Genomic DNA, 57671 nt, shown 5'->3' with positions numbered 1-57671 from the left:
GGCTACCGATTTTTCGAGCTCAAATGCGATCTCCTTGTTGGTAAGGGAAGCGTCTTTTTGTAACAAACGCAAAATCTGAAGGTCGATAGTGTCTAATTCGGGCAGTTGCATATTGAAAAAAGTAACAGGAATTGCTGTATTAAGATTCTGATTTCCGAATAAAAGTAAGAAAAACGGTCGTTTGGCCATAAAATTTATGGATAAACGGCAATCCTATTGGAAATAAACGGAAAGTTTGTCAATTTTAGTTCCCATAAAGGCAAAGACCTTTGCAAACCGATTCCTGGTAATATAATTTTCCATTCCGTCTAAATCATTGTGTATGCGATTTTCAACGAAAGCATTTTTCGCTGCTGTGCTCGTATTGTCTGCCCTGAAGGGAAGCGCCCAGATCCTGAATCCCGTAAAGTGGAGTTATGGCGCCAAAAAGCTTAGCGCCACCGAAGCGGTTGTGTTCATTAAAGCTACTATTGAAGGCGGCTGGCATTTGTATTCTCAAACAGTGGAAGAAGGCGGCCCGGTTAAAACCACGTTTACTTTCCCCGCCTCTAAGGATTATACTTTAAATGGAACTACCAAAGAACCGAAACCGATCGTACGTATGGAACCTGCATTCGGTATGAAGGTGGCTTTCTTTGAAAAGTCGGTGATCTTTCAGCAAAAAGTAAAAGTGGGTAAGTTTCCCGCAACGGTAAAGGGCGCTGTGGAGTACATGGTTTGCAACGATGAAAAATGTCTTCCGCCTACTGAGCAGGCTTTCAGCATTCCCATTAAGTAATTTTCTACCTAATCAAAGTTGTGCCGCACTTTACGTAAACGACGTTGGGTAAGTGTGCACACCTCAATAAACATCTATGTTTGCAAATAACACGTGGCTGAAAGCCCTGTTGATGATACTGATCCTTTTTACCGGCGCTGCTGCAGGGCATGCGCAGGATACGGTATCAACCGAAGATATAGAGTTCACGCCCATTACCGATAGTGCGGCAACGGAACAGGTAGCTCCTGTAGCTGCTAAAACTGATTCCGTGGCAATAAAACATGCTGTAATAACAAACGCGCAGGAAGCTTCGCCCCAAACCCTGCCGGCTATTTTTATTGCCGGTTTACTGGGTGGTTTTGCTGCTGTACTGATGCCCTGTATTTTTCCCATGTTGCCAATGACGGTAAGCTTTTTTACAAAGAGCTCAAAGGGTAAGGGCGCGGTTGGTAAAGCGATTGTATACGGCCTCAGCATTATTGGTTTGTACGTATCGCTGGGATTACTGATAACCCTTGTGTTTGGCGCCGATGCGCTGAATGATCTGGCTACCAATGGTATTTTCAATTTCTTTTTTTTCCTGTTGCTTGTCGTTTTTGCCGCTTCGTTCTTTGGGGCGTTTGAAATTGCCTTGCCGTCTGGTTGGGTAAATAAGGTGGGCAGCAGAGCGGGCGGCAAAGGTTTGGGCGGAATATTCTTTATGGCCGCCACGCTGGCCCTAGTTTCCTTTAGCTGTACGGGGCCCATCATCGGTACATTGCTGGCGCAAACGGCCACTACCGGTGCGCTGATGGGGCCGGCGGTAGGCATGTTTGGTTTTTCGCTGGCGCTGGCGCTTCCGTTCACGCTGTTTGCGATGTTCCCTTCATGGATGAACTCATTGCCAAAATCGGGCAGCTGGCTCAACAGCGTTAAGGTAACGTTGGGTTTTCTCGAACTGGCGTTTGCCCTGAAGTTCCTGAGCAACGTCGACCTCGCGTATCACTGGAAGTGGTTCGACAGGGAAATATTCCTTTCTCTCTGGATCGTGATCTTCGGGTTGCTTGGCTTGTACCTGTTGGGTAAGATCCGCTTCAATCATGACAGCCCCTTAACCCATATATCTATACCTCGTTTGTTTCTGGCGATCATTTGCTTTTCATTTACCATGTACCTGGTACCCGGCTTATGGGGCGCGCCACTGAAAAGTGTAAGTGCTTTCCTGCCGCCAATGAGCACCCAGGATTTTGATCTTTCATCCGGAGTTGGCCATGAAAAACAACCGGGTACAAACGCAACGCGCAAATACGCCGATCTGTTTGAAGCCCCGAAAGGTTTTCAACCGTTTTTTGATTATGATGAAGGTATAGCCTACGCTCAACATGCAGGCAAGCCGGTAATGATCGATTTTACCGGCCATGCCTGTGTGAACTGCCGTAAAATGGAAGCGAATGTGTGGCCCGATGCCGGGGTTAACAAACTGATCAACGACGACTATGTGTTGATCCAGTTGTATGTTGACGATAAAACCACATTGCCCGATGCGGAACAGTATACGACTTCCGATGGCCGCCGTATAAAAACCATCGGCAATAAATGGAGCAATCTGCAAACAAGCGAATTCAAAGCCAATTCACAGCCCTTTTATGTTTTGCTCGATCCCAAAACAAAACAACTGCTTACTCCGCCGCAGGGTGCCGACTATGATGTAGAAAATTATAAGGAGTTCCTGAAAAAAGGACTGGATTCATATAATACCACTAATTAAATAACCATAGTTCAGCGAATTATGAAGCAAGCAATATACTTTGACAATGCAGCCACCACACCGCTCGATAGCGAAGTGCTGGAGGCAATGTTGCCGTTTATGAAAGATACTTTCGGCAATCCTTCTTCCAATTATTCAGTTGGCAGAATGGCAAAGCTGGGTGTTGAAACCGCCCGCAAAAATGTAGCGACCCTGCTGGGCGTTGCGCCTGCAACCATTTACTTTACCAGCGGTGGTACCGAGAGCAATAACACCGCCATTGCATCGGCTGTGCTCGACCTCGGCTGTACGCATATAATTACATCGCCTATCGAGCACCATGCCGTTTTGCATACGGTTGAATATTATTGCCGCGCCCAGCAGGTTCCTTTTTCGCTGGTGGCATTGACGCCAACCGGTGAAGTGGATTACGATAACCTTGAAACGCAGTTGAAAGAAGTTACCGCTGCCGGAAAAAAGGTACTGGTTTCTTTGATGCATGCGAATAATGAAATAGGCACGCTCCTCGATATAGTGCGTGTAGGCGCGCTGTGTAAACAATACAATGCCATCTTTCATTCAGATTGTGTGCAAACCGTAGGGCATTATCCATTGAACTTACTCGAGTCGGGTGTGCATTTCATCTCAGGCGCCGGTCATAAGTTTCATGGGCCCAAGGGGGTTGGCATTCTGTATATTCATGCCGGTTTGCAAATAGAACCGCTTATTTATGGCGGTTCGCAGGAACGGAACATGCGTGCCGGTACCGAAAATGTATATGGTATCGTTGGTTTTGCCAAAGCGCTGGAGCTTGCCATGAACGCTTATGAAAAAGAAAGCCAGTACATCGCCCGGTTGAAAGCATACATGAAACAAAAGCTGCAGGAAGTTATTCCCGGCGTTGGTTTTAACAGCCCGGATAATTCATTGTACACCGTGCTGAGCGTTTGTTTTCCCAAAACACCCAACAGCGGTTCGTTGCTGCTTGAGCTCGATATGGCGGGTATTTGCGTTTCGGGCGGAAGCGCCTGCAGCAGCGGCGATAACAGCGGCTCGCATGTAATAAGAGCGTTACAGAAAAATGAGGTCTGCAATACCATCCGTTTTTCATTCAGCAAGTACAATACAAAGGCGGAAGTAGATAAAGTGGTTGGCGTGCTGGAAGAACTGTTCAGTTTGCAGGAAATATAAATAGTATGATTGCTGCATATATGTGTAGCCATGAAAAGACCATCGCCGGCTGCCGGTATGGTCTTTTTTTTTGTTTATATTCTTTCAGTAAATTTAATACCGGATAGTATTGAAAAGATAAAAACGGTTTTATGGAGTTCGTCGATTATTACAGTATACTGGGCGTTGATAAAAACGCTACCCAGGAAGATATAAAGAAAGCATATCGGAAGCTGGCGCGCAAACATCATCCTGATGTGAATCCCAATGACGCGGCAGCCAGTAAAAAATTTCAGCAGATCAATGAAGCAAATGAGGTGTTGAGCGATCCTGAAAAGAGGAAAAAGTACGACCAGTACGGAAAAGACTGGGAGCATGCCGAACAATTTGAAAAGGCGGGAAGGGGCCAGCAGCGGCAGCAGCCGTTTGGCGGCGGCGGTCAGCAGTTTTCCGCGGAAGATTTTGGCGGCGGCGATTTCTCCGATTTCTTCGAGTCATTGTTCGGCGGAAGGCCACATGGCCAGGGTAGAAGAACGGCGAAGTTCCGCGGGCAGGATTATGAGTCGGAGCTGAAGATCGATCTTACAGATGCATATACCACCCATAAGCAAACGCTCACCATAAATGGGAAAAATGTACGCATTACGATTCCCGCTGGTATAGAAGATGGTCAGAAGATCCGCCTGAAAGGGCATGGGGGCGAAGGGGTAAACGGCGGGCCTGCAGGCGACCTGTACATCACTTTCTCAATTGTGAACAATACGCCGTTCAAACGTATGGGTAACGATCTGTATCTTAACCAGCACATCGATCTGTATACCGCATTGCTTGGCGGGGAAATTACTATTGACACCCTGGGCGGCAAGCTTAAACTGAAAGTGAAACCCGAAACACAGAACGGAACAAAAGTACGGCTTAAAGAGAAGGGGTTTCCCATATATAAGGAGGAAGGAAAGTTTGGCGACCTGTATGTGACCATGCATGTAAAATTGCCAACCAACCTTACAGAGAAGCAAAAGGAACTAATAAAACAACTGTCAGAACTGAAATAAACTACTTGCCATGAGTAATGAAACGCTGATCATCGTAAGCGAATTCTGCGCTGCCCATCATATAGAAGTGTCATTTATTGAATCATTGTCGCAGCATGGCCTGGTAAATATCGAAACAGTGAACGAGCAGCAGGCGATACCCGATGCGCAGCTGCCGTCGGTTGAAAAAATGATACGGCTGCATTACGATCTCGATATCAACCTCGAGGGAATAGAGACCATTTTTCATTTGCTTGAGCGTATAGAAACCATGCAGCAGGAAATGCATGAGCTGCGCAAAAAGATCGGTTTATATGAATAACAGATTATAGCGGCGGCGAGTTAATTAAACGACTGCCTGCAAGCCACATTTGTCCATCCTGGTGTGTCCTGTATCCATATTGGTATGGGCGCCATTTTTCTTTCGCATTAACAAAAATGACCTGATACTATGCAACCTGCAAGCTCCTGTTATCGACTCTGGTATTGATAAAGGTTGAACAGACATTTAAACATGATAAACACAAAATGTTATAACATGATAACAACCCTGCGGGTTGCCATATTGGCATTGACCTGTATAAATTTTGGTTCGATTGCCCGTGCCCAGTACCCTACCATTCCCCCGGCAATGGAAGATTCTGCCAACAAAGTATTGAATGAAGTAAAAAGAAAGTCTGATGAGGCCTGGGCAAAGGCCCTGCCCATAATAGAAGCCGATGCCAAAAAAGGGAAACCCTTTATACCCTGGGCATCCAAACCGTCTGATCTGCCGCAGGCAACAATCCCTGCTTTTCCCGGGGCTGAAGGCGGTGGCGCTTATTCATTCGGCGGCCGCGGCGGCCGGGTGTTCGTAGTTACCAATCTGAACGATAGCGGCCCCGGTTCATTTCGCGAAGCATGCGAACAGGGTGGGGCCCGTATCATTGTATTTAATGTAGCCGGTATCATTCACCTGAAAAGCCCGGTGATCATTCGTGCGCCTTACATCACTATTGCCGGACAAACGGCGCCCGGCGATGGCGTTTGTATTGCCGGTGAATCTGTATGGATAGATACCCATGACGTGGTGGTTCGCTTTATGCGTTTCCGTCGCGGTGAAACGGAAGTAACCCGTCGCGATGATGCGCTTGGCGGCAATGGCGTTGGCAATATTGTCTTCGACCATGTATCGGCAAGCTGGGGCCTCGATGAAAATATGAGCATGTACCGCCACGTGTACGACAAAGGCGATGGATCGAAACCGCAGAAGCTCCCTACCGTGAACATCACCATGTCGAACTGCATCTTCGCTGAAGGGCTCGATACTTACAACCATGCTTTCGGCAGCACCATTGGCGGACATAACAGTGCGTTTATGCGTAACCTTTGGTCGAGCAATATCAGCCGCAGCCCATCCATAGGGATGGATGGTGATTTCAACTTTGTAAACAACGTTGTATATAACTGGTGGAACCGCAGCGCCGATGGCGGCGATCACCGATCATTGTTCAACTTCATCAACAACTATTTCAAACCCGGTCCCATTACTCCAAAAGATGAACCAATTGGTCATCGTATTTTGAAACCGGAGTCGGGCCGCGATAAAACGAATGCCGAACAGTTTGGTAAAGCCTATGTGAATGGCAATATTATGGAAGGTAATGAAGCGGTTACCAGCGACAACTGGGCCGGCGGGGTACAGGTGCGTAACGGGAAAGATGCAGGTGAGTTCACTTCGCAGATCCGGGTTGATAAACCTTTTCCCATGCCAAAGGTTACCATTATGCCGGCAAAGGAAGCATACAGTTATGTATTGGAAAATGCTGGCGCAACCCTGCCAAAACGCGATGCTGTTGACGAACGCATCGTAAAACAGGTAAAGGAAAATAAGATCTACTATACCGAAGGCGGTAAAACCAATATCGGTTCGCAGTTCATAAAACGGCGGTTACCGGTCGATTCTTATAAGCAGGGTATAATTACTCATCCCACCCAGGTAGGCGGTTATCCCGAATACAAAGGCACGCCTTATAAGGACAAAGACAATGACGGTATGCCCGATAACTGGGAAACCGCGCATAAGTTAAATCCCAACAATGCTGCCGATGCGGTGAAAGACCGTGATGGCGATGGATATACCAATATTGAAGAGTATATCAACAGCGTGGTAAAAGAAAAAATGTAATAACGTTTTCCCCTGGCAGGAAACAGAAGAGAAGGAGACCTGTAAGGTGCGCTTTTTGAGCTTGCTTTTAGTTGGCTTAATCGCTCCTGACAGGTCTCTTTATTATTAGTACACCGCAATTTTTCTGTTCTGCGGGCGCAGGTACCAGCTCAGAACGATCAGTATAACAAAAATGAGCTGGTATATTACCCCGGTAAATCCATCACCACTCACCAGGTGCGAAATAACGGCCCCGGTCATCAGGAAAAAGAAACCGGCATAGGCCCATTCTTTCAATAAGGTAAAACCGGGTAACAGCAGCACCAGCACCCCGGCAATTTTCCAGGCGCCTAAAATAGAAAGCATATATACAGGGTAACCGAGATGAATAATGCCATCGGTATTCGCTTTCAACCGGAGTAATTGCGCAACGGCTCCCGCCAACATACCCAAAACCAATAATGAGGTAACGATCCAGTATACTATTCTACGGCCTTTTGCCGCTTTGATTTGAATGGTGGTCATATTGAATTGTTTTATACTTCAATAATGACCGGGGTGCCGGAAATTGGACAGCATTGGTAAAATAAAATGCCAACAGATGGTTTAAACGTTGGTTGTAGGGGCTTTGTAGGGGTAAAATGTACCGGTAAAGAAGTATAAATGGTAGTTGTAGTGGAGAAGTAGTAGGTGATGATCGTCAGAAGTAGCATAAAAGTCAATAAGTTACCGGTTGATAATTTTACCAATGATGAAAAGTCCTCTTATTGCCTTTGTTTTTACGGTTTGCATAACCGTTGGCGGCCTCGAAGCGGCTGCCCGGCAAAAAACGATTGCCCGGCGGGTTGATTCGGTTTTGAAACTGATGACGCTCGATGAAAAGATCGGTCAGTTGAATCAGTACTCAGGCAGGGAAGAAGTTACCGGTCCCGAAAGCGACAAAAGCGACCTGGTTCAGGAGATCAAAGCCGGTAAGGTTGGCTCCATGCTGAATGTGCGTGGAGCGGTTCATACCCGCCGCGTGCAGGAGCTGGCATTGCAGTCGCGTTTGAAGATCCCCCTGATCTTTGGCCAGGATGTTATTCACGGTTACAAAGTAACGTTTCCCATTCCGTTGGCCGAAGTGGCCAGCTGGGACCTGCCGGCTATAGAACAGGGTGCGCGCGTAGCGGCTATTGAAGCGGCTGCCAGTGGTTTGCACTGGACCTTTGCACCCATGGTTGATCTTTCGCGCGATCCCCGCTGGGGCCGTGTAATGGAAGGGGCCGGGGAAGACACTTATCTCGGCAGCCTCGTGGCAAAAGCCAGGGTACAGGGTTTTCAGGGTAAGGGAATCGGTAATACCGATGCCGTAATGGCCTGCGTAAAACATTTTGCCGCTTATGGCGCGGCTACAGGCGGCCGTGATTATAATTCGGTCGATATGAGCGACCGCACCTTATGGGAATGGTACCTGCCGCCTTTTAAAGCTGCTGCCGATGCAGGCGCCGCCACCTTCATGAATTCCTTCAATGATCTCAACGGTATTCCCGCAACCGGCAATGCCTACCTGCAACGCGATATCTTAAAAGGTAAATGGAAGTTCACCGGTTTTGTGGTGAGCGATTGGGGCTCCGTTGGTGAAATGGTGAACCATGGTTATGTAAGAGATAAATATGACGCTGCAGCGAGCGCTATAAGGGCCGGCAGCGATATGGATATGGAAAGCCGCAGCTACATTACCAATCTTTCAAAACTGGTTATAGAGGGAAAAGTTCCGATGACGCTGATCGACGATGCGGTGAGAAGGATCCTGTGCAAGAAATTCGAGCTGGGTTTGTTCGATGATCCGTTCCGTTTCAGCAATACGCAACGCGAAACGGAGCTCGTGGGAAATATTCAACACCGCGCCATGGCAAAAGATATGGCGAAGAAAAGTATTGTGCTGTTGAAGAACGAAGACGGGCTGCTGCCTTTGTCGAAGAATACAAAAACCATTGCCGTTATTGGCCCCCTCGTGAAATCGGAAGAAGATATGCTTGGTTTCTGGAATGTGGGCTGGCCCGATAACAGCGATGTGGTATCGCAATGGGAGGGACTGCAAAATAAACTGGGCAAGAACACAAAACTCCTGTATGCAAAAGGCTGCGAGGTAAAGGATACCAGCCGCGCCGGTTTTGCAGAAGCGGTTGCTGCTGCACAAAGCGCCGATGTGGTGATCGTAAGCGTTGGTGAGTTCCGCGATATGAGCGGCGAAGCAAAAAGCCGCGCCGATATCCATTTGCCCGGTGTACAGGAAGAACTGATAAAAGTATTACATGCAACCGGCAAACCCCTGGTGGTGCTGGTAAATGCCGGCCGCCCGCTGGTATTTAACTATACGGCCGATAATGTTGCCGCCATTGTATACACGTGGTGGCTGGGCAGCGAAGCCGGCAATGCCATTGCCGATGTGCTGTTCGGCGATTACAACCCTTCAGGCAAATTACCTATGACCTTTCCCCGAACTGAAGGCCAGATCCCCATTTATTATAATTACCTCAATACCGGCCGCCCGGCCCCCGATGATGATAAACCGGCAGGGTACCGTTCGGGTTATATCGATCTGCAGAAAAGCCCACGGTATGCATTCGGGTATGGGTTGAGTTATACCAGCTTTACCTACAGCGATCTGCAGTTGAGTAAAAACGCCATGTATAGCAAAGACTCTGTTGTGGTAACCTTTAAGTTAACCAATACCGGTAAGGTGGCTGGGGAAGAAGTGGTGCAGTTGTACCTGCGCGATGAAGTAGCTTCGCTGGTGCGACCAATGAAAGAGCTGAAAGACTTTGCGAAACTTTCATTACAACCCGGCGAAAGTAAAACAGTACGCTTTGTGATCAATAAAGAAAAACTCTCGTTCTATAATCAACAGTTGCAATGGGTTGCTGAACCGGGTCATTTTAGTTTAATGATCGGCAGCGCTTCCAATGATATTAAGTTGAAGAGCCGGTTTGAGTTGAAGCTTTCGGCCGTAAAGCAGCGAAAATAGGGGTACGGGAAAGTTATTCAGTTATTCAGTGCATAAGTTCATACGCTCGCGGGTAATAACGGGTTTGAATAAGAGCAACTGAATAACTGAATAACTCAATAACTCAGTTACTTGCAACTTTGTCTTCGTTTCTAATTGATCTAATTATATCAAGATGCGTCTGTGCACCGAAATGCATCGCGTCATGATGAAGTGCTTTTTTCAAACCGGCCGCTGCATCTTCCGGTTTATTTAAACCGAGGTACCCGAGCCCCATCATATAATGACAATGGGTTTCATTGCGCACATTCAGATCGTCTTCAAAGATCAGCAGATCGGGCAGCGATACCGCGAAGTAATCGATCTTCACTTCATCGTTCAGATGCGTTTTACCGTACGCTACCAGCCGTGAAAAGATCTCGCTGGCCTTTTCTGTTTCACCCAGTGCTTGCCAGGCCAGTCCCTGGTAAAAGATCTTGTCGGGCTGCTGATCGTTATAGAACATAGCCGCCGTTGGCTCCGATAACCCCCGGGTTGCTTTTTTGTAGCAACTGCTGGCTTTTTCCTTATCGCCCATTTCTTTGTATGCACAGGCCAGCCAGTAGAAAATATCATTCTCCTGCGCGCCATGTAGTTTTCCTTCGCCTAACCCATCGGGGTATACCTGTGCCTGTTGCAGTAGATCGACCGCTTTTTCAGGATCACCGGCCTGGATCGCTTTCCGCGCCATGCCCACCAGGCTGTAAATGTATTGCGCCGATACTTTTCCTTCACCGCCTTCCCAGGGATGAAACTTCCTTTGCATGATAAGGTCATACGCCTTTTCAAAGTCGCCAAGGAAATTGTACAGCGCCGCTCTTTCCAGGTAAAGGTCATCGCGTTGTTCCACTACGGTAATATGAGTTTCCAGGAACGCCAGCCGCTCTTTGGGCGATTTGTTCAGGCGTTTGTACAACTGGTCAAGCTCCATGAGCACCCGCGCATCTGTTGTGTCAAGCGCATAGGCTTTTACATAACAGCTTAGCGCTTTATCGGCGTTGTTACGTTTGTTGAAGTATGCTATACCGAGGTTACGGCAGGCTGTAGGAAAGCGATCATCCCGCTGTACGGCCAGTTCCCAACTGGCAATGGCATCATCATACTGCCGTTTGTCGTACCACAGGTTGCCCAGATAATACGGCGCTTTGGCGTCGGCCGGGTTAATGGTTGCCGCCAGTTGCAAAACGGCAATATCTTCAAGCCGGTTAGGGAAACAACAGCGCGGATCGGCCTGCGCCCCTTTTTTAAAATATTCTATCGCTTCCTTGTTCAGGCCCGCCTGGTGATGCGCCCAGCCGAGGTAATACCATAACATAGGTGAAGCGGTTGCTTCACTTTTACCTGCTGCCAGTTGCAGTAGTTCAATTGCTTCTTCCCAGGCGCCGGCGGCAACATAATCCAATGCGTACTCGAAATAGTTATGGGCATGGCCCCGCGCTATACGCGCCAGTTGATCGAGGGCGCGTTGCGCAGCCGCCGCATTGCCGGTTGAAGTATATAATTTATGTTGTTCAAATAAGATCGAAAGGTTGAACAGGTCTTTTTGCAGTGCTTCTGTACAAACGGTCAACGCTGCCTGGTGCCTGCCGAGTTTTCTTAATGCCAGCGCTTTCAATGCAAGGGCCTTGCTGTTTTTTGCATTGCGGTCGAGCGATAATTGAATATGTTCCAGCGCCAGTGAGTAATCTTCCCGGGCGAGATCGATTTGCGCTACGGAAAAGAAACCGCTGTCCTGCCACGCGTTATTCCAGGTGGCTTTGTAAAACGCATTATACGCTTCCTTTAACCGGCCCTGCCATTTCAAACTGAGGCCGAGGTTGTAATAAGGCTCGCCGTCATAAGGATTGGGGTTGCGGCTGATAAGCGTTTCAACCGCTTTGCGAAAGTACGGTTCGCTTTTGGCAAACTGTCCGCGCCGCAGCAGCCATAATCCAAGGGCATTGTTGTTACGAATGTCTTTGGGATCCCTGCGCAATGCTTCTTCATAATAAGGCACCGGGCTGTAGGTGGCATGCCGGTATTGTTCAAGGTGCAAACCCGTCAGGTACAACTGCTCGTTGTTCTCTACGTCTTTTGGTTCCAGCGCTGCTTTCGCCGGTTCGGGAATGTCGTTTTGTTTGTTGGCCTTGTGCGCATACCGCAATGCTTCCTTACCGTTCTTATCGGTTAGTACCAGCAGTATATTCTCCGGCGTTATGTCTTCGCTGACAGCAACTGATTTTGTATACACTGTTTCCGGACTAACCAGGAAAACTTCCTTCAGCAGTTCTTTATCGCCCTTTGTCAATTGTATCTTGAGTAACTGTGCCGAGGTGGCATATACCTTCACTACCAGTTCGCCATGCTGTTTTTCTATATTCAGCAACACGTCCTTTGTGGCGTTCTTTACTACGCCCAGGTCGCGGTAGGGCATAAAGTATTGGGTGAACGATTTTTCTTCATAAGGCATCAGCCAGCTGAAGTCGGGCTGGTTATCGGTGAACACGCCGGTCATCAGTTCTATGTAGGGGCCATCTTCATCGGTAAGGTTCCTGTCCCAGGCCTGGCCAAAATCGCTATGCCCCCACGTCCATTGTTTTTTACCCGGCGATACATGATGATTGGCAACGTGTAATACGCCGGCCTGCGTGTCGTGCTCATAACCGCCGACAAAATCGTAATCGCTATTCACGGCCATATAGGAAGTAGGCACCGGAATATTTTTATAACGTGAAATGTCGGTGCCGGGTGAGTAATCTACTTTATAGTAAGTGCCGGTAGCGATGGGAAAGGTAGAAACATCTCTTTTCCCATGATCAAATACCGCGTTCACATCTGGCGGGAAAACGGATTGATAATGATCGTTCACCTTTACCGCGGGATTGGCCCACCACAAAAATGTTTGCGGCAGGGGTGTGCGGTTAAAGAGTTTTACTTTTATTTCAAGATAGGCTTTGTCGGGGTGTAAAGTAAAACCGGCCATTCCTTTTGTGCGGAACATGCGCTCCACTTCGTTTACCCAAACCGTTTGGCTGCCGTCTGCATTTTCTTCTATGGTATAATCAACCGGTTCAAAAGTGCTGGGGCGGTGGTGTTGCGGCCAGTTGAATTCGATACCGCCTGAGATCCAGGGACCGCATAAGCCAACCAGCGCCGGTTTAATAACCTGGTTATAATAAATAAAATGGCGTTGTTTTATTTTGTCGTAAGCCATTTGCACGCGGCCGCCCAGTTGCGGCAGTATCATGATCTTCAGGTATTGGTTCTCGAGAAATAATCCCTGGTATGTTTTGTCTTTTTTCTCGTCATAGATCTTTTCTATTACCGGGTTAGGGTATACGGCGCCGCTGCTGCCCTGGTAAACCCGCTTTTCGAAGAACATGGGGTTCTTGTCGGGCTCGCCTGCTTCATATGTAGGAATGGTTACTGTTTCTTCCCAAACGCGAATCGTTGACTGGCTCATTTGCTGATTAGAATTTGTTCTGGTAGTTACAAGAGATTTAAAACAAACTTAGCTGTAATGCTTATGCTGCAAAATGGAAAATACTTCGAAAATGATGGACAATGTTACGGTTGACCGACCGTAAGAGATTGCACCTTTTTTGCATCTACCCTTGTAACTGGTTTGAATGTTTCGCCGGCCATATATTGTTTCAGGCTGTATAATAATTGTTTTGCTTCGGGACGTTGATCCTGGTCTGTTAGCAGGTCGATACCTGTGATCAATAATTTGCCTTTGCCGGTTTTGCATTCTGTTACCAGTGCCAGCGGGCGCGCGGTTACCCAGTCATCGATCACGCGTACAATGGCCGGCAGGCCTTTTTGCAGTGAATCGAGGATGATAGCGCCGGAATGGCTCATGGCATCCCACCATTGCCAGTTGCTATGGTATTGGGTGGGAAATGCTTTCAGCGCCGGATGTGTAGGGTTACACAGGATGCCGAGTGTAACAGGGGGCTGGTTATGCGTCCATGCGGTATTCCAGAAGATGCTGGAAAAGCCGATGGCTATATCGCCGCCTTTCTCCGGCCGCAACGTTCCTTTCTTCAATGTCAGCAGCACCTTGCCGCCTTTCTCAAGTGTTTCCTGTGCTGTTGCATCCAGTTGGTGTGTTACCAGTATTTCCTGGTTGTTATCAGGCAACGAAACAGGGTATACAAACAGGTCCCAGTTGTTTTGATAATCCCCGATAGAAATGGTTAAGGTAAGCCGTTCGGGTTTTTGTATGTTTTGTAACGATTGTTTGATGGTGCCTAACTGTATGGCATTGCCCACCGCTATATTGGTTGTTGGCAATTGTCCTTTGAAAAGCATATTGCCCGCTTCGTTTTTGACGCTCCATACCGGCGTTGCATTGTTAAGCGGTCCCGCGCTGAATTGCGCTACTTCCACCGGTATATTCAATTCTTCAATATTCAGCCAGATCATTTTCGACAGTTTTGCCAGGGGAACTACCGCGTTACAGAAACGGCTATATGCTTTGGCGGTTACGTATCCCTTTTCTTCCCAAAACGGGTTCAGCACGCCTACGAGGGCGGTGCCCTGACCGGGAAAATCATGCAGATCGAGCAACTGGAAACCGCCGAAACCCGGTGTGCGCAGCGCAGCTTCAATATCAGCTTTGTAGCACAATACCTGTAGTTTTCCGGAGGCAAGCAAAAAGCTGTCGGCCAGTTTACCCATGCCATGGTTATTGAGCTTGTCGCGGAAGATCTCGAAGTTCTTTGCTTTTAGTACACCGGTATATTTTTTAATTTCTTTGAAGTCGGGGTACACACACCATTGACCTATTTCATGACTTACCGTAGGATGCTGCCATTTGCCGATAATATCTTTCCAGTTGTAATCGGCTTTAGGCGGTTGGGCGTTGATGATACTTTTTAAACCGGCGCCCCATGCCTGTATGCGGGGATCGGGGGTACTGTTGTAATCCTGTTTGTCGATCACCGGCCAGCCGGCGCCTGTGGTATACAAACGGCGCGGGTCTTTATGCTGCCAGTAGGCGACGAAGTCAGTAAGGTATTTTACATGGTTCTTACCCTTGGGTTCATTGCCATAAGCCATCATACAAAAGGAGGGATGATTGCCAAAGGCTTTTACCACCCGCTCGCTTTCTTCATAAATGTATTGATCGAGCGGTTTGCCATCACCGATGGGAGAACCCTGGTTGGCCCATGAGGAACATTCAATATGCAGGTAGAACCCGAGGCGGTCGGCGGCGTCAAAAGCGGCGGCGGGCGGCGTCCAGGAGTGAAAGCGCAAATGGTTCAATCCAAATGAGCGCGCCACTTTGAAGATCCGTAACCAGGAATCGATGTCGGTTGGCGGATAACCTGTTTTTGGGAAGATGGCGCATTCCAGGGTACCGCGTAAAAAGGTAAGCCGGCCATTGATGGTGAATTGGGTGCCCTGCGCTTTAAAATCACGCATACCGAACTGCACCTGTTTTTCATCTTTATTGGCGCCCTGTTGCAACTGTACGTTCATCGTGTACAGGTTGGGGTTGAATTCATCCCATAACAGGGGCGCGGGGCCCATGGCATAACGCATTTCAATCGTTGTGCTGTCGCCGGTTAGTTCTATTTCCCGTGTAACGGGTTTTAATTTTCCGGCGCCGGCGCGCAGCGCTGTTGCCAGCATACGCAAACGGGCTGTTACCGGTTTACCTGTGCTGTTGCCTATTGTTACTTTGGCCAGTACTTCTTTCGCGTGTATATCGGGATATAATTGCACATCCTGAACGTAGAGGGGCGAACGCGCGGTAAGCGCTAGTTTTCCCACCATCCCGTTCCAGTTGCTTTGGGTATGATCTGAAATGCTGTGCGAGTTTACACCCACATCAAAGTCCTTTACGCGGTTATCGATGCGAACGGTGAGCTGGTGGGCGCCGGGAGTAAGCAGGTTGGTAAGGTTGAAAACATGCGGGGTGCCCAGGCTGTTCTGCATGCCGATTTCTTTTCCATCTAGCCAGAGGGTGGTTTCCCAATGGCTGCGTTCGATGAACAGCTCCAGTTGTTTGCCTTTCCATGCGGCGGGAATATGTACCGTTTTCTGGTACCATGCTGCCCCTTTGTAATATTTCACGGGTTGCAACCAGAAGGGAATTTTTATATTTCCTTTTTTTCGATAGGCGGCATACTCAGGTTTGAAGAACCAGGAGGAATCGATGATATTGCCAATCCAGGGGGTATTTGTGTCAACCTCATTACCTTTTCCATTGGTGGCCATGGAGCCCGGCAGTTTAATGGCGCCGGACAATTTCCGGTTGAACCATTGCTGTTCTACGCCTTTATCGAGCGAATCCATTTGAAACCGCCAATCGCCCGACAGGTCTATTGCGTATTGAATGAGATGGACCGTTTGGCCTTTTGCAATCGGAATGTTCGTGATAATGGCAAGTAAAATAATGTAGTGAAACTTTTTCATTGGCAATTCTTAGTTGTTCAGTTATTCAGTTGTTCAGTTGTTCAGTTCTCAGTTCATAGTTCACAGTTCATAGTTCACAGTTCATTGTTCATAGTTCTTTTATTCGGGACTCGCGGCTTTCAGTTTATGGTTTATTGTTTTTGGTTTATGGTTCTTTTATTCGGGACTGAAAAGCAATTGCATGCGTTCCGCGTTTTCTGTATTTGCTATAGACTTACAGCTTTCAGCTGTATTCTGTATTTGCTTGCAGCTTACGGCTTGAAGCTTGCAGCTGTATTTCAGTTTATGGTTTATTGTTTTTGGTTTATGGTTCTTTTATTCGGGACTGAAAAGCAATTGCATGCGTTCCGCGTTTTCTGTATTTGCTATAGACTTACAGCTTTCAGCTGTATTCTGTATTTGCTTACAGCTTACGGCTTACGGCTGTATTCGTAGCAAATCTTACATTTATATAGGCGCCGGTCAATAGAAATTGTTATTAAAAAGATGGATTATATTATGGAAACCTTTACGCAATCGATTTCGTAAACTTTATCTCTTTCGCTTTCTGTCTCTGATATTAAGCCAGATGCTCATGATCACACTAATTAGAAAAACAACGAGCGTAACATTGTTTACGAGTGTTTCGTTGAAGTTGATACCGGTGAGTTGTAAAAGCAGGAAGTGGATGTAGGAATTTTGCTGATCGTGATAGCCCAGGCGTTCCCGTACGTCCCAGTGCCAGTCGGTACAAAGGCAATACCCCCAACCGAACCAGATGCCCAGTACAAACCAGGAAAAGGCGGTCAATGACAGGGTGACCAGGTTCCATTTCCTGGTTGCACGAAATAGCCAGCCTGTTATGTTGAACAGCGTAAAAAGTGTGTGGAATACAAAGAAGAAAATATTCAGGAACTGATACCACATGACCTGGCATTGAGATATATGGTAATTTACTGAATTTATAACAGAGTGCAGCACATATCCTCGTTACCTGTATCACCGGTAAGATGTGGATTTTCACCGCACCGGCATCTTATTACCTGTACCCTTAAATTAACAGGATGAACAGGCTGCTGATAATTTTCCTTTTTGCGATTGTTTTTTTGAACCGGGTGAATGGTCAAACCGCTATAGCGGCGGTTATCTTTTTACATAAGCTCAGTCCGGGCGGGCCCTGTGTGCCGGGTTTTGGTATTATGGCTGCATTTATAGCATTCTGGATTATTATTGCATTGATGGCCCGTAGCTTTTATCTTGCCATCGGTGGTAATAAAAAACACTATATTGTTGGCATCATTCATACGTTGGTATTAGTTACCTGTATGGTGATGATCGTTAATAGGTAAAACCTTTTCGCGATGGCTGATCTACAACTTCGTAAAACCGAAATTGCCGACCTCGAACAGTTATTTCAGTTTCAAATTGATGAGGAAGCTGTTTTCATGGCCGGTTTTATGTCGAAGGGCTATGACGATAAAAATGCTTATATAGAAAAGTATAAGAAGTTTCTCAGCGATCCAACCATTAACATGCGAACGATATGGCTAAACGAAAGCATTGTTGGCAGTGTGGCCAAATATGAAATGGATGGTCATGCGGAGATCACCTATTGGATCGACAAAAAATATTGGGGACAGGGTATTGCCACCAGGGCGCTTAATGAATTTTTGAACCTGGAAATTACGCGGCCGATTTTCGGGCACGCTGCATTTGATAATGCCGGTTCGCAACGGGTGCTGGAGAAGTGCGGGTTTGTCATGACCGGCACCGATCGCGGATTTGCATTGGCACGAAATCAGGTGATTGAAGAGTTTGTTTATAAACTGATGTAATTTCCAAATGCTCTCTCACTCAATAATATGCAACTTCTTAATCACTCCCTGGTAAAATTGCCTGCCAATGGGAATGATTTCTCCGCCCACGGTTAAATGATCGCGGGTTATATTATCTATAAAAAGAATGGAAGCAGCATATGCACGATGTGTTTTGATAAACATATTGGCAGGAAGACTTTTCAATGCCGTTGAAAGGCTCGACCGCACCATGTGATAGGTTTTATTTGAAAGAACGATCTTCGTGTAATTCCCTTCCGTAACAAGACACATCACATCTTCGGGATTAACACTTTTCAGTTTTTTGTTCTGCCATACAAATAAGGGGTGTAGCATAACGAATAAGCTTTGAGGTTACAGGATTACAATTTAAAAAGAAAATATTAATTAAACTTTCGGTTGTGTTTATGTTACGCATCCGGTGGTGTGAGACACCTTAATGCGACCTTAATGCTACCTCATTGGTGCCTCGGCCCCCGGGGACCTATTGAGGTGGTTTCGAGGAAGCAAAGAGGACCAAAGAGGAGAAACCGAGGTTCCAGCGCGATTCATCACACCGTTTTCATACGTTCGTCACACCGATATTCGACGCTCGTCACATCAGAAAATCTCTTTCCGGGGAGAAAATGCGGTTCGTCACACCAGTTTCCGAAGCCCGTCACATCAAGGAGTAAACACCGTCACATTTTTGAAAAATGAGGCTGTGATCTGCTATACATTTGAGTCATCAATCAACGCCAAAGGAGTTTCGCTCAGGGCTACCGGGAAGAGCGAACCCGGGAACCTTCTCCGCGGCAGCGATTGACAGACGTTCACAAAATCTTTAACTTTTAAAATTTTAGTTTATGGCACATTCAAATAACAGCGTTATTACTGGCAAATTGAAAGGAACCCTTGGGAAAGAACTCGTATTTCGCGAGTGGCAGGGTAAAACAGTAGTAGCTAAAGCGCCTAAAGGCAGGAAAGGAGAAGCAACTGCTGCGCAGGCCGAAACTCAGGAGAAATTCCTTATTGCATCACGATATGCAAGGGCAGTGATCAATCGCGCAGATAAAAGCATGGCAGAAGCCTATGCCGCTGCGCTGAAACCCCGGCAAAACGTGTATAGCAGAGCGTTGGAAGATTGTATGTCTCCGCCCATTGTAAAAAGCATCACTACGCGTAATTATAAAGGCACCGTTGGCGATAAGATCGTTATTCGTGCAATAGATGATTTTCGGGTAGTGAGCGTACGGGTAGAGATATCTGCTGCCGATGGCACGTTACTGGAAACCGGTAATGCCGAACCAGACGAAAACGGAATGGATTTTACATATCTTGCCACCCAGGCTAACAACCTGCTGGCTGGAAGTAAGATCACCGCTATTGCAACCGATGTTCCGAAAAATGAAGGAATATTGCAAGTATCTTTGTAATGCTTTTACAAGGGATCACATTCCGGCCTGGCCGGAATGTGATCCCGTTTTTAAGCAATTTTAAAAAGGGTATATGAGTAAACTGCCAAAGCGCCATTTCTGGGAGTGGTTCAAACGGAACAATAAAGAGTATCTCGATCTGAACAATAAATCGAAAAAAGAAAGATCATACTGGCTTCATGAACTGAACGCCCATTTGCGCGCTTATTATAAGTTCTTTGAGTATAGCATGGCATTGCCTGAAAAAGGCATCGCCCGCCTTACCATTACTGTGAATGGCAGAGCGATGCATTTTAAAAAGGTGGATTTGTTTGTTGCCACCGCACCCGAAATACCCGGCTGGAGCATAACTGCGCTGGAAGAACCCATGCCGGTTGAATTTTTACTGGAGAAACAAATGGGTGAGGCGGGGGTAGACCCGGCGGAATTCAGTTTTTCCTTTGATGGTAATGATACCGAACTGGCGCATGTTATCGTATATCACCCGCTATGCGGCGATGACAATGCCGCGCGTTTCCTGGAACTGGCTTATGGCGCATTATATAATTTATTAGGCGAACGATCTTTCGGCCTCGACCTGGGCCACCTTGAAGTCGATAATTTGTCCAATGCCAACCGGGATAATGTATACCCGATCGATGAATTGCCTACCCATATCGGTTGGCGTAAATCGCCGGTAGTGGTAGGGCCCGATGGAACATTGGAGGGGATGGGAAAATGATCGTAAAAAAGCAAAAAAGGATCGCTGTTGACGATCCTTTTTCTTTTGGGAATAATTGCTTTTATCTAACCATCATTGTCGTGTATTTATGTATACCGGCGCCATGCAGGCCAATATAATAATAACCCAATTTCAACGGCGATGATAATAATACCTGGTTGCGATAAGTACCCGCAGCTATTTTCACTGCAGTTATCACCCTTCCATTCATATCAACAACGCGCAGCCAGCAGTCGTTTGCCGCCACCGGGTGTTGCACATAGAACATGCTCCGGTTCCGGTTTGGATTGGGAAACACGGTTAAGCCGGTTGGCAAAACGATCAGCGGCGGTTCCTTAAATACAAAACCGGCCTGTGTTGCTGTGCCACCGGGTGTTGTTACAGCTACATTTCCTGTGTTGCCGGCACCTACAACTGCGGTTATTTCATTGGGTGAAACCACTGTGAACGAAGCGGCCGCCGTTCCGCCAAAACTAACGTGGGTAGTATTGGAGAAATGAAGGCCCGTAATGGTTATCGTATCACCGGTAAATGCGGTCAATGGATTAACGCTGGTGATCGCTGGCGCCGGCGGAATAAAGGTAAATCCTGCCAGGGTACCGGTACCGCCTGGCCCGGTTACCGACACGTCGCCCGTAGCGCCTGTTGTGATGGCTGCGGTTATAGTTGTTGAATTGACAATAGTATAAGTAGCAGCAACGCCGCCGAATTGTACATCCATAGCGCCCGTGAAATTGTCGCCGGTAATAGTAACCACGGTGCCTGCTATTCCTGAAGTGGGGGTAAACGAAGTAATGACCGGCGCCGGCGGCAGCCAGATAAAACCGGCCATGGCAGCGGTTCCGCCCGGTGTTTTTACCAGTACGTCGCCTGTTGCCCCTGTGCCTACTACGGCTTTTATGGTGGTATTTGAAACGGCATTTCTATAGATGGAAACATATCCGCCGAACGTTACATTTTGCAAACCGGAGAAATTGGTTCCGGTAATAAGGATGGTATCTCCATAATGTCCGCTGGCGGGCGTAAATGAGGTGATGGTGGGTTTGTCATAATACGTAAAGCCCGGCCTGGAAGCGGTGCCATCTAACGTTTTTACCACAACGTCGCCTGTGGCTCCATTGCGGATGGTGACCTGCATACTGGTGCCTGAGGTATTGATAAATTGAACAGTGGCTTTTGTACCGCCCAGCGTAACTTCGGTCACACCGCGGAAGTTGGTGCCATTGATGGTTACTGTTCCGCCTGTTGAACCATATGAAGGCGTAAAGCCGGTAATGGTTGGCGGCGTTAAGAAGTTAAAGGAACTCTTGGAGGCCGATCCCAACAACGTAGTAACACCTACACTGCCATCGCTGCCGGCAGCGGCGGGTATTGCGGTAATACTGGTTGATGAATGAACGATGAAGGAAGCTGCAGGCGTTCCGCCAAAACTTACACTGGTAACGTTATTGAAATTCTTTCCGGTAATGGTAACGGTAGTAGTGCCATCGCCTTCCTGTGGCGTAAATGAAGTGATCTCCGGCTCGCCGGTAATGTTCCGTAATACCTGTAGGGCGTTGGAGTTGATGTCGGCTATGGCTACATCATTCTTGCCATCCCCGTCAAAATCGGTTATGACAATATAATTTGCTCTCATGTCTGCGGTAAAAGTGATACCGGTAAAATCGATAGCGCCGCTGGTGCTGTTGTTTTTAAATACGACGAATGACGAATTGGTTGCATCGCCCAGGGCAATGTCGGGTTTGGTATCACCGTCCATATCGGCAATGGAAATATTGGTGGGCATACCGGTAACCGTGTAATCGATTTTTGCGTCCAGCGCTATAGTGCCTGACGCACTGCTGTTGCGGAATACCGACAGTGTTTTGCCGGTAGCGTTGGATACAGCAATATCCGGTTTATCGTCACCATCGAGATCGTCGAGTTGAATATGAACGGGATATGTGCCGGTAGAAAAAGTTGAGGTCGTAAAAGTTAAATTACCGGTGGTATAAGTGTTCTTTAAAATAACTAAAGCGTTAAGGTCAGGCATAATTCCGCAAATATCGGGTTTGCCATCTCCATCCATATCCCGCACCGCCAGTTTGCTCATGAAGCCGCTCACCGCAATGTTTTGTTTTGAAAAAGAAAGTGTACTGCCGGTACTGGTATTTCTCAACACCACAATGGTAGAAGACCGGTGGCAGCCTATTACAACATCTGTTTTTCCGTCGCCATCGAGATCGGTGATGGCAAAACTGTTAGGCCCGCCCGTTATGCCGGTGTTATATATATTCGACAATGTATTGTCATAAATGGAAACCTGGTCTGATTGTTCTTTTGCTACCAGCACTTCAGGGATCCCATCGCCATTGAGGTCGCCTGCCGCTATATCTTTTCCTGCGCCGCCAATATCGTAGGGCATATTGGTGCTGAAGCCGATATGGCGCGGCGAGCTGTTGTTGGTGAAAAGGTTCAGGTAATTGCTCCAGTCCTGCGTGGCAACGATCTCGGGTTTGCCATCGGCGTTCAGGTCAATGGGCGCCAGCGCATTCTTTGAATCGTTCCAGGTAATGTATGCGGCTCCCTTTGTTGTGCTCAGTACATCGCTGCTCAGTGGGTCCATACCCGGCATGGCGATCGTAAATGGTTTGGCTGAATATGCGGTGAAATTGCCGGTAGTAACTGAAAATGGCTGGTGTCCTGCACTTGCCGGTACGGTTACCGTAAGCGAAGTGGCAGTTGCTGCGGTAACGGTTCCTTTAACCGGACCGAAGTATACAATGTTGGCGGATGCCGTTGCATTGAAACCGGTACCGGTAATAGTAACAGCAGTTCCCGGCGCACCGCTTACGGGTGAAAAGCTGCTGATGGTTGGCTGTGCAAAAACAAGATTGGCTAACAGTACGAGTACAATGGTTACAATACTTTTTCTGGCTATAACGGTATACGTTAATAGTGGGGTAATGGATATTGGCTTCATATAGGGTTTACAATTACCGTAAAAGTATAAGGAAGAAAAGGCTTATGCAATAGGGTATGCGACTTATTGGATTATAATTAGGAAAATATTTCACTGGTATTATAAACAACCGTTATTCGTTGTGTGTATATGTTAGATATTTGGTATGCGTGCAGGTATCACGATAGTTTGATGATGTTCCTGGCAGCACGCACCCGCAGGCAAACAACGATGCTGTTAATTACCAATTTCTCTTTTCTGCTGTCTGTATTTGCTTGAAGCTTGCAGCGTGAAGCTTGCAGCTGTATTCTGTATTCGCTTTAAGCTTTGGGCTTATAGCTTTCGGCTGTATTCTGTACCTTTGCCGATAATATTCAACAAGCCGGCATATGTCGAAACTATTTACCCCACTTCAGCTACGATCAGTGCAGTTCAGGAACCGGATCACGGTTTCTCCAATGTGTCAATACTCCTCAACTGATGGCTTTGCTTCCGATTGGCATCTGGTGCATTTGGGCAGCCGGGCGGTAGGCGGTGCGGGGTTGATTATTTCAGAAGCGGCGGCCGTTTCACCCGAAGCCCGTATTTCTCCGTTCGATCTCGGCATCTGGAAAGATGACCATATAGATAAGTTGAAACAGATCACTTCATTTGTTAGTGCACAGGGAACGGTGCCGGGTATACAACTGGCGCATGCCGGGCGTAAAGCCAGTACCAATGTTCCCTGGGAAGGCAGGGGTAAAGTACCTGTTGAACAGGGTGGGTGGACGGTAGTAGCGCCATCGGCCATTGCTTTTGCCGATAACTATCCCATGCCGGTTGCATTGGACGCAAAAGGTATTCAACAGGTGATTGCCGATTTTACCGCAGCGGCAGCCCGTGCCGTGCAGGCCGGATTCAAAGTGATAGAAATACATAGCGCGCATGGGTACCTGTTACATCAGTTCCTGTCGCCGCTCAGCAATAAACGCACCGATAATTATGGCGGGGCTTTTGAAAACCGGATCCGGTTATTGCTGGAGGTGATTGCCGGGGTGCAAACCGTATGGCCCGCCGATCTGCCGGTACTCGTGCGCATCTCAGCAACCGATTGGGCCGAAGGCGGCTGGCATCTTGAAGAAAGCGTTCAGCTGGCCCGTATATTGAAACAAAAAGGAGTGGATCTTATCGACGTATCATCGGGTGGTTTGGTGAATCATCAGCAGATCGCCGCCGGGCCGGGATACCAGTTGCCATTTGCTTCACGTATAAAAAAAGAAACCGGCATCCTTACAGGAGCCGTTGGCATGATAACAACTACCATGCAGGCGGAAACCATCCTCGTGAATGACGATGCAGATATGATCATTATGGCGCGCGAACTGCTTCGCCAGCCTTATTTCCCTTTGAAGGCGGCGCATGAGTTGAATGAAAAAATTAAGTGGCCGGTACAGTACGAAAGAGCGAAATGGTAATCTGCGGTCAGGAAGGTGGTGGCATCGCTTATTTTTGTAAAACGGAAAGGCTGAGCTTTGCAATGTCTTCTAAAATTCTTTTATCGTTGGTTGTTTGCGCTATGATCTTTAAACCCACCAGGCAATTATATAAATGCCTGGCAGCAGCAAGTGGTGAAAGTGTTTTGTTTATTTCCCCCATCAGCTGGCCTTCTTTTACCAATTGCTGAAACAGGTTTTCAAAGTCCTCCATATTCTTTTTCACAAAGGCTGCTATGTTATTTTCAAGATTGGCCAGTTCCGTTGTCGTATTGATGATCAGGCATCCTTTGTTTTCCTTATCTTTTATAAGATCGTTGATTTCCATCCTGAATATATGCTGTATCTTTTTCAGCGGTGTGCCGGCCTTGTGTAAACACAGCGTAAGGTTATTGTACTGATGTTGTTTATAATGATTCAGACATTTAATGAATAAATTATATTTGGTGCCGAAACTGTTATAAATGCTGGAGCGGCTTAAACCGGTGACCTTTGTCAACTCATCCATCGATGTACCGTTATACCCTTTTAGCCAGAACAGCACCGTTGCTTTCTGCAAAACTTCTTCTTCGTTGAACAGTACTTCGTTTGGCATGCCGTAAAGTTTGGAATAATCGTTCCAGATGATCTTAAAAAATTTTAATTCAGCTCTGCAATGATCATAGGATCTGTTAAATGCCGTGAGGTGATCATCCATTTAACTGAATTTGCCAGTTGCTCCAACTGATCGGCATCATATTCCTGTTTTCCATGCAATTGCGTAGAAGCCAGTACCGGGTTGAACAAATGCACCCTGATGTTCTTTGTTGCCAGTTTTTCCGACAGGGAGTTGATGAGGGTAGACTGTGCGGCTTCAAAAAGAGCTGCGCCTTCTATACCGGTATTGATAGACGAGTTAAGGATAATGGAACTGCCTTCTGCCATTAACGGGAACAGCTGCTGAATGACGAAATAGGGCCCCTTCACAATGGAAGTGAATTGCTGCTCAAACTGTTCTTCCGTTACCGTTTCAGGAAGTTCGATACTAGTTGCATCGGCATTGATAAACACCATATTGATCGTGGGGGCTATCTTCTCAACTATATTCTTTAGTTTAAAAACGGTTTTCAGGTTCGAGGTGTCTGCCGCTATTCCGCTAGCGTTTGAACCCAGTTCAGGCAAAACTTTCCCAAGCGATTCCGTTGTACCGGTGATAATTACATGGCCGCCTTCTGCAATATATTCTTTGGCTATCGCCAGGCCTATTCCGCTGCTGCCGTCGCTGATAAAAGCCGTTTGTTCCGAGAATTTGTTCATATAAGTCGTTTTTAGATTTACCTTGGAACGTTCATTCCAAACACAAAGTTACAAGGAATGGAACGTTCGTTCCAAATGATTTGCTCCAATAGTTTGTTAAAGCGGCGATCGTTTTGTAAGACCCGGCCTGCAGGTTTTTGCGTTAAGGAAATTTTAAAAGCCTTATTGTTGAAGTTGGCCGTGCAAAAAAGTTTAGCGTATTTAATAATTGCATAATATCATGTTGATACTAAGTTAATTCGATTTAACCAGCTTTGCGATCGTTCCCAAAGACCTGTATACCACTACTATATAACCGGATTCTTAATCCTGAAGCGATTTACTGCCACTAAAATTACCTGTTTATGAAAATAATCGGAATGGCTATCGTATGCCAGTGCATGATGCTGCTACCGGGCGGGCATGCGAACCTGAAGATGCAAATTGATCGAGTGCTTACCATTGATTCGCTGGGCGCCTGCCAGGGCGTATCGTACCAGGAAGGGCGCCTGTTTTTGTATGGCGACCGGGAGGTAGGAATGATACGCGAATACGCTTTGAGTGGCGACTCGTTGGTTTACTGCAATAAAGAATACAGGCTTACGGAAGCTGGCGCCGATGTCATCAACCATCCTACCGGTATCGCTTACAATGCCCATATGCCCGTATTCATCGGCAACAGCATTCGCCTCGATGCGGCCGGTACAAAATGGAAGGCCATGATCTACTGTGTGAACTGGAAAGGCCTGTTGACCACCGGCACATTGGACGGCAATCTCATAAATACAATAGAAGACGATGCGTGTATACAGGGCACCCGGCCCGAGTATGTGCAATACAAAGGCAAATGGTATGTGGCCACCGCCGATTATGGCAATAAAGGAAATGAAGTACGGCTGTATGATGCTGCTTTATTGACAAAAGCCAAAAGAACAAGCGAGAAAGGCATTATGGTAAAAAAGTTCACCTGCACGCCCTGGGTGCAAAACCTTCACTGGATCCCCGGAAAGAACATCCTGGTGCTTATTCAAAACCAGATCGAGGGCCGCAGGTGGCGCTTTACTTATGTAGACTTCATTAAATCAATTGCAACCGGCACCCAGCAGGTGATAAAAGTGATAGATACAGATAGCGCCGATGAACTGGAAGGTTTTACTTTTCCCGGCAGCGATACAAAAGGGGTTGCGGTTAGTTCATCCCGGAAGAACAATGTGAATATGATGAAAATAGATTGGTAAACACAGGCCCAGGAATTTTTCAACTATAAAACTAAACAATGAGAAAGCGAATCAGTCTCAAACACCGCTGGTGGTTGACGTTTATTGTGTGCATAACAGTATCCTTACCGGTACTGGCGCAAACCGCGAAAGTTACCGGAACGGTAACCGATGAGAAAGGACAACCGCTGCAGTCGGTAAGTGTGCAGGATCCTATATCGAAAAAGATCGTAATGACCGATGAGAACGGCAAATTTACCATAGAGGCCGGGGCCAATAGTAAACTGGTTTTTACCTCTGCCGGTTTTGGAAGCCGGGAAGTAGCCGTTTCAAATCAAACCGTGATCGATGTAAAGCTGAAAGAAGATATAAAAACCCTGGAGGAAGTATCTGTGGGTTATCAACGGCTTAGAAAAAGCGATGTTACCGGCGCTATTTCCAGCGTAAAAGCCAGCGAACTGAATTTGAGCACGCCCACCATCAGCCAGGCGCTCGTAGGTAAAGTGGCCGGTGTGCAGGTATCGCAGGTGAGCGGCGCTCCCTATTCAGGCACTAAGATCCGGGTTCGGGGCACGGGTTCTATCAACGCAAGTTCTGAACCCCTGTATGTGATCGATGGTTATCCGGTTAGTGGTAACGTTAGCCACCGGCAGGGCAATGGTGGCAACGCAACCAGCGGTTACAACCCGAATACTTCAGGCAATGACATCTTTATTAATCCCGAAGATATTGAATCGATAGAGGTGCTTAAAGACGCCGCTTCTGCCGCCATTTATGGTTCGCGGGCATCGGGTGGCGTAGTGCTTATCACTACCAAAAGAGGAAAGAACGGCAAAGGAAAACTGAGCTACGATTTTCAGGTAAGCAGCCAGCAGCTGGCCAAAAAAGTAAAAATGCTCAATGCCAGCCAGTTCACCGATCTGTTTGTAAATGGCCGCAATGCCAATTATAAAGACATCCTGATCTCCAAAGGCATAACCTGGGACGATGCCTTTTATTCAGATGACAACGATACCCGCGTAACGAAAGCGGGTCAAACAAAAACGAACTGTTCTGTTTGTATCATCAAAGATCTGTATGATTTTTCCACGCAAAAAGTAATTGAACCTAAGCGTAATACCGACTGGCAGGATGTATTATATGACAATGCCATTGCAACGAGGCATAACCTTACGTTCTCCGGCGGCAATAACGGCATTCGTTACCTGGTAAGCGGCAGCTATCTCAATCAACCCGGTATTTTGAACAGTACTTACCAGAAGCGCATCAACTTCAGAACCAATATCGATGCAGAAGTATCGCCGAAGTTGAAAATTTCTTCAGGCGTTTTCGTAACAAATACCGACAACCGTGAAGTACAGGAAGGCCGCTTCAACCAGGGGCCAATTCTGGGCGCGCTGGTGTATATGCCAATTTTCCCGGCGTATAATCCCGACGGATCGTTGGCGCTGTCTTATGCCAATGCAGGCGCACAGTTCGATGGCTTTACCTATGCCTTTCAGGGTATAGAGAACCCGCTGGCCCTGGCGCAACGCGTAAAGATCACCCGCAAAGGGTTACGTACCACTGCCAATGCCAGTGCTACCTATGAGGTAATAAAAAACCTTTCGTTTAAATTGAACATCGGCGCACAATCGTACCGCGAAAAATATGAATACTATTTTCCTACCAATTTAAGTAGTGGTATCAACGGCCCGGGTACTACCCAGGCTACACAGGCGGCCAACGCTTCCGCACAGAATGTAGATATTCAGGACAGGCTGGCTGAGTATACCCTTACTTACAATAAACAATTTGGTAAACACAGTCTGAATGCGCTTGCCGGATATACGGCCCAGCAAAATACCAGCGATGCGGTTTCGGTAGCGGCGAAAAATTTCACCAACGACCTGGTGCCTGAAATTACCGCAGTAGGTTCCACACCCGGCGACTTCTCCCTATTGCTCAGCAATGGCGCCACGGCAAAATCAACTACAACGCTGGTTTCTTACTTAGGCCGTGTGGTGTACAGTTACGACAGGCGTTATTCGGTGACCGGTTCATTCCGTACCGATGCTTCCTCGCGTTTTGGCCCGTTGAACCGCTGGGGCCGCTTTGGTTCGGTATCTGCAGGCTGGGCCGTGTCGAATGAATCGTTTTACAAGAACTGGTTAGGCGCTGCCTCTACACTGAAATTACGCGCCAGCTGGGGATTGACCGGTAACAATAATATTCCGAACTATGCATATGAACAGAATTTGACCGGTGCTGGCGGTACGGTTATTGGCAACACCGTATACAATGGTACCTGGACCGGCGGCGTAGCCGATGGAACGCTGGGCTGGGAGTCTACTTCTCAATATAATTTTGGCTTTGATGTAACTACGCTGGGTAACCGCCTGTCGGTTATTGCCAACTACTATATCAGTAACTCCTATGACCTGTTGATGAACAGTCCCACTTCTGCTATCTCAGGCGGTACTTCCATTTTAACAAATTTGCGCAATGCAAAAGTGCGCAATACCGGTTTCGATCTGCAGCTGGATTATAAAGTGATCCAGTCGAAGGATTTCGACCTGACCATCAGCGGTAACATAATGGCCAATAAGAACGAGGTGGTAAGCCTCGGCGGCGCCAGCGAGATCCAGAATGCGGGCGCTGAAAGAAGTTATATCACGCACATCACGCGTGAAGGTGATCCTATTGGTTCATTCTATGGCGTGAAAGTGGCCGGTATGGTACGCCAGGGCGATATGGACAATGTAAATGCCGACTGGGCCGTGTATAAAGCCAATGGCAATAAATTCCCTGCAGGTTATAAATTGAAAGCATTCCCTGTTTCAACCTTTTCCACTACGCCGCTGAATCCCGGTGACCTGTATTTCCAAGATAATAATGGCGATGGTTTGATCACCGATGCCGATAAGGATATCATTGGCACCCCATACCCGAAATTTACATATGGCTTTAATTTGAGCGCGAGTTACAAATTCATCGACTTCAGCGCTTCATTTAATGGTTCGCATGGTAACAAGGTCATTGACGGCCAGGACTACTATATCAGGAATATGGAAGGATCGGGCAACCAGTATTCGGTAGTGAACGATCGTTACCGCAGCGAAGCGCAACCCGGTAACGGGCATGAGTACAGGGCTTCCCGCGGCAGTTCACAAAGCAACAACACCCGGTTGAGCGATTACTATTTGCAGGATGGTTCTTTCTTCCGTTGTACCAATATTACGGCCGGTTTAAACCTCGGCGCATTGGGCATTACCAAAAAACTGCACATCAGCGGCTTGCGCTGGTATGCTTCGGTTGACAATGCCTTTACAGTAACCAACTACCTCGGTTATAATCCCGAAGTGGATTTCAACAACGGCGCCAACACAACACCTGGTGTCGATTATGGAAAATACCCGCTGGTACGTTCGTTCAACACGGGCATTATGGTACAATTCTAAAACAATCACTATAAAAGATATTTATGCGTAATCTGGTTTTAATAATTGCAGCATCGCTGCTGCTGTCGGGCATCGGTGGTTGCAGTAAATCTTTCGTTGAGCAAACAAACCCGAATGCCGCTTCGGTTGATAATGGATTTAAAACGGAAGCAGATATTGCCGCCGGTGTATATGGCGTATACCAGTCGTTGCGAAGCGGTAATTGTATTGGCGAGGGCGCCGCGCTGTGGACCGATGACCGTGCCGATGATATAAATACAACAGATAATCAGTCGAACAACGGCGAGCCATTTCAGTTCTCCGCTTTTTCGCTGGTGCCCGGTAATACTTATTTGCGGTCGCACTGGTCGGCTTTGTATACACCTGTTTCAAGGGCCAATATCATTTTGTCGTTGATCGATAAAATTCCCTTTACCAGCAATGATACCAAAACCCAGTACATTGCCGAACTGAAGTTCATTCGTGCATTGATGTATTTCAACCTGGTGCGCGAATGGGGCGACGTGCCATTGGTAACGGAGCGGCTCACAACCAACGACCAGGTAAAAGCGTTGACATTCCGCGAAAAGAAGGAAAAGGTATATGCGCAGATCGTTGCCGATCTGAAAGATGTGATAAGCAGCAACCTGCCTGTTGTACAATCCGCCGCCAACAAGGGCCGGGTTTCATTACAGGCGGCCAATGGATTGTTGGGACAGGTTTATTTGACCATGGCAATGGTGTTGGCCGATGGCAAAACCGACAATTTGAACAATGCGAGAGATTACCTGCTGGCCTGCTACAATATGAAAACGTTCGCTAACCTCAGCGATATTCCTTTTGCCGATGTGTTCGATGTAAGCAAAAAATCAACCAACCCCGAGATCATCTTTCAGATCGTTTATAAACAGGGCGATGCCAATTACTCCTCTTCCCTGGCGCGCAACAACCAGGCGGTGGGCGAAACCATCAACTCCCAGTTCAAATCGCAGGGAGCCGGCGGCCTGTTTACAAAAGACCTGTTGAATGAATTCGAGACGGGTGATGTGCGTACAAACTTCTCCGTTAAGTTTGCTTCCGGCACCAATGGCTACTTCATAACCAAATTCAGGGATGCCAGCGCTGCAGCCGGCACGCTTGGCTATGGCGGGAACGACTGGATCCTGATGCGTTATGCCGATATTATCTTAAATCTGGCAGAAGTTTACATGTATCTTAACGATAACGTGAATGCGGTAAAATATCTCGACATGGTTCGCGCCCGCGCCCTGCGCCCTGATTATGCTACCATGATGCTGGATGCAAATTATGCGGCAAAGTATCCTACCCTTAAACTGGCCATCTTACATGAGCGAAGGATAGAGCTGGCTTTCGAGCATCATCGCTGGCACGATCTTACCCGTTTCTTCAATGCAACGGAACTGGTGAATTACTTCCGTTCGAAAAATCAGGCTGATTTCGACAATTCACCCCTGACCAATGTCACCACAAAGGATTATTATTTCCCCATTCCGTTGAGTGAATACAAACTGAATCCCGAAACAATGTACCAGAATGAGGGATATAATTAAACCAACCTGGTATGTAACCCTGAAAACACGCGAAACCTGAGCCTGTATTTTGTTTATAAGATCCGGTATTTGCAGACCCGTTTGAAAAAACGGGTCTGCTCCTGTTGGGCTGGCCCGTAAATTGATTATACAATAATAATTTATATTTGTTGTCTTAAACGTATACTTATGTTCGGAGATCTGTTTAGTAAATTGCAGGAAGCGCAACAGAAAATGCAGGAAGGCAAACAAAAGCTGGGCGATGTGATCATAGAAGGGGAAGCCGGCAATGGCGCTGTTAAGGTTTCGGTGACCGGAACCCGGGAAATAAAAACAATTGCCATCGATAGCCAGTTGATGACGGCCGACAGAAAAGAAGAACTGGAAGACCTGCTGATAACAGCCCTGAACCGGGCGCTCAAAAATGCCGAACAGGCCTGGGATGAGGAAATGAAAGATGTTGCCGGCGGTATGTTAGGCGGGTTGGGCATGTAATATTATTGGTACCTTATTTTTGAAGCAGCGTCCACAGGTGGGCGCTGTTTTATTTTGCAGAGGGGTCCGGCCGGAGAACAGGATGAGGCCGTTAAGCTAAAAACCGGAATGTATTATATTTGTATTATCAATAATTGTCAATTATCTTTTGCCCGCCAAACCTTTCCTTGCCATCGTACATTATAGTATACCTCCAATCACTTAACAATAAATACAGGAACACCGGTGTCATCGGAATTATCAAATAATGAAAAAGGACTGCTGTTGCAGCTCATCAATGGCGATACCGATGCCTTTGCAGAGATCTATGACCTGTACAAAGACCGCATTTTTGCCTTTGCGTTCACACTCACAAAATCGAAAGAAATTGCCGAAGAGGCCACCCAGGAAGTTTTTGTAAAACTTTGGGAAAAACGTGACCAGATAAATACCGAATACCCGCTCACTCCCTACATAAAGAAGATCACGTACAATTATATCATCAGTTTTTTCAGGAAGGTAAAGCTCGATAAGCAACTTCAGCAGAACCTGTACCGTAATATGGAAGCCCTGCGCAACAGCAATGAGGACGAACTGTTGCAAAAAGAACTGAACAAACTTTACCGCCGGGCTATAGAAGAACTGCCGCAACAAAAGCGTACGGCTTATTTGTTAAGCAGGGAGCAGCACCTGAGCTATGAAGAAATTGCGCTTCAAATGGGGCTTAGCAAAAATACCGTACGCAATCACATGACGGAAGCCATTCAGTTCATCAGGACCTACATCACCAATCACGCCGACCTCGCCTGCCTTGTCCTGGCTATTTGTATCCACCGCAAAATGGGGTAAAAGCTGGTTGCCAGGTTCCAGTTTCGCGGAATCCATTACAGGCTGGATATAAGCAGGCCCCCGCTTTGAGGGACTGGCAGCCGGAAACTGGCAGCCGGCACCAGATCAGGAAACGGCAGCAGCCTTTTATTCACTTTATGAATTTTTTTTTAATGGAGCTGGTATTTTCTTTTCGCCCGCGCGTATCTGTAGAAAGGGCGGCTATTTAATACAAAAATAATGGCACTAACAAGAGAACAACTGGAGGAACTTTATAATAAGTATATACAAAATAACTGTACGCATCAGGAGTGCGAAGCATTGATCAATGAGCTGGGTGCATCGCCGGAAGAGGGGATGGAGGAAGAGGTGATCTCCCGGTTATTCAATGCCACCTGGGAAGGCCTGGATGTATTTCCTGGCAAATATCAATTGCCCGAACCTGTACGGCCGCAAGAGACTGCCTATGAAACACCCGTAATTGAAATGTACGCTGTGAAAAAAAGATGGATGCGCATCGCAGCCGCGGCCGCCATTCTTTTAATTGTGGGAACGGCTGCTTTCTGGTTAGTCCGTACCCGGGAAACTGATCTGCCGGCCACACCGGGTGCAACCGTTAGAGACATTTCACCCGGCGGTAACAAAGCCATTCTTACGCTGGCCGACAATTCAACCATCATTCTCGACAGCGCTGCCGATGGGCAACTGGCGCAACAGGGCAATTCGCAGGTAATAAAAACAAAAAGCGGAGAGCTGGTGTATGAAGCGGCATCCCAAAAAGCGGGAAACCCATTCACCATTGATCATTCACCATTGACCTACAATACCCTGCGCACACCGCGTGGCGGCCAGTACCAGCTGGTTTTGCCCGATGGCTCAAAAGTGTGGCTCAATGCGGCTTCGGCCATTACTTATCCAACTGCATTTCCCGGTAAAGAAAGAGTTATAAAGATCGATGGCGAGGCATATCTGGAAGTAGCGCATGATGCCGGGAAACCTTTTAAAGTAGAGGCTTACGGAACCAGGGTGGAAGTGCTGGGAACCCGCTTCAATGTACATGCCTATAGCGATGAAGGATCAATAAAAACCACCCTGGTGGAAGGCAGGGTGAAAGTCGTGAAACGTGAAACGTCAAACGTGAAAGAGAATTCAGTGATTCTGCAACCGGGGCAGCAGGCTGTACTGGCAGGGAGCCATTCATCATTGACCGTTGACCATTCACCCGATATAGAAGAAGTACTGGCCTGGAAGAACGGGTTGTTTCGTTTTACCAATGCCGATATAGAAACGGTAATGAAACAGGTTGAGCGCTGGTACGATGTGGAAGTAGTATATGAAGGGCCGAAGCCCGAAGGTCATTTCAGGGGAAAGATATCGCGGAATGTAATGGCCAGCGAAATGCTGAAGATCATAGAAGCAAGCGGCGTGAAATGCACCATCAAAAACAAAAAGATCATTATTATGAAATAAAACATTCAGGTTAATAAAAAACCCGGATCGCGTGGAAGGCGAACCAGGTTCAAAATGAGTTAACCTGATATAACAAGTATCTCGCTAAAGACTGCTTTATCAATTAACCCAAACTACACAAAGTTATGTCAATTTTGCTTTGTAATCCCGCTTTTATGCGGGATGCAACCGGCCATGCTTTGGTCAACAAACTGCTAAGAATCATGAGACTCACAGCTATTCTGTTACTGGGCGCCTGTTTGCAGGTGGCAGCGAAAGGGACGGCGCAAAGCATTACCCTTTCTGAAAAGAATGCGCCCATTGAAAAAGTATTGCTATCGATAGAAAAGCAGGCGAACGTAAGCTTTTACTATAAGGTAGAACTGCTGCAGAAAAGCGCCCCGGTAACCATCAGCGTGAAGAATGCCAGCCTGAAACAGGTGCTGGACATATGTTTTAAGGACAAGCCTTTTACTTATGAGATCATTGGTAATGTGATAGTGATAAAACCTACGGCGCGTAATGCCATCATACAAATTGAACCGGTGCAAATGCAGGCAGATACCACGCCGAATATAGATGTGCGCGGCCGCGTGATCTTTTCTCACAGCGAACCGGTGCCCGGGGCTACCATCTCGGTAAAAGGAACCTCCATTGCAACCTATACAAACAAAAACGGTGAATTTCTATTGAAGCATATCGATCCCAAAGCACGGCTGCTGATAAGCAGTGTGGGAATGGAAACAATTGAAGCCCCGGTGAATGGCCGCTCACAGATGGTAGTAATAGCCAGGCAGAAACTGAGCGATCTCGACCAGGTACAGATCATTGCCTACGGCGCTACCAGTAAACGGTTGAATACCGGCGACGTAACTACCATTACCAGTGAAGAAATTGCAAGGAACCCCGTTGCCAACGTATTGCAGGTGCTGCAGTACAGGGTGCCGGGTATGTTCATTCAACAACAGACCGGTGTGCCTGGCGGACGTTTCAATGTAGAGATCAGGGGCCAGTCGACATTTGGCAACCAGGCTCCCTTATATATCATCGATGGCGTATCTTATCCTGCCGGTACTCCGCTGCCATATGTGACAACCTCGAACATAGAGGGCGGCAGTGCCGGTTTACAGGGAGGAAACGCACTGAACTTTATTGACCCTTCACAAATTGAAAGTGTGGAAGTGCTGAAAGATGCCGATGCCACTTCGGTATATGGCTCACGCGGCGCTTATGGCGTAGTGATCATTACTACCAAAAAGGGAAAAGCACATGCGCCCATGCTGAGCCTGAATGTCAATCAAAGTATCTCGGTGCGCGGTACAACGCCAAAAATGCTCAATACGGAAGAATACCTGACGTTGCGCCGCGAGGCCATCAAAAACAGCAATGGCGTTATCGGCGCAACAGACTATGACCTCAACGGTACCTGGCCCGAAGACCGGTATACCAACTGGTCGAAGGAGTTTACCGGGTTGTATTCGCCCCGTACGTATGCGAATGCTTCTTACTCGGGAGGCGTAGGTAATACCACTTTTCTTATTCGCGCCAATTATAACGATGAGAAAACAACGCAACGCGACAAAGGTTCTTATCGCAACATGGGCGCCGGTTTTGATATCAACAGCGGTTCGGCCAATAAAAAACTGACAGTTGGCCTTTCAGGAAGCTTTTCATCGACCATCAACGATATGAAACCCTGGGAGTTTGCGCTGGGCGGGTTGAATACCCTGGCGCCTAATGCGCCATCATTATTTCTTCCCGATGGTACATTGAATTGGGAAACCGGTGATAACCCGGCCAAGGGATTGCAACTGATCTTCGACCGGGTTGATAACAATATGTTGGGTAACCTGCGGGTTGAGTACCGGCCGGTGAAAAACCTTTCACTGGTAAATACGGTAGGGTATAACCTCATCACTACAAAAGAGCTCCGGGCTGAACCAACCACATACTTCAATCCCAATTCAGCGGTATCGCCTTCGAATTTAAGTAACAGCACGCTGTTGAACGCAACTGTAAGAACCATAACGGTTGAACCTTCGGCTAATTATTCAATGCAGGCAGGCGGAAGAGGCGATTTTTCGGTACAGGCCGGCGCTACCTTCCAGGATATTCTTCAGAATAGCAGCTCGGTCAAAGGCATCAATTTTATTTCCGATGCCATGTTGTATAATCCCACGTTCACTACACAGGCTAATATCCTGTCGGCCTACTCTCAAAACCCCGAGAAGTATGCCGGTTTTTTTGGTATTGCCAAATTCGACTGGGCGCATAAGTATGTATTGCGTGTAACCGGCCGTTATGATGGGAGTTCCAAATTCGGTCCGGGTAATCAGTGGGGACTTTTCGGTTCAGCAGCCTTTTTCTGGATCTTCAGCGAAGAGCCCTGGTTTAAAAAAGCATTGCCCTTTATCAGTTTTGGTAAAGTACGGGTAAGCCATGGAACATCAGGCGGAGATAAGATCGGTAATTACCTGTACCTCGACCGGTATACCAGTAATTCGAGCACTTACCAGGGACGTATAGGGCTTGATCCTACTTCACTGGCAAATCCCGATCTGCATTGGGAACATACCAAAAAAAGCCAGGTAACGCTCGATCTTGGTTTTATGCAGGACCGTTTTCTGTTAACAGCTGCCTATTACCGCGACAGAACATCTGATCAGCTCGTAAATCAGCCACTCTCCACCGTAACCGGTTTTCAGGCCTTCCAGGTAAATTCACCGGCACTGCTGCAGAATACAGGTTTTGAAGGAACGCTGACCTCGCATAATATGAAGCGCAGGAATTTTAACTGGACAACCAATGTGGTGCTCACCATTCCGCGCAGCAAACTCGTTGAATATCCCGGCTTCAATTTATTCGAAGTGAATAATAATTACGTGTTAGGTAAATCAATCAATGGGATCAGGTTGTATAAATATGCCGGCGTTGATCCGCAAACCGGTAATTACAACTTTTATAAAGAAGGGGTGAAGGGCGAATTCCTGCCATTGTTGGGGCCTGTTCAACTCGATCCCAATAAGGACAAAACGGAGTTCGTTGATTTTAACCCCAGATATTACGGCAGCATCAATAACTCATTCCAGTATAAAAACCTGACGTTCGGGTTTATGGTAGCTATCGTAAACAGGATGGGACGCAATTTCATGGGGCAACAGACCTTTCTTCCGGGCGTAGCCAACCGGAATACTGTTCGCGAAGCGTTGGGCCGCTGGCAAAAACCGGGCGATATAACCGATATACCCAAACCACAGTCTGGCATTAATGCTTTATTGTTACAAAACAACTTTTTCAACAGTACCGGCGCTTATGCCAATGCTACCTATGCGCGGCTGAGCAATGTAAATATCGCTTATGATTTTTCGGGTAAGTTTTTAATGAAGGCGCGCATAAAAGCACTGCGGGTATTGTTGCAGGGACAGAACCTGTTAACAGTTTCGGAGTACAAGGACCTCGATCCTGAAAATCTCGGAGCAGGCCAGGCGCCCACCCGCACGTTCTCTGCCGGAATCAATCTTTCACTGTAAAAAAGAAAACAATGAAACGAACTCATTATATATACTTCACCGGCCTGATCGTACTGTTGAGTACGACTGGTTGTAAAAAATATCTTGACATTCCTTTACCGGTAAACCAGGTTTCGGCCGGCGCTCCTTATACAAATGACAATGGGGCGGCTGCTGTGCTGAACAATATTCTGGGTGAGATATCCAACAGTCAGTCACTTACCAATTCAACCGGTTTTCCGTTACGCTCGGGTTTATATACCGATGAATTGCAGAACGCATCGACCCAGACCGATTACCTGGCGTTTTATTCAAATGGTTTGCAAAGCGCCAATACAGCCTACATGTGGAGCTATTTTTACAATCAACTGTATGCGATCAACCTGGCAGTTGAGGGCGTAAGTAATGCATCGCCAACGGCATTGAAAAAAAGAGACCAATGGCTGGGTGAGGCATTGTTCCTGCGGGCGCTGATGCATTTTTACCTCGTGAACCTGTTTGGTGAGGTGCCCATTGTAACCAGCTCCGATTTCAGAACGAATAATACCTCGGGCCGCAGTGCGCGTAATGACGTGTATGCACAGATCATTACCGATCTGAAAGAAGCGCAAAACCTGTTGACTGCTGAATACCGCAATGCCGATGGCAATGTTACCACTACCGACAGGGCGCGGCCCAACAAGGCGGCGGCAACGGCGTTTTTGGCGCGGGTTTACCTGTTTGTGGAAGACATGGCCAATGCAGAAGCGCAGGCAAATACACTTATTGGCAATACCGCAACCTATCAACTGGTGCCGCCGGCACAAACATTCCTTGCAGCCAGCAAAGAAATGATCTGGGGACTGGCGCCGCCTGCCACCGGAAATTATGTCAGAGATGCCGGTGCGTATATTATCACCGCCGGAAAAACACCGTTGCAAAGCGGGCAGGTGGCGAGCCTGAGCGCTTCGCTTGTAAATGCATTTGAAGCAGGGGATACGCGTTTTACCAATTGGGTAGGTACATCGGTGGTGCCGGCAAGCGGCAGCAATTCCGAAACCACTTATTACTTTGCGAATAAGTATAAAGTGAAAACCACTGTAGCAACGCCTACCGAATACCTGGTGGTGTTCAGGCTGGCGGAGCAATACCTCATCAGGGCGGAAGCACGTCTTAAACGTAACGACCCCGATGGCGCCAAAGCCGATCTGGATGCCGTTAGGGCCAGAGCCGGTTTAACAGGTTCAACAGCTACAACTGCCGACGAGATAAGAGATGCTATCATAAACGAACGCCGTATTGAATTTTTCACTGAATGGGGCAACCGCTTATTCGATCTGCGGCGCACCGGGAAACTCGATGGTGTTATGAATGCGGAAGCACCAAAGAAGAACGGCGCCTGGAGCAGCTTCAAACAATGGTGGCCCATTTCAACCAACGATACCCAGGTTAATCCCAATTTGTTGCAAACCCCCGGATATCAATAATCTTTAAATGTTCCCCGTGTCATCTCCGGCCATACCGGTGATGACACGGATACCATCCCGGTCGTGCTTGGTTGCATCGATCAGGGACCTGCATTGCCTCAACTTTTCTTAAACCAATAAATAACATGTTTACCAATATCAAAAAACAGCTCCTCCTCGCAGGCTGTGTGTGTATAGCCGGTTCAGTGCTGGCGCAGAAGACGCAAAGAACAGACACCGCCGGCATCAAAAAAGCAGATTCCGCTTCAGTAAAACCATTGCCGAAACCAGAGGCCCTCAAAGCATATAAGGATGTAGTGACCGCGGATGCCAAAACAGCGACGGGCTTTTTTAAAGTGCATAAGATCGGCGATCGCTGTTTGTTTGAATTGCCCGATTCAATACTGGGGCGCGATCTGCTAACGGTAAACCGTATCGCAAAGTCGTCGTCACAGTACCGGCATCCGATGGGCCGGCTCATGAGCTATTCGGGCGACTGGATAGGTGAAAGCGTTATCCGATTTGAAAAAGCGCCGAACAACAAGGTTATGCTGAAAATGATCTCCTATAAAGAACGTTCGTCAGACAGTTCGGAGAACGGGTTGTTGAAAATTGTAGAAAGCAATAACGTTCATCCCATTTATGCATCGTTCCCGTTAAAGGCCATCGATAAAGAAAAAAATACGGTTGTTTTCGATGTTACCGATTACCTGAACAGCGACAATGCCGTGTTCGGTTACCTCAGCGATATAAAAGGGTACACCGCGCTGGGAACGGTTATCCCCGACAGAAGTTATGTAGATACCATCAGGGCGTTTCCCCTGAACATTGAAATAAGAACGGTAAAAACATATGCGGTGCCAAAACCCATGAGCACCACCGTTACGCCTATGACCTTCGAGTACAACAACTCAATTGTATTGCTTCCCAAAGAACCTATGAAGGGCAGGCCGTACGATCCGCGGGTGGGGTTCTTCGGATTGTGGCCAACCGATTATGTTGATTTTGACGTCAACCCCCAGGGTGTAAAAAGAGTAAGTAATATCTGGCGCTGGCGGCTGGAGCCTAAACCTGAAGATGTAGAGAAGTATAACCGCGGCGAACTGGTTGAACCGCAAAAGCCGATCATTATTTATATCGATCCATTAACGCCGAAGAAATGGGTGCCTTACCTGATCAAAGGGGTGAACGACTGGCAGGCTGCGTTTGAAAAAGCGGGTTTTAAAAATGCCATCATGGCCAGGGAAGCGCCGTCAAAAGCGGAGGACAGTACCTGGAGCATCGATGATGCGCGACATTCGGCATTGGTATACAAACCGTCTGATTTCCCCAATGCAAGCGGTCCCAGTGTAAAAGACCCGCGCAGCGGCGAGATCCTGGAAACACATATCAACTGGTACCATAACGTGATGGACATCCTGTATAAATGGTATTTCATTCAGGCGGGGGCGGTTGATGCAAGGGCCAACAAACCACAGTTCGACGATGCGCTGATGGGAGAACTGATCCGTTTTGTTTCATCACACGAAGTAGGGCATACATTGGGTTTGCGCCACAACTGGGGCGCTTCCTCCACTGTGCCGGTTGAAAAACTGCGTGATAAAGCCTGGGTAGAAGAACATGGCCATACGCCTTCGATCATGGATTATGCACGTTTCAATTATGTTGCCCAGCCAGAAGATCATATTACGGAAAAGGGATTGTTCCCGCGGATAGGCGATTACGATAAATGGGCTATTGAATGGGGTTACAGGCTTATTCCCGGTAACAAAACAGCCGCTGAAGAAAAAAGCATACTGAATAAATGGATCGTTGATAAATTAAAAACGGGTTCCCAATACTTTTTCGGGATAGAAGCGGTGCCCGGCGATGCCGCCACCGGCCTCGATCCCAGGAACCAGAACGAAGACCTTGGTGATGATGCCATGATCGCCAGTGCATATGGAATCAGGAACCTGAAAAGGATTGTGCCCAACCTGATAAAATGGACACAGCGGCCAGATGAAGATTATACAAGGGCAGGGGAGATGTACCAGGAAGTGGTGAACCAGTTCCAGCGGTACATGGGCCATGTGCTGATGAATATCGGCGGTGTGCTGACCACGCCAAAAACAGTTGAACAACCGGGCAGCGTGTATGACTTTGTGCCAAAGGAAAAACAAAAACGCGCCATGGCTTTTTTACAAAAGGAGCTGTTCAGTACGCCGGAGTGGCTCAGGTACCCGCATTTGTATAGCATTACCTCAACCGGTTTCGGCAGTGTGGAAACGGTTCAGAAAACCATCCTCGACCAACTGCTCGATGGCAAATACATTTACCGGCTGGCGATACAGGAAGCGGAAGCGCCAGCCAAAGCATATGGAGTAAGAGAAATGCTTACCGATCTGAAAAAAGGAATTTTTTCCGAATTACCCGTAAACAGGTTGATCAGCCTTAACCGGCGCAACCTGCAGAAGGCCTATGTGATAAAACTGATGACATTACTGCCGCCGGCGAAATCGGCGATCAGTGCCGAATCGGATGCAAGTTCTGTAGTAAAGGCACATGCCCGTGAACTGGCAGCGGATCTCAAAAGAGCATGGCCGCTGTATCACGATGCCGCTTCAGTAGATCATTTGAAAGACCTGCATGAACGATTGATAAACGTGCTTGACCCCAGGAGGTAATATTATCATGTCTGATAAAAGGGTCCTCAGGCGACAATTAGTTTGTCTTTAAAGGGGTTTGTTTCTACTTACCCTTTTTTTTTATTTAATGTCCTGAGCATGGTTGCAGGATGAACGAAGTGAATACGTGCAGTAAATTTAATTTTTGACGTATTCCCTAAAAAGCTACTTTTGCAACGATATTGCAAATTGTTTGAATCCGTTCAGCACATATAAAAACCTGTTAGGCGCTTTCCTTTTGGCGTTATATGCGTTTGTGGCAACGCCGGTGCAATACTGGCATCACCATAAAACCATACATGGTGCCAAGAAAACGCATGCAGCGGACAGTCAACAGCAACTGCTTTTCCAGGACGATGGCTCGCAACAGGATGCCAATTGTCCGGTTTGCTCACACAAGTATGCTACCTATAGCGAAATAGCAATAACCGCATCTAACCTGGGCCATCACGTTACCGGGCCGCAGTTGGGGTATTACCAATTGCCGGCTGTAACAGCTCCTTCTTTTCCCCTGCCCAATAAGGGCCCGCCTGTAGTTTAATGGTCAATGGTCAATGGTCAATGGTCAATGGTCAATGGTGAATGAGATTCGCTCATTACAGTCTGCTTGCGTAAAAGCGAGCATCACTATTACCATGCAACTGTTGCTCAATTGGATGGCTGCTAATTAATCAAGCGTCCTGAAACTGTATTGACCATTCACCATTCACCACTGCAATCACCACATACTAATTCTACAATCACATACACATGCCTGTATTACAAGCTATGCAGCTTGGCAAGCAGTACAATGGTACTGCCGCCCTGCGCAACCTTAATTTATCTATTGATAAAGGCGAGATCTTTTGTTTGCTGGGACAGAACGGCGCCGGCAAAACAACCACCATCAACATTTTTCTTGGTTTTACGGCGGCTACCAGCGGACTGGCCACCATCAATGACATGGAAGTAAAACCCGGCAACGTGGCAACCAAAAAGTTTGTAGCATATATTCCTGAAGTGGTTCAACTGTATGGCAATTTAACCGGACTGGAAAATTTGGATTTCTTCAGCCGTTTGGCGGGGTATAAATATTCGCGTGAGAAGCTGGCCGGTTTTTTAAGCAAGGCAGGTTTACAAACGGAAGCCCATAAAAAACACCTGACCACCTATTCGAAAGGAATGCGGCAGAAGGTTGGCATCGCAATCGCGATTGCAAAGAACGCCGATCTTATTTTAATGGATGAGCCCACCAGCGGCCTCGATCCCCGGGCCACCGCCGAATTCACCGGTATTTGTAAAGAACTGGCCGCAGATGGTAAAACCATTTTCATGGCAACGCACGACATCTTCAACGCGGTGAACGTTGGCTCGCGCATCGGTATCATGCGCGGTGGTTCCCTGGTGCATAGCGTTGCCACCAGCGCCATTACGGCAAATGAGTTGCAGCAGTTGTACCTGGAGACAATATAGGTAAAAAGGCCCTTGTTAACCTGTTAACTCGTGAACTTACTTCTTGCCTCACAACTTAAAACGGTTCTTTTAAACTTTCATAACAATAATCAATCGGCATGAAACAACAGGTACTCCTGTTACTTTTGTTACTGGCCTCGGTATATATATACGGCCAGAACAGCATAGAAGGAAAAATAACGGGCGAAAACAACGAGCCGCTTGCCAAAGCAACGGTGACCCTGAAACAGAAATCGAAAATACATACGGTTACAAGCGGCGATGATGGCGCTTATATAATTGCTGATGTACCCAATGGCAGCTATACCATTACCATCTCGGCTATCGGCTATGAAACATTGAGCGAAGCCGTGGTGTTGAATAATGGTACGCGGTCGATGAATTTTGCGCTCACCGTTGTAAATACCCAATTGCAGACAGTGGAAGTGCTTGGCCGCAGTGCGCAGAAATACAATAGCGACTATTCTTTTTCAGCCACCAAAATAGCGATGCTGAACAGGGATCTTCCGCAGGCGATAGGGACGGTGACAAAAGAACTGATCACCGACCGCCAGGCTTTTCAACTGGCCGATGCGGTAAAGATCGTTCCCGGCGTTATTCCATCAAGCTTTTATAATCAATATGCCATAAGGGGCATCAATCAGAATGAAGAAGGGCAGATCATCAATGGCATGCGTACCCGGCAGTATTATTTTTTACAACCCATTACTACGAATATTGAAAGGGTAGAAGTGATAAAAGGTCCGGCCAGCGCTACCTTTGCCAGCGTTGATCCCGGCGGCACTATTAACCTTGTTACCAAAAAGCCATTGACCTTCGATAGAAAAGAAATAAGCCTGAGTGCGGGCAGCTTCAGCACCATTCGCGGCACGCTTGATTTCACCGGACCGTTGAACAAAGAAAAAACATTGTTGTACCGGTTGAACGGCGGTTACCAGGAAGCAAAAAGTTACCGCGACCTGGTGCGCAATAATTCATTCCTGCTTTCACCTTCATTTTCCTATATACCCGATGATAAAACAGCCATCAATGTTGAAATGGTCATGAGCCATTTGAACGGTAACCTCGATCGCGGCCAACCCATTTTCGGCGCAAAGGCCGGCGCCGATCTGAAAAGTACACCCATTGGTTTGAACCTGAGCGCGGCCAACGATTTCTTTAAATCGAAGGATTTTATGGTTACCAGCAGCCTGAGCCACCGGTTTAGCGATGCAATAAGTTTCAACGCCGCTTATATGAAACAAACCTGGCAGGAAGACCTGCAGGAACACCGTACAACCAATGCATTCGCCCATGATATAAATAACCAGCCGGTAAATACACTGGCCGGTATGCAGTTCGTGCAACGCAAACAAAACTGGAATATCGACAACGTGACCGGCTATTTCAATTTTAAATTTTCTACCGGGAAAATAAAACATCAGTTACTGGCGGGTTATGATCTGCATCGCTGGGAAAAACAAAAAGGCGGTGGCCAGAATGCTGCAAGAGGTTTTCTGCTGAAAGACGGAACGGTTGCCAGTTCTTTTGTGCCTGCGAATGCAGCCAGTTATCAGACCATCACTTACAAAGGCCTTACGTTGCCAAAACCAAACGTAAGCCATTTCGATCTTGAAACGCCTTCCTATAATTTCAGGGATGCGGGCGATTATATAATGAATGTAAAAACGCCCGTGCCTTCCGCCCTCACTACTACCAACGCCGTATATGTTCAGGAACAACTTGCATGGAACCGGTTTATTTTGCTGTTGAGTGTACGGCACGAATGGTTCAAAGACATTACCAACTATGAGGCGGCGAATGAGTTTTCATTTACCAATAATAAGTTGCTGCCGCGGGTGGGGCTAACCTACGCTATAACGAAGAACATCAACATATACGGCACTTACCTCGAAGGGTTTCAGCCGCAAAGCAATACCGTAACGCTGATGCCCAATACCGGTAGTTTTTTCTGGAGCACCAGATCGGCCGCACAGTTTAAACCGCTTACCAGCGATTTGAAGGAGGTTGGCGTAAAAGCAATGGTGTTAAAAGGAAAAATGCAGGTGAATGCGGCGGTATATGAGATCAATCAGCGGAATTTATTATTGAATGCAAATGTGCCGGCGTTCCCCGATTCACTCACCACCCGTGGTGCCGAAAGAAGCCGCGGTTTTGAAATAGATGTGGCCGGTTACCTGTTGCCCAACTGGCAGATCAATGCCTCGTACAGCTATATCGATGCGGTGATCGTTGAAGATAATGACGAAGCGTTGAAAGGGGCCAGGAAACAAAACACGCCGTATAACAGCGCCAATTTGTGGTCGCGTTTCAATTTCCCAACGGGTTCTGCATTAAAAGACATCGGTATTGGTGCCGGCGTGCAGTACAATGGCGACCGGCTGCCCTGGTTCAGCCGTGATTTTAAAACGCCTGCCTATACCATTATGGACCTGGCGGTTTATTACTCACCGGGCAAAAGGAACATCCAGGTTGCCTGTAATGTAAATAACCTGTTCGATACCCGGTACTGGATCGGGGCGCAAAGTTATTTACGCCTGTTCCCTGGCGCTCCCCGCAACATGATGCTTACCGTTACCTATCGTTTTTAAAAAGCTGAAACAGCAACTCATGAGCAACATAAAATTAATAGCGGTTCACTTTATAAAAACCGTTTGGAAGGGGAAAGTGATAGTACCCATCTACCTGGTATGGCTGGCACTGGTATTATATGCAGTGTTTACCGGTTATGCTACCTATACCAGGCAGAATGAGATCCGCAAAGAATACCAGGCCCGGGCGCGGCAAAGCTGGGAGGCCAACCCCGATAAACATCCGCACCGCATGGCGCATTTCGGTTCGTTTGCTTTCAGGGTAAAACATCCGTTAAGCATGTTCGATAATGGCATGGAAAGTTATACGGGTAATGCTGTTTACCTGGAAGCGCATAAACAGAATACCGCCAATTACAGCGAAGCCAGTTTTAGCACCGGGTTGTTGCGCTTTGGGGAACTCAGTTTGGCCATGCTGTTACAAACACTGTTGCCGCTGATCCTGTTCTTCCTTGGATTCAATGCTGTAGCGCAGCAACGTGAAAATGCCACGCTGAAAATACTGGTAAGTCAGGGCGCCACCTTTAAACAGATCATCTGGGGTAATAGCATTGGGTTGTTTGCGGTTGCCGTTGCTTTCTTACTGCCGGTTCTGTTGAGCACTTTAACCGGTATTGCATTGCAGTCAACCACAACTGCTGATGCCGGGTTGTTTATACGTTGTGCGGTGATCGGTGCCGGCGCCATTATTTTCTTATGGGTCGTAAGTGTGCTGGCCATTGTAATATCGGCAGTGAGCAGCACGGGCAGAAGCGCGTTGTTGTCGTTACTGGGCATGTGGCTTATGATGGCCATTGTATTGCCCAAAACCTTGCAGGCTATTGGTAGTTATGTATATCCCGCGCCCGGAAAAATACAATTTCAGGCGGCTGTGGAAGCGGATATACTGCAACAGGGAGATAGTCATAATCCCGATGATGTTCATTTTAAAAAACTGAAAGATTCGGTCCTGCGTGCCAATAAAGTTGATTCCATTCAACAGCTTCCATTCAACTACAGCGGTTACATTATGCAGGAAGGGGAGCGCATGAGCGCGCAGGTGTATAACCGTCATTTACAACAGTTGCATACTATTTACGACCGGCAGAACCGGGTAAGTTATAATGCCGCTTTTATTGATCCGTTCATTGGGTTTAAAAATATTACCATGGCTTTTAGCGGTACCGGTTTTTCGGCTTTCCTGAGTTTTCAGCAACAGGCTGAAAAGTATCGCTATGACCTGGCGCAAACCATGAACGTGCTGCAAATGAAATATATCAGTAATAAGAAGTTAAGCAGCACCGACAAACCGTATAGTATCGATAAAAGTCACTGGACATCGTTCCCCGATTTCAGGCACCGGTACCAATCGGTAAACGAAATCATACAACAACAGTGGGTGGCGCTGGTTGCACTGGCTGCCTGGTTGTTGCTATCGGTAATCCTTATTCATTTTACAGCAGCAAAAGCTACAGTTATATAACCTATGTACAAATTAGCATTCTATAATTTTATCCGCAGCCGGAGTGTATGGATTGCGCTGGTGTTGTTTTTTGCAGCCGGTATGGTTAGCATTCTTATCGGCCGGCAGTTCCTTTTAAAACAGGAGGCCGCCATTCAGTCGGTTACCCGCTCGCAGCAGGAACATATCGGACGCAATGTAAAATATATAAAGAACGAGTTCGGTTTGCTGATGTATTATCTGAAGTTCGCTTACATTAATAAACCGGCGCCCATTGCGGCACTGGCCATTGGCCAGCAGGATGTAAATTCAAATATACAGGCGCTTACCGTTCGCGGACTGGAAGCACAGCGGTACGATACGGATCTGTATAATCCTTACAACCTGATGACCGGGAATTTCGATCTGAGTTTTGTGATCACCTGTTTGTTTCCCCTGCTGATCATTGCGTTTAATTTCAATGTGCTTTCGCGTGAAAAGGAAGGCGGCACCTGGCCGCTGGTAAAAATGCAGTCGCTGCAGCCCATGAAATTCATTTTGCAAAAATTAAGTATCAGGTGTATCGTTGTAAGTGCCTTATTGCTGTCATTGCTTATACTGGCCAAACTGATCGTGGGTATTCCGGTTAACGCTGCTTTTGGCGCTTATGCGATCGTCGCCTTCCTGTATGTTCTTGTGTGGTTTGCGATCAGTTTCCTGTTGATCGTATTGCATAAAAGCACCAGCGTAAACGCCTTGTTGTTGCTGAGCGCCTGGGTGTTGCTTTGTTTGCTGGTGCCCGGTTTGATCAATAATTATGTTACGGCCCGCTATGCCGTTCCCGAAGCGTACAGCACGCTGATAAAACAACGCGACGGTTATCATACCAAATGGGATAAGGATAAAGACAGCACGTTACAGGCCTTCTTTCATGAATACCCCGAATACAGGAACTATGTATGGAACAAACCTTCTTTTAATTATTTATGGTTTTATGCCATGCAGCATATGGGTGATGCGGAGGCAAGGGAACACAGCAGGGCCATGCATCAGCAATTACGGCAGCGAAGCAGGGTGAGCGCCACTGCAGGTTTGTTTTTTCCTGCCACCCATGCCCAACTTCAGTTTGCCAACATAGCGCAAACCGGTATGCCGCAGCATTTACAGTATTTAGATAGTACAGTACATTTTCATGAACGGCTGCGCCGGTATTTCTACCCAAAAATATTTGGCGATAGTGCGGTTGATAGTGAGCATTGGGCGCAACATGTGCCGGTATATTTTCATGCTGCCTGTAATGTGCAATGGATACAGCTTGTACTGCCTTTACTGTTTACCGGTATAGTGTTGTTTGGTGCAGGTGTTGTGCTTTTTAAAAGGAACCCGGCCTGATCCCTGAAATATCATGCGGTAAAACCCGTGCCGATAAACCGGCACGGGTAATTTTCTTAATAACTGAAGGTATTCTCCACAAACCATCGCGCTTTGTATATTTTCAACCCGTGTTGTTTATAAAACACCTTACCGTCTGCGGTATATATTTCATCAGTCCACCAGGAGCCTTTGGCGCCATCAGGATGAATAAAAATGGTAGGAAGCGGGGATGGTCCTGAACTTATGCTTTTAACGTGTGCATAGGGAATGGCTATTTTTGACGCCTCGTTCCGCTCAACGTTGAAATAGTAAGTGGCGGTGGTATTGGTAAGCCATAAAGCGGGCTGGCCATATACGGGGAACAGGTCATGCGCATCCGTTCCGGGTAATTGAATAGAATCTTTAATGGTGATCTCGGGCAGCAGACGGTGAAAGTTATAGGTAAAGGTTTTCAACTGGTCTTTTGCTGCCGACCATAACAGGTTTCGTTTTTTATCCCACACCACGTTATGACCAAAGGGCAGGTTGATCTGTTTGCTGTATACATTGTCGGGGAACTGCGTTGTATCGGTACGGAACACCGTCATGAAATTGCCGGTGCTGGAGGCAGATACGATGTTCCCATCGGGCAGCAGTTCGGCCGAATGCGTATTGCCGCCGGCAAAAGCATAAAACAATACCTTTTTATCGGCAATGCGAATAAGCGCCACGCCGCCGCCGGAAGCATTCATTAAAATGACCGAGCCGCCGTACACCGGCTTGGCATCGGATGGATTTTTAAACCAGTCCACATGTTCTTTTTTGATGGCAGCTGATTGACCGGGCAGCCATTCCCAAACCATGGCCTTTTTATCAGGATCGAGAATGGCGATCCGATGCACTGATTGTTCGCACAAAACGATGCATTTTTTACAGTTCTCAAAGGTTGGGGTCTCATTGGTTTGTGCTGCAGCCTGGCTGAATAAACCAGCTATTGATATAAATAGTAAGGCGACGCCTTTTGTCGTTATTCGTCTCATCTATAATAAGATTGTGCTGAACAAATGTAATTCATGGACGCTTATTATTACGACTACATTATGACACAAACGGTTGCATTGTTTTTGCGGCAAAAAGCAGGCTGGAAATGGTTCAGATCAGTTCCAGTATGTTATCGATCATTTTATGATAACCTTCAACCGAAACGGGTTTTTCCAAAACCGATCTGGCGCCCAGTTGCAGGCTTTGTTTTACGAGGTAGGCATCTGTATAAGTAGAATAAACAAATACGGGGATATTTTCAAACTGTGCGTTGTTCTTTATGATAGCCAGCGTTTGCAGGCCATTGCATTTCGGCATGTTCTGGTCAAGGATGATCAGATCGGGGAAGGCGCCGTTATGCGCCTTTTGTAAATATTCAACTACTTCTTCGCCGTTCTCAACCGGCGGCAGTAAGTGCAGGTCGGAGCGGTCGCCGAGATAATGAAAAAAGAATCCAATATCATCAGGATCGTCTTCGGCCAGCAAGACCTTTTTGGGTATGTTTTGGGTACCGGCCATTTATTGTTGTTTTAATGGTAACACGATCATGAATTTAGTTCCAATACCTGGAGTGCTTTTTACCTGTATCAATCCATGGTGTTTTTCGATTATTTTTTTGGTAATGGCTAATCCTATGCCTGTACCTTCAAATGAATCTTTAGGATGAAGGCGCTGAAATAGCGAAAAAACCGTTGTCGCATATTTCTCATCAAATCCTATTCCATTGTCTTCAATAGTAAGCAAACAATAATCGCCATTTTCATCTTCCCCGCTGACAATGCTTTTCTCCGATAAAAGTTTTGCACTTATTTCAATTACCGGCGGCACACTGTCTTTCGAAAATTTTAACGAATTGGAAATAAGGTTTTGAAATACCTGGCGGATCTGTCCGCGGTTTACTTCCAGTACCGGCAGATCGTGGAAAATGATCTTTCCTTTTTTATCGGCGATCATCAGCTCGAAATCTTCCACCAGTTCTTTCAGCACAAAATTCAAATCGGTTGGCAGGTATTCCCCGTCAACCGCAGAAAGTCTGCTGTAATTCAGGATGTCAATTATCAATGCTTTCATGCGTTCGGTGGAAGCGATGATCTTTTCAAGGTAGGCAATCTCTTCATTGCTTAAATTGCCCGATGCTTTATTCTTCAAAATGTTTGAAAACATCTGGATCTTGCGCAAAGGTTCCTGCAGGTCATGCGATGCTACCGATGCAAACTGCTGCAGATCGTGATTGCTGTTTTCGAGTGTATGGTTCAGGTGTTCAAGTTGGCGATTGTTCTCTTCAAGTTTTCTTTGGGTGTTTTTTTGCAGGGTGAGATCGGTAATGATGATGCTTAGGGCTATGCCTTCATCGAGCTCGAGCACGGTGAGTGAAAGTTGAACCGGTGTACGGTTGCCGTTATAAAAGATCTCTACTTCTCCTTTGCAATCACCTGCCCAGGAGGTTTTGAAAAGCGTTTTATAAAAAGCAAGGTTGTCTTTTGAAATGAACTGTTCGAATGGAAGGCCAATGATGCTCGAAAGCGGCATACCGATCATATTACCGAAACTTGAATTGGCATACAGGATAATGCCCTGCTGGCTGAGCGTTAATGCGCCCTCGGTCATTTTTTCGATAAATATCCGGTAAGTATGATCGGCTGTTTTAAGTGTATATAACTGGTGGGTGCTGCCTTTTTGTACAACGAGCGCGTCGACCTGACCTGTACGAATAGCCTCGATGGTTTCTTTAGCTTCGTACAACTGGCGGCGGGTTTCTTCCAGTTCCCGCAACAGGTCGTCTTTAAGTTTGATATTCCTGTCCATTACATTTCAACCCCCAGGGCTTTTAATACTTTATCGGTTTCAGATAGGTCGCCTATGAGCTTTCGTTCAGGGAGCGGGAGTTTTTTTATCAATAATGGCAGGGCAATGATCTGCTCCTGCCAGGCCACAGAAGCGTCTTTGTAAACGTCTATGATCTGCAGATCATACCTGTCTTTTAAAAACGACTCGCAAATATTCGTGATATTGGCTATCGCTTTTACAGAGTTTGGTGTAGCGCCGGTAACATACAGGCGTAGGTCATACTCCGGAGGAGGTTTCGATTTTTTTTTCAGATCGTTGTTCCCGCCGTTTTTTTTCATGTTATTTTTTTATAGATCTAAGGTCTAGTCCTACTAAAACTTTTTCTTCATTCGACAGGTCGCCGATTATTTTACGAACCGGCACCGGTACTTTTCTTACCAGGGTAGGAATAGCCAGTATCTGGTCGCCGGCCGCCAGTTGGGGATTCACCAACAGGTCGATCACTTCCAGCTCGTACCGGTCGTTCAGGTGCTCTTCGCAATATTTTTTTAAATTGATAAGCGCAGCGGCCGATTTTGGTGTGTTACCGGCAATATACAAACGTAACTGCCATTTTTCCTCTTTTGGCTTGTTTGGCCGTATAACAGACCTTAACTGGTTATTCGTTTTATTTTTTGCTGTTTTTGCCATTTTTTAAATTCCGGTTGTTTCGGGAATTGGCTAATTGTTGTCTGTTCCGCTCCATGATCTCTTTCTTCAATTTTTCTTCCATAAATGTTTTATTGAGCTCATCCTGTACCGACTCAAACTCTTCTCTCAATGACGCGATTTTCGCTTCCAGCACTAATTTCTTACGTTCGATTGCCTGATCTTTCCGGCTGGCGGCGTAAGTTCGTAATTCAATGCCGGTAGCCTCCTGCAGTAGCTGGGCCTGCCGTGCCGAACCAACCAGAATGCCTTCAGGCCCCTGGAACACATCAACGAGCTCCAGGCCTTTTTCGGTGATCACAAACTCCCTTACCTGGTTGCTGTGGTTCATGCCTCTCGATTTCATAATGTAGATGCCCCTGTTTCGTTCGCCGTTACCTTCTATATCGCGCACCTGAATCCACGCATCTACCAGGGAAGATATACCCTCATCTGTTTGTAACGATTTCTCATTATCAAATACCAATGCTGTAAAAAGAACAGTAATGCCTTCGTTCTGCAAAAAATCGAGCAGGCGGGTCAGCATTGATTTTACATCACTGATGGAGGCCACGGTCACCAGGTTTGTTATAGGGTCGAGGATTACCGTACGTGGTTTATATTGTTTTACTCTTTTATGTATGGACACAAGATGCGATTCAAGTCCATACGACGTTGGCCTTGTAGCCAGGATCTGCAAAAGCCCGGCATCTATATGCTTTTTCAGATCGATATTGATCGATTGCATATTCCGAATGATCTGAGGCGGCGATTCTTCAAATGCAAAGAACAAACAGCGCTCTTTACGTTTGCAGGAAGCATCGGCAAAATAAGCGGCAATATTGGTTTTGCCGGTGCCCGCAGTACCTGAGATAAGAATAGAGCTTCCCCGGTAAAATCCCCTGCCGTCCAACATGTCATCGAGCGATGGAATACCGCAGGAGATCCGTTGGGAGGAAACTTCTCTTTCGAGCAACAGGGATGTAACAGGTAATACAGAAATACCATCTTCATCAATGAGAAACGGATATTCGTTGGTACCATGCAGGGAGCCACGATATTTCACCACGCGAAGCAGTCGCGTAGAAATTTGATTTTTAACCCGGTGATCGAGGAGGATCACACAATCGGAAACATATTCTTCAAGTCCATGGCGGGTAAGCGTACCCAGCCCTTTTTCAGCGGTGATGATGGTAGTGATGCCTCTGTTCTTAAGCCAGCTGAATAGCCTTCTTAATTCAGCGCGCAAAATACCTTCATTCTCGAAGCCGCCAAACAGGTTCTCGATGGTGTCGAGCATTACCCGTTTGGCACCAGTGGTATCAATGGCATGTGCTAAACGAATGAACAAACCATCCAGGTCGTACATCCCCGTTTCCTCAATTTCGGTGCGGTCGATATGCACATGATCGATCCACAGTAATCCGTCTTTTTGTAGTTTTTTCAAATTGAAACCCAGCGAGGCTACGTTCTGTTCAAGGTCTTCAGCTTTTTCCTCAAAAACCATAATAACACCCGGCTCATTATATTGAAGTATCCCGCGAACTATAAATTCTATGGAGAATAATGTTTTGCCTGCACCGGCTTCGCCACAAACGAGCGTTGGCCTGTTGGCGGGAAGGCCGCCATTAGTGATTTCATCGAAACCATTGATGCCGGTAGGGGTCTTTTCGAAGGCGGTCGTATTGCTTTTTTTTACTGAACGTGACATGTAAAAAAGAGATTTAGTACTGTAGAAAAACTAATATAAAAACCAGGGCCAACGAAAAATCAAGGGGGTGTAGTGGAAAAAATTCTACACTTTCGGGCTGTTATTATAATTTTTTGAATGATTGATAAAGAAAAAGGACCACCGGTTGGTGATCCCTCCTGTTGTTAGTACCTCTTAAATGGTCTTAAGTAGCGCCATAAGCATCATGAAAGGATAAGGCGTGATCTTATGGAAAAGGTTTATGGTAATTCGATTAAATGATACAGCTAAATTAGCATGATGCCGCCTGCTTAAAAAAAACGGTTAGTCACGAATTCATAGCGGCATGTATAAATAAAAAAGGACCGCAATGAAGCGATCCTTTCCCGTTTTACCCGTACACTGGCAGAACGTGCATTCCATCAATATTACAGGTACACTTTACAAATGGATAAGGCGCCTTCTGTGTGAAGACTATGGTTAACGGTTAGTTCAGTTCACTAATTTACTAAGTACCTGACTGTACAGGAAATGCAGTTAGTCACTAAGTGTCCCTCATAAGATCGGCCGGGAACGATTGCATAAAAATTGTGCGTGTTTACCATAAAAATCCGCTCCCGCCACCCCGGCCACTGCAACCAATCATCCTTTGTCTGCGTCATACGCTTACATGCCATATGGATGTTAAATAATTGTATATCTTACAAATGATGAAGAAAAACAACCTGATCTTCTTTGTTCTTATCGCAATGGTAAGTGTGTATGCAGTACAATTGAAAGCGCAAACCACAAACGAGCGATCGCCCTACAACTGGAATAACCTGCCGAAGATAGCAGAACCGAAGTTCAGGCGTGATACATTCAATATAGAAAAGTTCGGCGCTGTAGCCGATGGGTTAACCCTGAACACCGTGAGCATAAACAGGGCAATTGCCACCTGTAGCAGCAAAGGCGGCGGGGTGGTGCTGGTTCCCGGCGGCATCTGGCTCACAGGGCCCGTTGAAATGAAAAGCAATGTAAACCTGCATCTTGAACGCGATGCTATCCTGTTGTTCACTTCCGATTTTGATCAGTATCCGCTGGTTGAAGGAACATATGAAGGGAGAAGGTCGGCCCGCAATCAATCGCCCATCTTTGGCAACGACCTGCAGAATATTGCCATTACCGGCCGCGGTGTGGTAGATGGCAATGGCGATGTGTGGCGAATGGTGGGGAAGGACAAGCTTACCGAAAGGGAATGGAAGGCGAAAAAAGCATCGGGTGGTTTGGTGAGCGCCGATGACCGCATCTGGTTCCCTTCTGCCAAAACAAAACTGGCGCATGAACAAAGAAGAGGTACCGCCATTTTGCCGGGACAAACCCTGAAAGATTTTGAAGACATCAAGGATTTTTTACGGCCCAACCTGGTTGTATTCAACAACTGTAAAAAGGTGTTGCTGGAAGGCGTCACTTTTCAGAATTCACCCGCCTGGTGTTTGCATCCGGTGATGTGTGAAGACCTTACCGTCAGGAATGTTTTTGCCAAAAACCCCGATTATGCGCAAAACGGCGATGGCCTCGATGTGGAAAGTTGCCGGAATGTGTTGATCGAAGGCTGCACGTTCGATGTAGGGGATGACGGCATTTGTATAAAATCGGGTAAAGATGAAGAAGGAAGAAAAAGAGGCAAACCCACGGAGAATGTGATCGTACGCAACAATATCGTTTATAAAGGACATGGCGGTTTTGTCGTTGGTTCAGAAATGAGCGGCGGCGCGCGTAATATATTTGTGTATGACTGTTCTTTTATGGGCACCAATATCGGGCTTCGTTTTAAAACGGCCCGCGGCAGGGGTGGTGTGGTAGAGAACATCTTTGTGAAGAACATTCGCATGAAAGATATTGTGGAGGATGCCATCCTGTGGGACATGTATTATTTTACCAAACCGCCGGCGGCCGGTGAAAAGACAGAGGTGCCGGAGGTTACGGAAGCTACGCCCCGGTTCCGCAATTTTCAGCTCTCGGATATCGTTTGCAATGGAGCCAAAAGGGGCATTTTCATCCGCGGGTTACCCGAAATGAAAGTAATGGGCATTGAACTTAGTAATATCGTGCTGAAAACCGATAAAGGGGCCGAGATCATAGAAGCGAGCGAGATCAGCATGAAGAATGTTACCCTTATCAGTAAAAACGCAGGCCCGGTGGTATATGTAGAATCGGGTTCAAACATTACATTGAACGGATTTAAGTATGCATCCGATGCGGGATTATTATTCAGCATCAACGGGGAGAAGAATAAGAACATCAGGGTGGTGAATGCCAGGATACCGAACAGCGCCGGTAAAGTGGCGTTCAGCAATGGCGCCAACCCGGCGGTATTGATAACGGATTAACGAATAAATTTTTTCTCAGAACCACACAGCTATGGTGGGTTTCCGCAAGGAGGCTCACCTTTTTTTGTGCCGGCGGTGTAAGGGCAGGTTCCCTTTCAAAGGCGCTGCCCCGGTAAAAGAAGGCAGGCAGCTTTGAAATGGCGGCCTGCCTGTGGCTTTTATTTTGCGTTTCAATAAAGTAACTTTGTAAACGCATGAGCAGTTCCCAACCCAAGAAGAAGTTTTATCTGATTCTCATCCTCGGCATGCTTTCGGCCATTGGTCCATTTTCAATCGACATGTACCTGCCGGCTTTCCCGGATATTGCCAAAGGGTTGAACACCGAAGTTTCGAAGGTGATGCTTTCGTTATCGAGCTTTTTTATCGGCATCTCGGCCGGGCAATTAATTTACGGTCCCCTGCTGGAGCGGTTTGGCCGCAAGAAACCATTGTACATAGGGCTTTCGATCTATATGCTGGCGTCGCTGGGTTGTGCGTTGGCGGCTTCGGTAAATGCATTGATCGGGCTGCGGTTGCTGCAGGCGCTTGGGGGATGCGTAGGTATGGTGGCAGCCCGCGCCATGGTGCGCGATCTGTTCGACGTAAAAGAGAATGCCAAAGTGTTTTCGATGCTGATGCTGGTAGTGGCTGTATCACCCATTATTGCACCTACGGCGGGCGGTTATGTTACCGCCCTGTTTGGCTGGCGCTGGGTGTTTGCCATGCTGATGATCGTTGATTTGATCGTGCTTGCCGGAATATATTTTTTGCTGCCCGAAAGCAAACCGCCCGATCCCGCATTTTCGCTGAAACCGGTGCCCATCCTCAAAAACTTTG

The 57671-nt window shown here is 47.0% G+C and carries 43 protein-coding genes (2 of these 43 cut by a window edge); 28 read left to right on the top strand and 15 right to left on the bottom strand.

From position 1 onward, the window contains the following. On the bottom strand, positions 1–111 hold the beginning of the coding sequence (locus tag A4R26_RS12065) for an Lrp/AsnC family transcriptional regulator (protein WP_081164068.1). It extends 357 nt beyond the left edge of the window; the window shows 111 of its 468 coding nt (coding positions 1–111); its start codon is at positions 109–111; its stop codon lies beyond the left edge, outside the window. A 211-nt stretch (positions 112–322) separates the two neighbouring features. On the opposite strand from A4R26_RS12065, the gene A4R26_RS12060 reads away from it, so the two are divergent. The 6 genes from A4R26_RS12060 to A4R26_RS12035 all read left to right on the top strand — a co-directional run bounded on the left by A4R26_RS12060 (position 323) and on the right by A4R26_RS12035 (position 6854). Next, positions 323–778 carry a protein-disulfide reductase DsbD domain-containing protein gene (locus tag A4R26_RS12060; protein ID WP_081164028.1) on the top strand — a complete coding sequence of 152 codons (456 nt, stop codon included), beginning with the start codon at positions 323–325 and terminating at the stop codon, positions 776–778. Between the two features lie 76 nt (positions 779–854). After that, positions 855–2507, top strand: a complete 1653-nt coding sequence (locus A4R26_RS12055) for a protein-disulfide reductase DsbD family protein (RefSeq protein ID WP_081164027.1) — start codon at positions 855–857, stop codon at positions 2505–2507. Positions 2508–2528: 21 nt separating this feature from the next. Beyond that, positions 2529–3677, top strand: a complete 1149-nt coding sequence (locus tag A4R26_RS12050; protein ID WP_081164026.1) for a cysteine desulfurase family protein — start codon at positions 2529–2531, stop codon at positions 3675–3677. Between the two features lie 131 nt (positions 3678–3808). Then, entirely contained in the window at positions 3809–4708 is a 900-nt protein-coding gene (locus A4R26_RS12045) for a DnaJ C-terminal domain-containing protein (protein WP_081164025.1), read from the top strand. A gap of 10 nt (positions 4709–4718) precedes the next feature. Continuing rightward, positions 4719–5009 carry a chaperone modulator CbpM gene (locus A4R26_RS12040; protein ID WP_081164024.1) on the top strand — a complete coding sequence of 97 codons (291 nt, stop codon included), beginning with the start codon at positions 4719–4721 and terminating at the stop codon, positions 5007–5009. Positions 5010–5225: 216 nt separating this feature from the next. Next, positions 5226–6854 carry a pectate lyase family protein gene (locus tag A4R26_RS12035; protein ID WP_081164023.1) on the top strand — a complete coding sequence of 543 codons (1629 nt, stop codon included), beginning with the start codon at positions 5226–5228 and terminating at the stop codon, positions 6852–6854. A 105-nt stretch (positions 6855–6959) separates the two neighbouring features. Here the strand turns inward: A4R26_RS12035 and A4R26_RS12030 are convergent, their stop codons facing one another. After that, entirely contained in the window at positions 6960–7358 is a 399-nt protein-coding gene (locus A4R26_RS12030) for a DoxX family protein (RefSeq protein WP_081164022.1), read from the bottom strand. Between the two features lie 223 nt (positions 7359–7581). Between A4R26_RS12030 and bglX the strand changes: the two genes are divergently transcribed. Then, positions 7582–9843 (top strand): beta-glucosidase BglX, encoded by a 2262-nt coding sequence (gene bglX / locus A4R26_RS12025; RefSeq protein WP_107685830.1) that lies wholly within the window; start codon positions 7582–7584, stop codon positions 9841–9843. Between the two features lie 103 nt (positions 9844–9946). Here the strand turns inward: bglX and A4R26_RS12020 are convergent, their stop codons facing one another. The 3 genes from A4R26_RS12020 to A4R26_RS12010 form a co-directional block, all read right to left on the bottom strand. Further along, positions 9947–13303, bottom strand: coding sequence for a DUF5107 domain-containing protein (locus A4R26_RS12020; protein ID WP_081164021.1), 3357 nt, complete (start codon positions 13301–13303; stop codon positions 9947–9949). 104 nt (positions 13304–13407) lie between these two features. Continuing rightward, entirely contained in the window at positions 13408–16266 is a 2859-nt protein-coding gene (locus tag A4R26_RS12015) for a DUF8487 domain-containing protein (protein ID WP_081164020.1), read from the bottom strand. Between the two features lie 531 nt (positions 16267–16797). Beyond that, positions 16798–17172: a DUF2784 domain-containing protein gene (locus A4R26_RS12010; protein WP_081164019.1), complete on the bottom strand. Its 375-nt coding sequence runs from the start codon at positions 17170–17172 to the stop codon at positions 16798–16800. Positions 17173–17309: 137 nt separating this feature from the next. On the opposite strand from A4R26_RS12010, the gene A4R26_RS12005 reads away from it, so the two are divergent. Together A4R26_RS12005 and A4R26_RS12000 are read left to right on the top strand one after the other, a co-directional pair. Next, positions 17310–17594, top strand: a complete 285-nt coding sequence (locus A4R26_RS12005; protein ID WP_081164018.1) for a hypothetical protein — start codon at positions 17310–17312, stop codon at positions 17592–17594. Between the two features lie 12 nt (positions 17595–17606). Then, entirely contained in the window at positions 17607–18080 is a 474-nt protein-coding gene (locus A4R26_RS12000; RefSeq protein WP_081164017.1) for a GNAT family N-acetyltransferase, read from the top strand. 15 nt (positions 18081–18095) lie between these two features. Here A4R26_RS12000 and A4R26_RS11995 read toward each other — a convergent pair whose 3' ends face one another. Then, the gene (locus A4R26_RS11995) at positions 18096–18416 is read right to left on the bottom strand and encodes a LytR/AlgR family response regulator transcription factor (RefSeq protein ID WP_081164016.1); all 321 of its coding nucleotides are present in this window, start codon (positions 18414–18416) and stop codon (positions 18096–18098) included. 509 nt (positions 18417–18925) lie between these two features. Between A4R26_RS11995 and A4R26_RS11990 the strand changes: the two genes are divergently transcribed. Then, positions 18926–19495, top strand: a complete 570-nt coding sequence (locus tag A4R26_RS11990; RefSeq protein ID WP_081164015.1) for a hypothetical protein — start codon at positions 18926–18928, stop codon at positions 19493–19495. A gap of 73 nt (positions 19496–19568) precedes the next feature. After that, the gene (locus tag A4R26_RS11985; RefSeq protein WP_081164014.1) at positions 19569–20216 is read left to right on the top strand and encodes a hypothetical protein; all 648 of its coding nucleotides are present in this window, start codon (positions 19569–19571) and stop codon (positions 20214–20216) included. Between the two features lie 61 nt (positions 20217–20277). Here A4R26_RS11985 and A4R26_RS11980 read toward each other — a convergent pair whose 3' ends face one another. Beyond that, the gene (locus A4R26_RS11980) at positions 20278–23178 is read right to left on the bottom strand and encodes an IPT/TIG domain-containing protein (RefSeq protein ID WP_081164013.1); all 2901 of its coding nucleotides are present in this window, start codon (positions 23176–23178) and stop codon (positions 20278–20280) included. 368 nt (positions 23179–23546) lie between these two features. On the opposite strand from A4R26_RS11980, the gene namA reads away from it, so the two are divergent. Beyond that, positions 23547–24611, top strand: a complete 1065-nt coding sequence (namA, locus tag A4R26_RS11975; RefSeq protein ID WP_081164012.1) for an NADPH dehydrogenase NamA — start codon at positions 23547–23549, stop codon at positions 24609–24611. 28 nt (positions 24612–24639) lie between these two features. Here namA and A4R26_RS34610 read toward each other — a convergent pair whose 3' ends face one another. After that, complete coding sequence (locus tag A4R26_RS34610; protein ID WP_165760241.1) at positions 24640–25224, bottom strand: TetR/AcrR family transcriptional regulator; 585 nt, start codon at positions 25222–25224, stop codon at positions 24640–24642. Between the two features lie 44 nt (positions 25225–25268). Continuing rightward, positions 25269–25925 carry an SDR family NAD(P)-dependent oxidoreductase gene (locus A4R26_RS11960; protein ID WP_081164010.1) on the bottom strand — a complete coding sequence of 219 codons (657 nt, stop codon included), beginning with the start codon at positions 25923–25925 and terminating at the stop codon, positions 25269–25271. A 344-nt stretch (positions 25926–26269) separates the two neighbouring features. On the opposite strand from A4R26_RS11960, the gene A4R26_RS11955 reads away from it, so the two are divergent. From A4R26_RS11955 to A4R26_RS11890, 14 genes are all read left to right on the top strand, one after another. Beyond that, the gene (locus A4R26_RS11955) at positions 26270–27142 is read left to right on the top strand and encodes a hypothetical protein (protein ID WP_081164009.1); all 873 of its coding nucleotides are present in this window, start codon (positions 26270–26272) and stop codon (positions 27140–27142) included. A gap of 38 nt (positions 27143–27180) precedes the next feature. Next, positions 27181–30561: a SusC/RagA family TonB-linked outer membrane protein gene (locus A4R26_RS11950; protein ID WP_081164008.1), complete on the top strand. Its 3381-nt coding sequence runs from the start codon at positions 27181–27183 to the stop codon at positions 30559–30561. 23 nt (positions 30562–30584) lie between these two features. Next, on the top strand, positions 30585–32111 hold the full coding sequence (locus tag A4R26_RS11945; protein WP_081164007.1) for a RagB/SusD family nutrient uptake outer membrane protein: 1527 nt from the start codon (positions 30585–30587) through the stop codon (positions 32109–32111). 168 nt (positions 32112–32279) lie between these two features. Continuing rightward, the gene (locus A4R26_RS11940; RefSeq protein ID WP_081164006.1) at positions 32280–32585 is read left to right on the top strand and encodes a YbaB/EbfC family nucleoid-associated protein; all 306 of its coding nucleotides are present in this window, start codon (positions 32280–32282) and stop codon (positions 32583–32585) included. A gap of 225 nt (positions 32586–32810) precedes the next feature. Continuing rightward, complete coding sequence (locus tag A4R26_RS11935) at positions 32811–33413, top strand: RNA polymerase sigma factor (protein WP_165760240.1); 603 nt, start codon at positions 32811–32813, stop codon at positions 33411–33413. Positions 33414–33632: 219 nt separating this feature from the next. Beyond that, a complete protein-coding gene (locus A4R26_RS11930) occupies positions 33633–34862 on the top strand; it encodes a FecR family protein (protein ID WP_081164004.1) in 1230 nt (409 codons plus the stop codon). 203 nt (positions 34863–35065) lie between these two features. Continuing rightward, positions 35066–38371, top strand: coding sequence for a SusC/RagA family TonB-linked outer membrane protein (locus tag A4R26_RS11925; protein ID WP_165760239.1), 3306 nt, complete (start codon positions 35066–35068; stop codon positions 38369–38371). An 11-nt stretch (positions 38372–38382) separates the two neighbouring features. Then, the gene (locus A4R26_RS11920; RefSeq protein ID WP_081164002.1) at positions 38383–39816 is read left to right on the top strand and encodes a RagB/SusD family nutrient uptake outer membrane protein; all 1434 of its coding nucleotides are present in this window, start codon (positions 38383–38385) and stop codon (positions 39814–39816) included. 125 nt (positions 39817–39941) lie between these two features. Continuing rightward, positions 39942–42461 carry a zinc-dependent metalloprotease gene (locus A4R26_RS11915; RefSeq protein WP_081164001.1) on the top strand — a complete coding sequence of 840 codons (2520 nt, stop codon included), beginning with the start codon at positions 39942–39944 and terminating at the stop codon, positions 42459–42461. A gap of 145 nt (positions 42462–42606) precedes the next feature. Next, complete coding sequence (locus A4R26_RS11910) at positions 42607–43002, top strand: hypothetical protein (protein ID WP_133054645.1); 396 nt, start codon at positions 42607–42609, stop codon at positions 43000–43002. 209 nt (positions 43003–43211) lie between these two features. Continuing rightward, on the top strand, positions 43212–43913 hold the full coding sequence (locus A4R26_RS11905) for an ABC transporter ATP-binding protein (RefSeq protein WP_081163999.1): 702 nt from the start codon (positions 43212–43214) through the stop codon (positions 43911–43913). 98 nt (positions 43914–44011) lie between these two features. After that, positions 44012–46504, top strand: a complete 2493-nt coding sequence (locus A4R26_RS11900) for a TonB-dependent receptor (RefSeq protein WP_081163998.1) — start codon at positions 44012–44014, stop codon at positions 46502–46504. A gap of 19 nt (positions 46505–46523) precedes the next feature. Further along, a complete protein-coding gene (locus A4R26_RS11895) occupies positions 46524–47966 on the top strand; it encodes an ABC transporter permease (protein WP_207625732.1) in 1443 nt (480 codons plus the stop codon). A 3-nt stretch (positions 47967–47969) separates the two neighbouring features. Beyond that, positions 47970–49316 carry a DUF3526 domain-containing protein gene (locus A4R26_RS11890; RefSeq protein ID WP_081163997.1) on the top strand — a complete coding sequence of 449 codons (1347 nt, stop codon included), beginning with the start codon at positions 47970–47972 and terminating at the stop codon, positions 49314–49316. 56 nt (positions 49317–49372) lie between these two features. On the opposite strand, the gene A4R26_RS11885 is transcribed toward A4R26_RS11890, so the two are convergent. The 6 genes from A4R26_RS11885 to kaiC form a co-directional block, all read right to left on the bottom strand. Next, positions 49373–50317 (bottom strand): DUF6528 family protein, encoded by a 945-nt coding sequence (locus A4R26_RS11885; RefSeq protein ID WP_133054644.1) that lies wholly within the window; start codon positions 50315–50317, stop codon positions 49373–49375. A gap of 112 nt (positions 50318–50429) precedes the next feature. Beyond that, entirely contained in the window at positions 50430–50837 is a 408-nt protein-coding gene (locus A4R26_RS11880) for a response regulator (RefSeq protein ID WP_081163995.1), read from the bottom strand. After that, entirely contained in the window at positions 50838–52124 is a 1287-nt protein-coding gene (locus tag A4R26_RS11875; protein ID WP_081163994.1) for a sensor histidine kinase, read from the bottom strand. Next, positions 52124–52444, bottom strand: coding sequence for a circadian clock KaiB family protein (locus A4R26_RS11870; protein WP_081163993.1), 321 nt, complete (start codon positions 52442–52444; stop codon positions 52124–52126). Before A4R26_RS11870 ends, A4R26_RS11875 begins: the two co-directional genes overlap by 1 nt. Position 52445: 1 nt before the next feature. Next, positions 52446–52796, bottom strand: coding sequence for a circadian clock KaiB family protein (locus A4R26_RS11865; RefSeq protein ID WP_081163992.1), 351 nt, complete (start codon positions 52794–52796; stop codon positions 52446–52448). Further along, positions 52774–54504: a circadian clock protein KaiC gene (gene kaiC, locus A4R26_RS11860; RefSeq protein ID WP_081163991.1), complete on the bottom strand. Its 1731-nt coding sequence runs from the start codon at positions 54502–54504 to the stop codon at positions 52774–52776. Before kaiC ends, A4R26_RS11865 begins: the two co-directional genes overlap by 23 nt. Positions 54505–55190: 686 nt before the next feature. On the opposite strand from kaiC, the gene A4R26_RS11855 reads away from it, so the two are divergent. Together A4R26_RS11855 and A4R26_RS11845 are read left to right on the top strand one after the other, a co-directional pair. Beyond that, on the top strand, positions 55191–56855 hold the full coding sequence (locus tag A4R26_RS11855; RefSeq protein WP_207625731.1) for a glycoside hydrolase family 28 protein: 1665 nt from the start codon (positions 55191–55193) through the stop codon (positions 56853–56855). 194 nt (positions 56856–57049) lie between these two features. Beyond that, positions 57050–57671, top strand: the start of a protein-coding gene (locus A4R26_RS11845) for a multidrug effflux MFS transporter (RefSeq protein WP_081163989.1). The gene runs 629 nt beyond the window's last position; the window shows 622 of its 1251 coding nt (coding positions 1–622); it begins with the start codon at positions 57050–57052; its stop codon lies off the right edge, out of view.

Origin of the sequence: Niastella populi (assembly GCF_002078015.1) — a bacterium.
Classification (GTDB): domain Bacteria; phylum Bacteroidota; class Bacteroidia; order Chitinophagales; family Chitinophagaceae; genus Niastella; species Niastella populi.
The sequence above is the reverse complement of the archived record's forward strand: the minus strand, read 5'-3'. Positions and strand labels throughout refer to the sequence as shown.

Excerpts from the sequence above, each read along its gene's own strand:
- A4R26_RS12040 (WP_081164024.1), top strand. The coding sequence starts at position 4,719 with ATGAGTAATGAAACGCTGATCATCGTAAGCGAATTCTGCGCTGCCCAT.
- A4R26_RS12000 (WP_081164017.1), top strand. The coding sequence starts at position 17,607 with ATGGCTGATCTACAACTTCGTAAAACCGAAATTGCCGACCTCGAACAG.
- A4R26_RS11985 (WP_081164014.1), top strand. The coding sequence starts at position 19,569 with ATGAGTAAACTGCCAAAGCGCCATTTCTGGGAGTGGTTCAAACGGAAC.
- A4R26_RS11925 (WP_165760239.1), top strand. The coding sequence starts at position 35,066 with ATGAGACTCACAGCTATTCTGTTACTGGGCGCCTGTTTGCAGGTGGCA.
- A4R26_RS11855 (WP_207625731.1), top strand. The coding sequence starts at position 55,191 with ATGATGAAGAAAAACAACCTGATCTTCTTTGTTCTTATCGCAATGGTA.
- A4R26_RS34610 (WP_165760241.1), bottom strand. The coding sequence starts at position 25,224 with ATGCCAAACGAAGTACTGTTCAACGAAGAAGAAGTTTTGCAGAAAGCA.
- A4R26_RS11945 (WP_081164007.1), top strand. The coding sequence starts at position 30,585 with ATGCGTAATCTGGTTTTAATAATTGCAGCATCGCTGCTGCTGTCGGGC.
- A4R26_RS11895 (WP_207625732.1), top strand. The coding sequence starts at position 46,524 with ATGAGCAACATAAAATTAATAGCGGTTCACTTTATAAAAACCGTTTGG.
- A4R26_RS11955 (WP_081164009.1), top strand. The coding sequence starts at position 26,270 with ATGAAAATAATCGGAATGGCTATCGTATGCCAGTGCATGATGCTGCTA.
- A4R26_RS11890 (WP_081163997.1), top strand. The coding sequence starts at position 47,970 with ATGTACAAATTAGCATTCTATAATTTTATCCGCAGCCGGAGTGTATGG.
- A4R26_RS11870 (WP_081163993.1), bottom strand. The coding sequence starts at position 52,444 with ATGAAAAAAAACGGCGGGAACAACGATCTGAAAAAAAAATCGAAACCT.
- A4R26_RS11880 (WP_081163995.1), bottom strand. The coding sequence starts at position 50,837 with ATGGCCGGTACCCAAAACATACCCAAAAAGGTCTTGCTGGCCGAAGAC.
- A4R26_RS12055 (WP_081164027.1), top strand. The coding sequence starts at position 855 with ATGTTTGCAAATAACACGTGGCTGAAAGCCCTGTTGATGATACTGATC.
- A4R26_RS11960 (WP_081164010.1), bottom strand. The coding sequence starts at position 25,925 with ATGAACAAATTCTCGGAACAAACGGCTTTTATCAGCGACGGCAGCAGC.
- A4R26_RS11990 (WP_081164015.1), top strand. The coding sequence starts at position 18,926 with ATGGCACATTCAAATAACAGCGTTATTACTGGCAAATTGAAAGGAACC.
- A4R26_RS12050 (WP_081164026.1), top strand. The coding sequence starts at position 2,529 with ATGAAGCAAGCAATATACTTTGACAATGCAGCCACCACACCGCTCGAT.
- A4R26_RS11915 (WP_081164001.1), top strand. The coding sequence starts at position 39,942 with ATGTTTACCAATATCAAAAAACAGCTCCTCCTCGCAGGCTGTGTGTGT.
- A4R26_RS12060 (WP_081164028.1), top strand. The coding sequence starts at position 323 with ATGCGATTTTCAACGAAAGCATTTTTCGCTGCTGTGCTCGTATTGTCT.
- A4R26_RS11950 (WP_081164008.1), top strand. The coding sequence starts at position 27,181 with ATGAGAAAGCGAATCAGTCTCAAACACCGCTGGTGGTTGACGTTTATT.
- A4R26_RS11920 (WP_081164002.1), top strand. The coding sequence starts at position 38,383 with ATGAAACGAACTCATTATATATACTTCACCGGCCTGATCGTACTGTTG.
- kaiC (WP_081163991.1), bottom strand. The coding sequence starts at position 54,504 with ATGTCACGTTCAGTAAAAAAAAGCAATACGACCGCCTTCGAAAAGACC.
- A4R26_RS12005 (WP_081164018.1), top strand. The coding sequence starts at position 17,310 with ATGAACAGGCTGCTGATAATTTTCCTTTTTGCGATTGTTTTTTTGAAC.
- A4R26_RS12035 (WP_081164023.1), top strand. The coding sequence starts at position 5,226 with ATGATAACAACCCTGCGGGTTGCCATATTGGCATTGACCTGTATAAAT.
- A4R26_RS12015 (WP_081164020.1), bottom strand. The coding sequence starts at position 16,266 with ATGAAAAAGTTTCACTACATTATTTTACTTGCCATTATCACGAACATT.
- A4R26_RS12030 (WP_081164022.1), bottom strand. The coding sequence starts at position 7,358 with ATGACCACCATTCAAATCAAAGCGGCAAAAGGCCGTAGAATAGTATAC.
- A4R26_RS11875 (WP_081163994.1), bottom strand. The coding sequence starts at position 52,124 with ATGGACAGGAATATCAAACTTAAAGACGACCTGTTGCGGGAACTGGAA.
- A4R26_RS11865 (WP_081163992.1), bottom strand. The coding sequence starts at position 52,796 with ATGGCAAAAACAGCAAAAAATAAAACGAATAACCAGTTAAGGTCTGTT.
- A4R26_RS11885 (WP_133054644.1), bottom strand. The coding sequence starts at position 50,317 with ATGAGACGAATAACGACAAAAGGCGTCGCCTTACTATTTATATCAATA.
- A4R26_RS11995 (WP_081164016.1), bottom strand. The coding sequence starts at position 18,416 with ATGCTACACCCCTTATTTGTATGGCAGAACAAAAAACTGAAAAGTGTT.
- A4R26_RS11940 (WP_081164006.1), top strand. The coding sequence starts at position 32,280 with ATGTTCGGAGATCTGTTTAGTAAATTGCAGGAAGCGCAACAGAAAATG.
- A4R26_RS11900 (WP_081163998.1), top strand. The coding sequence starts at position 44,012 with ATGAAACAACAGGTACTCCTGTTACTTTTGTTACTGGCCTCGGTATAT.
- bglX (WP_107685830.1), top strand. The coding sequence starts at position 7,582 with ATGATGAAAAGTCCTCTTATTGCCTTTGTTTTTACGGTTTGCATAACC.
- A4R26_RS11905 (WP_081163999.1), top strand. The coding sequence starts at position 43,212 with ATGCCTGTATTACAAGCTATGCAGCTTGGCAAGCAGTACAATGGTACT.
- namA (WP_081164012.1), top strand. The coding sequence starts at position 23,547 with ATGTCGAAACTATTTACCCCACTTCAGCTACGATCAGTGCAGTTCAGG.
- A4R26_RS11980 (WP_081164013.1), bottom strand. The coding sequence starts at position 23,178 with ATGAAGCCAATATCCATTACCCCACTATTAACGTATACCGTTATAGCC.
- A4R26_RS12045 (WP_081164025.1), top strand. The coding sequence starts at position 3,809 with ATGGAGTTCGTCGATTATTACAGTATACTGGGCGTTGATAAAAACGCT.
- A4R26_RS11930 (WP_081164004.1), top strand. The coding sequence starts at position 33,633 with ATGGCACTAACAAGAGAACAACTGGAGGAACTTTATAATAAGTATATA.
- A4R26_RS12020 (WP_081164021.1), bottom strand. The coding sequence starts at position 13,303 with ATGAGCCAGTCAACGATTCGCGTTTGGGAAGAAACAGTAACCATTCCT.
- A4R26_RS12010 (WP_081164019.1), bottom strand. The coding sequence starts at position 17,172 with ATGTGGTATCAGTTCCTGAATATTTTCTTCTTTGTATTCCACACACTT.